Genomic DNA, 52656 nt, shown 5'->3' with positions numbered 1-52656 from the left:
GTCGGCGAAGCTCTCGCATTCGAAGCCTTCGCTGCCAAGGGTGCGCTCCAGAACCCAGCGGATAGAACTGTCGTCATCGACGATCCACACTTTTGCTGTCATGAGGTTCCCTTACTTGCGAAGTGGTAGATAGATGGTGAATTCGGTATGGCCGGGCCAGCTGATGCAGTCGATGCGCCCCTTGTGCTGATCGATCAGATTCTGGGCGATGGAGAGGCCGAGGCCGGTCCCCCCCTCCTTGCCGGTGATCATGGGATAGAAGAGGGTGTCGCGAATGGCGTCGGGAATGCCGGGGCCGTTGTCGATGATCTTGATCTCGGCCGCCAGGCGGTAGCGCTGGCCGTGGATGGTGATCTGGAAGGCGGTGCGGGTCTTGATGCGGATGAGCCCGGCCTGATCCCCGAGGGCCTCGGCGGCATTGCGCACTATGTTGAGAAACGCCTGCTGCAGCTGATCCGATTCCATCTCGAATTCGGGAATGCTGGGATCGTAGTCCCGCTCGATGCGGATCTGGGGCGGCAGCTCCAGATCCACCAGGCGGCGTACCTGTTCCAGCACGGAGTGGACGTTGTGCATCTGGTGACGTCCGGGCCGCTGGGGGCCGAGCAGGCGATCGACCAGCACCCGCAGGCGATCCGCCTGCTCGATGATGATGCCGGTGTATTCGCGCAGGGCCGGATCCGGCAGCTCCTTCTGCAGCAGCTGGGCCGCCCCGCGCAGGCCGCCGAGGGGATTCTTGATCTCGTGGGCCAGGCCGCGCACCAGCTCCTTCGCCGCCTGTTGCTGGGCGTGCTGCTGCAGCTCCTGGCTGATCTTCTTCTGCTGATCGATCTTGCGCAGCTCCACTACCATCAATCGTTGCTCGTGATCGGCCATGGGGCTGACGCTTATCTCCACCAGCCTGGGCTCCCCCTCCACCACCAGGGTGACTTCGCTGTCGGTGAAGCCCTGCCCCGAAATGAGGCACTGCTTGAAGCGCTGCAGGTCGAGGGAGATGTGCTCCAGCAGGTGGGGCAGCTCGATCCCGATGAGTCGCCGCTCACTGAGGGAAAGCAGCTGTTCTGCCGCCGGGTTGACGAATTGAATGCAGAGCCGCTCATCCATCAGGATGACGGCGGTCAGCAGGTTGTCCAAGAGTGTCTTGGCGTGATCCATGCGGGTTGGCACAGGTTTCTCCCTAAAACGGTGCTGCACACCTGATATGCACCAATGTAGTGCATCAAGTTTACCCGCATCGGTGCGTCACATCACCCTAATCGGCCTTGGGGGTGGCCTTGGGAGCCTGATTCACGGTCGCTCTGTGCAGGTAAAAGGTGGCTGGTTTAGATTTAGCAAGGATCGTACCGTCTTTGGCGAGCAGCTCGAGACGCGCCTCGTAGGCACCGCGATCGAGGTTTTCCACCCGGATGGCCAGGCTGTTGTGGACTATGGGGACCGCCTTGCCGTTCAGCAGCAGGCGCACGTCGTATTGCGCCGGGGGTTGGGGAGAGACCTGACCCTGGAAGACGATGTTGCCGGTGTTGTCCCTCAGGGTGCTGCCCGGTTCGGGGGAGAGCAGCTCGATCTCCAGGGGGGCGTCTTCCAGGGCCTTCCTGGCGTCGACGCCGGTCAGGCGGTTGAAATCCTCGACCTGGACCGAGTGGGGGGAAGTGCCGATGAGGGGCGAGACCCGCATGTCCACTTCCTTCGCGTTCTTGCCAGGGGGAGGGGCATCGGTGTAGTGGGTCACCCCCTGGGGGTCGACCCAGGAGTAGACTCTGGCCGCCTGAGCGGTGCAGGCGGCCATCAGCAAGAGGCTCAGCATCCAGGGTGCAGTGTTCATCCATCTCTCCTTGACGGGGTTCACCTTAATCCTATCAGAGAAAAAACCATCGGGCCGACAGTCGGTTGTCTGATGACAGCCGTGCTGTCAGGTGGGGATGGCCCCGCCGGGGGACTGCGAGCATCCCGATGGTTTTCCGCCTCCTGAATGAAAAAACCCGCCAGATGGCGGGTTTGTCACTAGGATGCGGATTAGACGGAGTAGTACAGCTCGAACTCCAGCGGGTGCGGAGTCATGCGGACGCGGTCTACGTCGTGCTGCTTCAGCTCCAGGTAGGAGTTGATGAAGTCGTCGCTGAACACGCCGCCACGGGTCAGGAACTCGCGGTCTGCGTCCAGGGCGGCCAGCGCCTCGTCCAGGGAACCGGCAACGGTCGGTACTTCGGCAGCCTCTTCCGGCGGCAGGTCGTACAGGTTCTTGTCCATGGCATCGCCCGGATGGATCTTGTTGATGATGCCGTCCAGGCCGGCCATCAGCTGAGCTGCGAAGGCCAGGTAGGGGTTGGCAGCCGGATCCGGGAAGCGTACTTCGATGCGGCGGGCTTTCGGGCTCGGCACAACCGGAATGCGGATGGACGCGGAGCGGTTGCGGGCGGAGTAGGCCAGCATGACCGGGGCTTCATAGCCCGGCACCAGACGCTTGTAGGAGTTGGTGGTCGGGTTGGCGAAGGCGTTGATGGCCTTGGCGTGCTTGATGATGCCGCCGATGTAGTGCAGTGCCATCTCGGACAGACCGCCGTACAGGTCGCCTGCGAACAGGTTGACGCCGTCTTTGGCCAGGGACTGGTGGCAGTGCATGCCGGAGCCGTTGTCACCGAACATGGGTTTCGGCATGAAGGTGACGGTCTTGTTGTAGGCGTGGGCCACGTTGTGGATCACGTACTTCAGAACCTGGACTTCGTCAGCCTTCAGGGTGAGGGTGTTGAAGCGGGTCGCGATCTCGTTCTGACCGGCGGTCGCCACTTCGTGGTGGTGAGCCTCGACGACCTGGCCCATCTCTTCCAGCACCAGACACATGGCGGCACGGATGTCCTGGGAGGAGTCAACCGGTGCAACCGGGAAGTAGCCGCCCTTGACGAAGGGACGGTGACCCTTGTTGCCGTGCTCGTATTCGGTACCCGAGTTCCAGGCAGCTTCTTCGGATTCGATCTTCACGAAGCTGTGGCCCATGGTGTTGGAGAAGGTGATGTTGTCGAACATGAAGAATTCCGGCTCCGGCCCGAACAGCACGGTGTCGGCGATGCCGCTGGACTTCAGGAAATCTTCGGCGCGCTTGGCGATGGAGCGCGGGTCGCGGTCATAACCCTGCATGGTGGCAGGCTCGAGCACGTCACAGACGATGTTCAGGGTGGTCTCTTCGGTGAAGGGATCCAGCTTGGCGGAGGCCGCATCCGGCATCAGCACCATGTCAGACTCGTTGATGCCCTTCCAGCCGCCGATGGAGGAGCCATCGAACATCTTGCCGTCTTCGAAGAAGTCTTCGTCGACCTGGTGGGCAGGGATGGATACATGCTGCTCTTTACCCTTGGTGTCGGTAAAACGCAGATCAACAAACTTGACTTCGTGTTCCTGGATCAGGGCCAAAACGTTCTGGGCTGACATGCTAAGTAACCTCCGGTGTTAAAACTCTTTGGGTGAATGCGTCGTCGTATTCACATAAGCCAGTATCGTGCCAAGTTTGTGACAGCTTGATTTCAGGGCACTTGCACCGTTTCAGGCTGTCGGGACACCCGTTCTCAAGCCGGTTGCTGCATTAAAGTGGTGCAACCTTGGATCGTTTTGGTGCACCAGGATGGTGCGCCAGCGTATCCAGGCCATCTAAGCAGGCTTTTGACCCGGGGTCCATGATCCCGACCCCCTGTCGTGCGCGAATGTGTTGCAATTCTGCTAGGCAGATCACAAAGGCGAGAGTACAATTAGCGCCCAATTTTACCCGGTGATTTGAGGCGAGAATGTTAGAGAATTTACGCAATATTGCGATTATTGCGCACGTTGACCACGGCAAGACGACGCTGGTTGATAAGCTGCTGCAGCAATCCGGCACCCTGGATCGCACCAGCGAAGGTCAGGAACGGATCATGGACTCCAATGATCTGGAACGGGAACGTGGCATCACCATTCTCGCCAAGAACACCGCGATCCGCTGGAACGACTACCGCATCAACATCGTGGATACCCCGGGTCACGCCGACTTCGGTGGTGAAGTAGAGCGCGTGCTCTCCATGGTCGATTCCGTGCTGCTGCTGGTCGACGCCGTCGACGGCCCGATGCCGCAGACCCGCTTCGTGACCCAGAAGGCGTTCGCCCAGGGTCTGAAGCCCATCGTGGTCATCAACAAGATCGACCGTCCGGGTGCGCGTCCTGACTGGGTAATGGATCAGGTCTTCGATCTGTTCGACAACCTGGGTGCCACCGATGAGCAACTGGACTTCAAGGTTGTTTACGCCTCTGCACTGAACGGTTGGGCCACCCTGGATCAAGATGTCGAGTCCGACAACATGGAACCCCTGTTCCAGGCCATCGTCGACAACGTGGAAGCTCCTGCTGCTGACACCGACGGCGGTTTCCAGATGCAGATCTCCCAGCTGGACTACAACTCCTATGTTGGCGTCATCGGCATCGGCCGCATCACCCGCGGTCGCGTCAAGACCAACCAGCAGGTCACCGTGGTCGGTGCCGACGGCAAGACCCGCAACGGCAAGGTCGGTCAGGTGCTGGGTTACCTGGGCCTGTCCCGTACCGAAGTGGCCGACGCGCAAGCGGGCGACATCATCGCCATCACCGGCCTGGGCGAGCTGAAGATCTCCGACACCATCTGCGACAACGGTGCCGTCGAAGCGCTGCCGCCGCTCTCCGTTGACGAGCCGACCGTGAACATGACCTTCCAGGTCAACACCTCTCCGTTCGCCGGCAAAGAGGGCAAGTTCGTCACCTCCCGCAACATCCTGGAGCGTCTGAACCAGGAACTGGTCCACAACGTGGCCCTGCGCGTGGAAGAGACCGATGATCCGGACAAGTTCCGCGTCTCCGGCCGTGGTGAGCTGCACCTCTCCATCCTGATCGAAAACATGCGTCGCGAAGGTTACGAGCTGGCGGTATCCCGTCCGGAAGTGATCCTGCGCACCGTGAATGGCGAACTGCAAGAACCGTTCGAAACCGTCACTGTCGACGTGGAAGAAGCGCACCAGGGTTCCGTCATGGAGCAACTGGGTCTGCGCAAGGGCGAAATGACCAACATGACCCCGGATGGCAAGGGTCGTGTCCGCCTCGACTTCATGATCCCGAGCCGTGGCCTGATCGGCTTCCAGACCGAGTTCATGACCCTGACCTCGGGTACCGGCCTGCTGTACCACACCTTCGACCACTACGGTCCGCACAAGGGTGGCAGCATCGGTGAGCGCCAGAACGGCGTGCTGATCTCCAACGCCACCGGCAAGGCCCTGACCTATGCCCTGTTCGGTCTGCAAGACCGCGGTCGTCTGTTCATCGGTCACGCGACCGAGGTGTACGAAGGCCAGGTGATCGGTATCCACTCCCGCTCCAACGATCTGACCGTGAACTGCCTGAAGGGCAAACAGCTGACCAACATGCGTGCCTCCGGTACCGACGAAGCCCAGGTGCTGACTCCGCCGATCCGCATGTCTCTGGAGCAGGCCCTGGAGTTCATCGACAACGATGAGCTGGTGGAAGTGACGCCGAAGAGCATCCGTATCCGCAAGAAGCTGCTGACCGAGCTGGACCGCAAGCGCGCCGGTCGTGCTTGATCCGCTGCATCAGCGATAGAAGGAGGCCTGCGGGCCTCTTTTTTTATGGCCAAAAGGCGGGAACGGGGCTGCCACCCCGCCCGGGCTGGACTTCCCCGACCGGTGCTAGGGTGGTCAAATGGCCACCCTATCTGACACAATGTCTGCATGACGACGCTTACGAGAATCAAGATGCAGCAGCAGATCCGTGGCCGCCTGGCCCACTTCCTCTCCTTCTTGCGCCACGATGGTGCCCACTTCGCCCAGTTCGTCTGGGGCCGCTTCCAGCAGGACAGGCTGACGGTCACTGCGGGCTACCTGGCCTATGTCACCCTGCTCTCCCTGGTGCCCATGATCGCCGTGGTGTTCGGCATGATGTCGGCCTTTCCGGTGTTCCAGAGCCTGAAGCAGGGGATGGAGCAGTTCGTCTACCACAACTTCGTGCCCACCGCCGGGGAGATGCTCAAGGAGTACATCGACGGCTTCGTGGCCAACGCCACCAACACCACGGCGGTCGGCATCGGCGCCCTGATCGTGGTGGCGCTCATGCTCATCTCGGCCATCGACAAGAACCTCAACTACATCTGGCGTTCGACCCGGAGTCGGCCCCTGGCCCAGGCGTTCGCCATGTACTGGATGATCCTGACCCTGGGCCCCGTGCTCATCGGTGCCAGCCTCGCCATCTCCTCCTATATCCTCTCCCTCAAGCTGTTCGCCGCGGACAGCCTGTTCGGCATCGGTTACCTGCTGCTGCGCAGCCTGCCGTTCCTCTTCTCCGTGCTCACCTTCCTGCTGATCTATACCGTGGTGCCGAACTGCCGGGTGCGGCTGACCCACGCCTTCATCGGCGCCCTGGTGGCGGCCTCCCTGTTCGAGCTGGCCAAACGTGGCTTCGCCATCTACATCACCAACTTCCCCTCCTACCAGGCCATCTATGGTGCCCTGGCAACCATCCCCATCCTGTTCGTCTGGGTGTATCTGAGCTGGCTGGTGGTGTTGCTGGGGGCCGAGACCACCGCCTGCCTCGGTGAATACGAGAAGCCGGGCGCAGAGGAGCTGGGCTGACCCCATCGCTTATTGCTAACATCTACGACCGCCTTCGGGCGGTCGTGCGTTTCTGACAAGACAAAGGAGTTGCGGGTGATTGCACTGATTCAGCGGGTCAGCGAGGCCAGCGTGACGGTAGAAGGAGAGGTGACCGGGGCCATAGGCCAGGGTCTGCTGGTGCTGCTCGGGGTGGAGCAGGGGGATGACGAGGCCAAGGCCGACAAGCTGCTGCACAAGGTGAGCGGTTATCGCATCTTTTCCGACGAGCAGGGCAAGATGAACCTCAACGTGGGACAGGTTGGGGGCAGCCTGCTGGTGGTCTCCCAGTTCACCCTGGCAGCGGACACCCAGAAGGGGATGAGACCCAGCTTCTCCGGCGGGGCGCACCCGAGCGAGGCCGAGCGGCTCTACGACTACTTCGTGGCCCGGGCCAGGGAAGGGGGCGTACCGACCGAGACCGGCCGCTTCGCCGCCGACATGAAGGTGAGGCTGCTCAACGACGGGCCCGTGACCTTCTGGCTGCAGGTCTAGGGCCAATACTGACGGCTCGCAGACCGGCGTTACGCCTGCTGGCGGGTGGCGTGCAGGATGACGTTGCGATAGCCGGGCACCCCGTGGGCCGTGGTGGGGCCTATCCACTCCCGCGCCAGTTTCAGCGCCTGGTCCTGCTCCAGTCGGGTGCGCGGCAGCAGGTTGACGATGAGGGTGCCGCACAGGCGCTGGGCCAGCGCCCGATAGAGCGGGGTCTGGAACAGCAGCAGGGGGTTGCCGTCCTGGCTGAACAGGTCCAGCAGCACCAGATCGTACTGCTCCCGGTTTTCCAGCAGGAAGTGCAGTGCATCGGCATGGTGCAGCCGTGGCGTGCCTCCCGTCGGGGGCAGGAAAAACTGCTGGAACAGGGTGAGGATCTCGTCGTCCAGATCCACGCAGTCATGGCGAGCCTCGGGCCAGCGTGCCGCCAGATGGCGGGTAAGATCCCCCCCGCCCAGCCCCAGCTCCAGGATCCGGCCTGCCCGCTCCGGCAGGCGTTCGGCGATGCTCCGCTGATGGGGCAGGCAGAGGTGCGATGGCTGGCTGAGGCTCATGGCAGATTGCACCACGCCGTCCAGTTCCAGCCAGCGATGGCGGGCATTTTCCAGGACACAGAGGCGACGTGCGGGTTTGACACTGAGGTGCAACAAGTGATCGGCTTGGTACGCTTGTAGATTGAAGTCCATGAATTTGCACGGCAAGATGGCTTTCGACCAGTGTAACTCAAGGATGTCGCTATGTACCGGGTGGTCACCCCCCAAACGCCAGCGGAGCTGGATGCCTATTGTCAGTTGCGCGGGGAGGCATTGGTGCGAAAGCCCTTCAATCTGTCCGTCGGCGCTAACTCAAGGATCGCCTTATGTATCGGGTAGTCATTCCTCAAACAGCAGCGGAGCTGGATGCCTATTGTCAGTTGCGCGGGGAGGCATTGGTGCGCAAGCCCTTCAATCTGTCCGTCGGCGCACACTCAAGGATCGCCTTATGTATCGGGTAGTCACTCCTCAAACAGCAGCCGAGCTGGATGCCTATTGTCAGTTGCGCTGGGAGGCATGGGTGCGCAAGCCTTTCAATCTGTCCGTCGGCGCACACTCAAGGATCGCTTTATGTACCGGGTAGTCACTCCTCAAACAGCAGCCGAGCTGGATGCCTATTACCAGTTGCGCTGGGAACTTCTGCGCAAGCCCTTCAACCTGCCCGTGGGCTCCGAGCGTGACGAATACGACAGCGTTGCCATTCACCGGCTGATGCTCACCGAGGATGGCACCCCCATCGCCGTGGGCCGGCTCTTCGTCGGTGGCGACGAGGCCCAGATCCGCTTCATGGCGCTGCGCCCCGAGTACCGCGGTCAGGGGCTGGGAGCCCGCATGGTGGAGGATCTAGAGCAGCTGGCCCGCGACGAGAAGGTGAAGCGGCTGGTGATGAACGCCCGCCAGGAGGCGGTGGAGTTCTATCGCAAGTGCGGATTTCTCGAAGTGGGGGAAGGCCCTGTCTCCTTCGGCCGCATTCCCCACCGCCAGATGATCAAGTCCCTGAGCCCGCTGCAGACCATCCAGTATCGCCCGGAGTGGTGCCAGGACCTCACCACCCGCTGGTCGCGGGGCATTCCCATCAGCGAGAAGATGGGGGTGCACATCACCCACTACGACGGCCAGACCTTCCACCTCAAGGCGAACCTGGCGGCCAACCTCAACGTTCACGACACCATGTTCGCCGGCAGCATCTACAGCCAGTGCGTGCTGGCGGGCTGGGGCCTCATCTGGTTGCAGCTCAAGGAAGCCGGCCTGGGGGGCGATACCGTGTTGGCCGAGGGCAACATCAAATACTACAGACCCGTGAGCGAGGAGCCTGAGGCCAGGGTGGCCCGGGAGGGGATGCCCGCCGTGCTCGAACCGCTGAGGAGCGGGGAGTCCGCCAAGTTCAGCCTGCGGGTCCAGCTGTTCAGCGGTCGCAAGCTGGCGGTGGAATTCGTCGGTCAGTACGTGGTGCTGCCCATTAAGCGCGGCGGGCGCTGATCCCGCGCGCGCTCTACCACAAGGCCTCATCGCGAGGCCTTGTTCGTTATTGGGATGCGGTGGTGGGGGCCGGTGCCTGCGGTCGCCAGAGCGGGCCGCTGCGCCCCTGTGCCGGGTAGCGCACGCCAGCCTCCCAGCCGCAGGCCTCCTGCCCGGTAGGGAACTGCCACTCCAGGCCGGGATCCGCGAGGGGGCCGCGCCAGCGGGCCAGCAGCTCGGCGCAGCGCCGCTTGTTCAGGACCCCGAGGTCCAGCTGCCACTGGTCGGCGGCGAGATCGACGCCCCCCTGCAGCGCCAGCAGGTGGGTGATGGTGGAGGCGCCGCCCCGCTCGATCCGCACCTTGCCCTGCTCCGCCCTGGCGTCCAGCCTGATGTGATAGAAGGGGGTGTCTCCCCGCTGCATCGCCTGCCACAGCGCCTGCGGCGTCAGGGCGGGGGGGGTCTGCTCCTTGAACCAGGCATCCAGCAGGGGATCGATGCCGACCTTGTCCCAGAAGGGATCCCTGCTCTCCAGGCTCAGGCTGCCCTGGAGAGTCCGGCGCCAGTTGGCTACCTCCTCGCCGGGTTGCCCGTTGAGGTCGGCCTGCAGCTGTGCCGCCAGATCCACCTTGCCCGCGAGCGACACAGGGGCGTGCAGCAGCTTGCCCCACAGCTCCAGATCCAGCTGCTTGCCCTGCAGTTGCAGGCGGCTATCCTGGCCGGGCGCCTTGCCCCACTGGCCACTGAGGCTGAGAGAACCCTCGTCCGGCAGGCTGCTGGTCAGCTTGTTGAGCTGCCAGGTGCCGGGGGTCAGCTCGCCATCCAGCTCGCCGTTGCGGGCGCTGAGGCCGCCCCACACCAGCTCGAACCACGTGCTCTCGACCCTGGCTCGCCCCAGCAGGGGAGCCGGCTGATTGCCCCGCAGGGCGAGGTCGTTCAGATAGAACTGCCAGCCGGTCAGGGAGAGGGGCAGGGCATCGTCGAAGGAGAGTACCTTGAGCCTGTCGAAGGCCAGCTTGCGCACGTCGATCTGCTGCGGCCGCCAGCCCTGCCAATCCTGCCACCAACCATCCGGCAGGCTGATGTCCATGCCGCTCAGCGTCAGCTCCTTGAGTGTCAGCTTCTGCTGCTGGGGATCGAGGGCGAGATCCAGGCTGAACTCCCCCTCATAGGCCTTGCCCCTCAGCTCGGCATCGAGCTGTCGGGGCGAGAAGGCGAGCTTGCCCTCGATGGCCTCCAGCTGAAACAGGCCTCGCCCCAGATCCCCCAGGGTGCCGGCGAGATAACCGCTCGGACGACTGCCCGCCTGCCAGTCGAAGGCGGTGAGCTGGCCGTTGAAGTTGTTGAGGGAGAGCTCCTGCTCGATGGCATTGATGCTGACCTGGGCAAGCTGGCCCCTGTCCAGGGTGATGCGGTTCAGGGGGAACTCACCCGGCGGGATGTCACCGAGCTCGACTCGCATGGCGCTTGCCTTGAGATCGTGCAGTTGCAGGCTGCGCTCTGGCCAGTTCAGCACCATGCCGGTTTCGAGCAGGCCGTCGAACAGGTTGGCGCTCAGCCTGTCCGTGCTCAGCACCTGCCCCTCCAGTCGCCCCTTGAGGCTGAGACGGGCCAGGGTGAACCTGGGCGTCTCCAGCTGGTTGATGCCCAGGGTCAGGTTGACCTGGGGCTGGCGTCTCGGATCGATCAGCTCCCAATCGCTCAGGGTGGCGCTCAGGCCGCGCAGGGTCAGGGCCTCGCTCTGCAGGTTCAGGTTGTCTATGGTGCTGTCGGCGATGGTGAGGGAGTGTACCGGCAGCGTCGGCAACTGGTTCGGGAGTGGCAGCTTGATGGCGGGACGGATGAGGTCCAGGTGGGCGATGCGCACGTCCCGGTTCAGCCAGTCGATGCTCTCCACCTCCAGATAGATCTTCTCCAGCTGCACCGCATCCCCGTAGCGCACCTGCTCCGCCAGCAGGGTGTAGGGGTGCAGGGGATTGAACACCAGCCGGCCTATGCTGACAGGCACGCCGGTCTGCCGGCTGAGCCAGTCGGCGATGGGCCCCTTGGCGCGTTCGGCGTCGAACAGGCCGAGACCGACCCAGACGAAGAGCAGCAGGAAGGCGAGGGTGTAGAGCAGGCCGCGCAGCCAGGAATTCATAAGCGCTTTCCTCCTGTATTGGTTGAGTGATCAGGCGTTGGCAGCGTGATCCCGCAGGTCAGGCATTGGAGTAGTGGTCTCGCAGGCCCAGCCAGCGGCGGATCAAGGGCTCGACATGCGCCGGGTGCTTGTCCATCAGGAAGCGTGCCATCTTCTGCACCTGAGGGATGAGCGGCTGGTCGCGCACTAGGTCGGCGATCTTGAGGTCGGCGAGGCCGGTCTGGCGGGTACCGAGCAATTCCCCCGGGCCGCGCAGCTCCAGATCCCGCTGGGCGATCAGGAAGCCGTCGTTGGTCTCCCGCAGCACCCCGAGCCGGCTCTGGGCCGTCTTGGAGAGCGGCGCGTGGTAGAGCAGCACGCAGTGGGAGGCCACGGACCCCCGCCCGACCCGGCCGCGCAGCTGATGCAGCTGGGCCAGCCCCAGCCGCTCCGGGTTCTCGATGATCATCAGGCTGGCATTGGGCACATCCACCCCCACCTCGATGACGGTGGTGGCGACCAGCAGTTGCAGTATGCCCGCCTTGAACTCCTCCATCACCCGCTGTTTCTCGACCGGCCGCATCCGGCCGTGCACCAGGCCGATGTGCAGACCGGGCAGCAGGGTTTGCAGCTCGGCGGCGGTGTCCTCGGCGGCCTGGCACTCCAGCACCTCGGACTCCTCGATCAGGGTACAGACCCAGTAGGCCTGCTTGCCCTCCTCGCAGGCAAGCCTGACCCGTTCGATCACGTCTCCCCGGCGACTGTCCGGCAGGGCGACCGTGGTGATGGGGGTGCGCCCCGGCGGCAGCTCGTCGATGACCGAGGTGTCGAGGTCCGCATAGGCGGTCATCGCCAGGGTGCGGGGGATGGGGGTGGCGGTCATGATGAGCTGGTGGGGGTGGACGCCTTCACGCTCCCCCTTTTCCCGCAGGGCGAGGCGCTGGTGCACCCCGAACCTGTGCTGCTCGTCGATGATGACCAGGGCCAGGCGCTGGAACACCACCTGCTCCTGGAAGATGGCATGGGTGCCCACCACCATCTTGACGCTGCCATCGGCGATGGCGGCCAGTGCCTCCTCCCGCGCCTTGCCCTTCTGCTTGCCTGCCAGCCAGCCGACCTGGATGCCGAGCGGCTCCAGCCACCTGGCGAAGTTGATGGCGTGCTGCTCGGCCAGCAGCTCGGTCGGCGCCATCAACCCCACCTGGCAGCCGTTGCCGATGGCCTGCAGCGCCGCCAATGCCGCCACCAGGGTCTTGCCGGAGCCCACATCCCCCTGCACCAGCCGCATCATGGGGTGGCTCTGCTGCAGATCCCGGCTGATTTCGGCCACCACCCGGCTCTGGGCACCGGTGGGGCTGAACGGCAGGGCGCCGAGCAGCTGCTCCACCAGGGCGGGGGCCGGCTTGAGGGCGCGGGCCAGCTGGGTCTGTGCCTGAGCGCGCACCTTGAGGACCGAGAGGTTGTGGGCCAGCAGCTCCTCCAGCACCAGCCGCTGCTGGGCCGGGTGCTGGCCGCTCTCCAGCAGGGCCAGCGTCACCGAGGGGGGCGGGCGGTGCAGCAGTTTCAGGGCGGCGGCGAGATCGATCTGCTGGGGATAGAGGCCGGCGGGCAGCAGCTCTTCGACGCCATGGAGATCGAGCTGGGCCAGGGCTTGATCCGTGAGGCTGCGCAGGGTGAGCTGGCGCAGCCCCTCCGTGGTCGGGTAGACGGGGGTGAGGGCCTCTTCGGTCTGGCCGGCCTGCTCCTCGCCGAGCAGCTTGTACTCGGGGTGGGCCATCTCCAGTCCGTACTTGCCGGGACGGGCCTCGCCGAAGCAGCGGATCAACCGGCCGGGGGCCAGGCTGTTCTTCTGGGCGGCGGTGAAATTGAAGAAGCGCAGGGTCAGGCTGCCGGTGCCGTCGCCGATGCGGCAGACCAGCATGCGGCGGCGCCCCATCACCAGCTGGGTGTCCTGGATCTCGCCCTCGACCGCGCCGTGCAGGCCGGGCGGCAGATCGCCGATGGGCCACACCTGGGTGCGGTCCTCGTAGCGCAGGGGGAGGTGGAACAGCAGATCCTGCACCGTGGCCAGCCCGAGTCGCTCGAGCTTCTCCTGCATCTTGCTGCCGACACCCTTGAGGCTGTCGAGGGAGATTTTATCCAATTTCATCAATTAGATGCCCGGAAACACTGTAAATATGTCCAGATGATAGGGGCTGTTGCGGCCCCGATGCAAGCCGCGTTGTCGCCAAGGATGGCCGAATGTGACAAGGGCCTGCCGAACATGGCAGGCCCTTGTCACGAACGGGGAAGCGCTGTGTTCGGGTCAGATGATGCGCTTGAGCAGCAGGTGCGCCTTGACCCTGTGGATCCGGGCCAGCAGCTTGCGCACCTGATCCGGGTAGTCCTTGATCTGCTCTATCTGGTCGAAGTGGCTGATGCGGCGGGTATGGGCCAGGATGCAGTCGCGTTCCTGCTGGAAGCGCTCGCGCAGGTGGTGGTGCTGGTCGTGCACCAGCAGGCCGTTCTCCAGATCCAGCGCCCAGGCACGGGGGTTGAGGTTGTTGCCGGTGAGCAGGGCCCACTCCTCGTCCACGAAGATCCCCTTGAGGTGATAGGAGTTCTTGTCGCAACACCAGAGCATGAGGTTGAGCCGGCCGTTGTCGATGTGGTGCTGGTTGCGTTCGGCAAACTTGCGCAGGTTGGTCTCGTAGAGATAGGGCAGGCCGCCTATGGTGGAGAACTTCTCCTCCGGCGGGATGAAGAAGTCGTTGGCGGTCTTGTCGCCCACCACTATGGTCACCTTGCAGCCGCGCCTGAGCAGCCCTTCCACGTCCTTGTTCAACTCCTTGGGGGGGTTGAAGTAGGGGGTGCAGATGAAGATCTCCCGCTCGGTGGCCCGCACCAGATTGCGGATCATCCGGTTGAGCTGGTTGCCTCGCTTGCCCAGGCCCACCATGGGGGTCACGGCGACCTCCCGGGCGTTGGCAGGGATGCTCTCGAAGCGGTACTGGCTGTTGCGCAGGCGCTGCTTGAAGCGGCGGATCTGCCCCTTGAGCTGCTTGGCGCCGGGGATGCCGGTGCGATCCAGCCGCTGGACGGCCTCGCTGCCGAGGAAGACGTCATCCACATAGTTGACCATGCTGCGAGTCAGCGCCGGGCTGTGGATCTGGTGATAGCGATCGAAGCGGTAGCGCTCCTGCTGGTGCAGGTAGATGTCGTTGAGGCTGGCGCCGGAGTAGAGCAGGGTGTCGTCGAAGATGAAGCCCTTGAGGTGCAGCACCCCGAGCAGTTCGCGGCCCTTGACCGGCACGCCGTAGATCTCGATCTGGTGTTGGTGGCGGGTGGCCATGGCCTGGTACATCAGGTGGTTGCCCCCCTGCTTGCCCTTGCCGATCAGGCCGCGCTGGGCGCGGTGGAAGTCGACGAACACCTTGATGTCGAGGGCGGGGTTGCGCTGCTTGGCGGCATAGAGGGCGGAGAGGATCTCCCGTCCCGCCTCGTCATCCTGCAGATAGAGCGCGATCAGGTAGATGCGCTGGGTCGCATGGGCGATGAGCGACAGGATCCGGCTCTTGAAGTCCTTGGCGCTGCTGAGCACCTGAAACTGATCCGCGGCGACCGCGATCTGGGGTAAGCGGGTCAGCAACTGTCGATAATGTGCCGATGAATGCATAGAGAAGCCTGAAATCACGGGATGAAGCGTTCCACTCGGGGCGAAGAATAGGCAATTCTAGCAATCTGTGGCGATGGGCCCAAGCAAGAATCCGTAAAAAGTCGGTGCAGAGTCACATCGGGGCCGACGGATGCGGCCCCGATGTGTTCCCGTTACAGGATGGCGCTGGCCGTGGCCACGATGAGGAAGGCGATGGTGCCGAGCAGCGTCTCCATCACGGTCCAGGTCTTGAGGGTGGTCTTCTCGTCCATGTTCAGGAAGCGGCTGACCAGCCAGAAGCCGGAGTCGTTGAAGTGGGAGAGCACGGTCGCGCCCCCGGCGATGGCGATGACGATGAAGGTCAGATCCAGCTCGCTCAGGCCTGTGGTGGCGGCCACGGTCGGCGCCATCAGGGCGGCGGTGGTGGTCAGGGCCACGGTGGCGGAACCCTGGGCGACCCGCAGCGCGGCGGACACCAGGAAGGCCGCCAGGATCACCGGCATGCCGGTGTCGGAGAGCACGTCAGCCAGGGCGGCGCCGATGCCGCTCGCCCGCAGCACGCCGCCGAACATGCCGCCGGCACCGGTCACCAGGATGACGGCGCAGACCGGGGCCAGGGCGTCGTTGCAGAACTTCTCGAGCTGCACCTTGCCCTGGGTCTGGCGGAACAGCCAGAGGGCGTAGAGCACAGTGATGAGCAGGGCCACCGGGGTCTTGCCGACCATACGCAGCACGTTCACCCAGTCGGCCCCCTTGTCGATGACGCCCATGACGCCCAGGGTGTTGAGGCCGGTATCCATGAAGATGAGCACCAGCGGCAGCAGCAGGATGGAGAGCACCTGGCCGAAGCTCGGCGCCTTGTCGGAGATCTGCTCGGCGCTGGCGGTGAAGCTCGGGGGCAGGGGCAGTTCAAACTTCTTGCCGGACCAGAGGCCGAACAGGTAGGCGCCCAGGTACCAGGTGGGCAGCGCGACCAGCAGGCCCACGACGGTGAGCAGGCCTATGTTGGCGCCCAGCAGTTCGCTGGCGGCCACCGGGCCCGGGTGGGGCGGCAGGAAGGCGTGCATCACCGCGAAGGCGCCGGCGGAGGGCAGGGCATACTTGAGGACGGAGCCGCCGAACTGTTTCGCCACGCTGAAGATGATGGGCAGCATGACGATGAGGCCGGCGTCGAAGAAGATCGGGAAGCCGAACAGCAGGGAAGCGATGCCGAGCGCGAAGGGGGCGCGGTGGGAACCGAAGCGGTTGATCAGGGTATCGGCCAGTACCTTGGCGCCCCCCGTCATCTCCAGGATCCGGCCAATCATGGCGCCGAGGCCGACCAGCAGCGCGACCGAGGCCAGGGTGCCGCCGAAGCCGGTCAGCATGGTGGGTATCACCTGGTCATAGGTGACCCCGGTGGCCAGGGCCGTCAGCATGCTGACCAGGGTCAATGCCACGAAGGCATGTACCTTGAATCGCATGATCAGCACCAGCAGCATGACAATGGCTCCGCCCGCTACCGAGAGCAGGTAGGCGACATCGGGTGTGTTCATTGCTCCGTCCATAAAGTTGTCCTCAAATGGTTCTAGTTGTTGTTCTGCACATTTCTGTGCTGCACTTCACATTGCGAAACGTTACCGGTAACATGTTACCGGTAACGTGGTAGCTTAGAACCCATCAAGCGAACGTTTTTTGAAAAGTGAGAGAGAGGTCAAATAATGGCGGGCAAGTGCATTATCGTGATGGGTGTGTGTGGCAGCGGCAAGTCCAGCATCGGCCTCAAGGTGGCCAATGCCCTGGGGGCCAAGTTCATCGACGGCGATGATCTGCACCCTCGCGCGAACATCCAGAAGATGGCGGCGGGCAACCCGCTCAACGACGAAGACAGGGCCCCCTGGCTGGAGCGGATCCGCGACGCGGCCTACAGCCTGGAGCGCAAGAACGAGCTCGGCGTCATCGTCTGCTCGGCCCTCAAGAAGCAGTACCGCGACCAGATCCGCGAGGGCAACGACTCGGTACACTTCCTGTTTCTGGATGGCAGCCAGTCCCTCATTCTCGAGCGGATGCGGGCACGGCAGGGCCACTTCATGCGCGAAGCCATGGTACAAAGCCAGTTTGATACCCTGGAGCGACCGGATGGCGAGCCCGGCGTGTTTCGCATCGATATCGACGGGACCTTCGAACAGGTGGTCGACCGTGCCGTCACCGCGCTGGCGCAGGCGCAATGAGCCATGTCGCGCGCCCGGTCACTGCCGAACGCGCCCGTATATAGAGTTGGAGAGATAGCTATGACCCATCCCGTGATCACCCTGGTGACCGACCGCATCCGCGAGCGCAGCACCGCCCGCCGTGCCCGCTTCCTGGCCCGCATCCAGCGCCAGGCCGAGCAGGGCAAGACCCGCGCCTCCCTCTCCTGCGGCAACCTGGCCCACGCCGTGGCGGCCTCGAGCTGTGACGAGAAGGGGCGCATCCTCGACATGACCCGCGCCAACGTCGGCATCGTCAGCGCCTACAACGACATGCTGAGCGCCCATCAGCCCTACCAGGGCTACCCGGACATCATCAAGGGCGCGCTGGCCGAGCTCGGCCACAGCGCCCAGGTCGCCGGCGGCGTGCCCGCCATGTGCGACGGTGTGACCCAGGGCCAGCCGGGGATGGACATGTCCCTCTTCTCCCGGGATCTCATCGCCCAGGCCACCGCGGTCTCCCTCTCCCACAACACCTTCGACGCCACCCTGCTGCTCGGCATCTGCGACAAGATTGCCCCGGGCCAGATCATGGGGGCGCTCTCCCACGCCCACCTGCCCACCGCCTTCGTGCCTGCCGGCCCGATGGCGAGCGGCATCAGCAACGACGAGAAGGTGAAGGTGCGCCAGCAGTACGCCGCCGGTGAAGTGGGCCGCGACGCCCTGCTCAAGATGGAGTGTGGCGCCTACCATGCGGCGGGCACCTGCACCTTCTACGGCACCGCCAACACCAACCAGCTGGTGTTCGAGGCCATGGGCCTGATGCTGCCGGGCTCCGCCTTCGTGCATCCGCACAGCGAGCTGCGCCGCGCCCTCACCGAGGAAGCGGCCCGCCGCATCAGCGCCATGATCCCGGGCTCCCCGGCCTATCGCCCCCTGAGTGCGGTGATCGACGAGCGCGCCCTGGTCAACGGCCTGGTGGCCCTGCTCGCCTCCGGTGGCAGCACCAACCACAGCATCCACATGGTGGCGCTGGCCCGCGCCGCCGGGCTGGAGCTGACCTGGGACGACCTGAGCGATCTCTCCGACGTGGTGCCGCTCCTGGTGCGCATGTACCCGAACGGCCCGGCTGACGTCAACGCCTTCGAACAGGCGGGGGGCGTGCCCGGCCTGATGCGCCGGCTGGCCCAAGAGGGGCTGATCCACCTGGACGCCACCCCGGTCTTCGGCGAGATGCAGGATTACCTCAGCCGCCCGGCACTGGTGGATGGCAAGCTGGTATGGCAGCCGGTGGGTGAGAGCGGCGATGCGAGTGTATTGTCCCCCTCCGGTAGCGTATTTCAGGCCACCGGCGGCACCAAGCTGCTGGCCGGTAACCTGGGCCGCGCCGTGGTCAAGGTCTCCGCCGTGGCTCCCGAGTATCGCGTCATCGAGGCGCCGGCGCGGGTCTTCTCCTCCCAGCACGCGGTGGAGGCGGCCTACAAGGCCGGTGAGCTGAACCAGGACGCCGTCATCGTGGTGCGCCACAACGGCCCGGCCGCCAACGGCATGCCGGAGCTGCACAAGCTGATGCCGGTGCTCGGCAACCTGCAGAAGGCGGGTCACAAGGTGGCCCTGGTCACCGACGGTCGCCTCTCCGGCGCCTCCGGCAAGATCCCGGCCGCCATCCACGTCACCCCGGAAGCGCTGCACGGCGGGGCCATCGGCCTGCTTGCCGATGGCGATCTGCTGCGGGTGGACGCGGTGACCGGCAGCCTCGACTGCCTGACCGATTTGAGTGGCCGTACCCAGGCCGAGATCGACCTCACCCTGGAACAAGAGGGGTGGGGCCGTGAACTGTTCAGCGTGATGCGTCGCGCGGTATCGAGCGCCGAGTGCGGCGCCACCATCTTTGACTAAGGAAGAGCTATGCAGAACTGGAAAGTGACCCCGGCCGAGGTGTTTGCCGCCTCCCCCCTGGTACCCGTGATGGTCATCAATGAGCTGGAGCAGGCCCTGCCCATGGCCAAGGCCCTCTTGGACGGCGGCATCTCGGTGTTCGAGATCACCCTGCGCACGCCGGTGGCGCTGGACGCCATCGCCCTCATCGCCAAGGCGATGCCGGACGCCATGGTCGGTGCCGGTACCGTGCTCAACTGCGCGCAGTTTGATGCCGCCGTGGCCGCCGGTGCCCGCTTCGTCATCTCCCCAGGCATGACCCCGGCCCTGCTGGCCCACGCGGCCAGGAGCACTGCGCCGCTGATCCCGGGTGTGGCCACCCCGTCCGAGGTGATGCAGGCGCTGGAAGCGGGCTACGACCACCTCAAATTCTTCCCGGCCGAGGCGAACGGCGGCACCAAGGCGCTCTCCGCCATCGCGGCGCCGCTGCCCCAGGTGAAATTCTGCCCCACCGGCGGCATCGGCCCGAAAAACGTGGCCGACTACCTGGCGCTGAAATGTGTGGCCACCGTCGGCGGCTCCTGGATGCTGCCGGCAGAAGCCGTCAAGAGCGGCAACTGGGAGGAGGTGACCCGCCTCTCCCGGGAAGCGGTTGAATTGGTCAAGCGCTAAGCGAAAGCCGTATAGATAAATCGGACAGGCCACCCTCGGGTGGCCTGCTGTTTTTACGCCCCGGGAGGGGGTGGGCCGTTTGCTTCCGGCCTTGCCCTGGCTTAAGGTCGGGGGCCGTCCCTCCACCCTGGAGCCTTCATGTCCTGCCTGCATCCATCCTACCCGCAAGGGCACTTCACCGCGCTGCACTGCCACCCCCGGGCCCAATACTGCTACCTGCACGACGGGGGCGGCATCATCACGGGGCACGGGGAGGGCGAGCTGCTGGTGGCGGGCCAGATCTGCTTCATTCCGGCGGGCTGGGAGCACGAGTTTCGCGTGCTGCGCCGATCCCGGCTCTCCCTCCTCTATGTGCCGACTTCCGCCCGCACGACCTTCGGCCCCTTGCAGGCCAGCCCGCTGCTGGCGGGTCTCTTCGCCCGCCTGCCCGAGCTGGCCGAGGAAGAGGTGAAGGGGGCCTATCTGACGGTGCTTGGCCAGGAGCTGGAGCGCGCCGATCCGCTCGCGGAGCGTATTCCCCTCGCCGGGGAGCTGGACCCGCGCCTGCTGCGGGTGCTGGACAGGGTGTGCCAGGCGCCTGCCATCCATCTGACGCTGGGGGCGCTGGCGGCTGACTGCGGCGCCTCGGTGCGCACCCTCAACCGGCTCTTCCTCCAGCAGCTGGGGTGCAGTTTTCGCCAGTGGCGGGAGCAGGTGGTGCTGGGGCGGGCGCGCCAGTTGCAGCACCGGGGGCTCACGCTGGCCCAGATCGCCGATCGGCTCGGCTACGAGGATCCCGGCGCCTTGTCCCGCGCCCTCCAGCGCCTTGCCCGGCGCGAATCAGCGGCCTGAGGGCGCGTCGTCTGCGTCCTGTCCGCCAGGCGGTATCTGCGGGTTGCCGGCAGTCAGCGCCGCGAGCCGATATCCGCATCCTCCTTGCTGCCTGCCAGCAGACAGGTCACCTCGTCGGTGTGGCAGAGCCGATCGCCGCGAAAGGTGAAGAGGCCGCTCACCTTGCAGACCAGGGTGTCGCCATCGTGGCGGGTGGCCCTGACCAGATGGGTCGAGTGGACCCGCTCACCCAGCGCCAGCGTGGCGACAAACTCGATGTTCGCCCCGGCCAGATGGCGGCGCAGCGCGGCGATGTGCTGGCGAAACGCCGGGTAGTCGAGCCGCTCGCCGTTCACCTCCTGGCAGTAGTCGGGGGTGAACCAGGCGTCGAGTTCGGCCAGGGGGAAGGTGGGAGCGCAGATGACGCGCCGCAGGCAGGCTTTCAGTCGTTTGGTGTGGTGCATGGGGTACTCCTGACATGGTGGATTGAGGGGCCAGCATAGGTCAGGGGGCGGACAGGGGAGAGGGGTAAAGGCGCCATCATGGCGGTCGAACGCGCCATGATGGCCGGAGATCAGCCGAGGCTCTCCCCCTCATAGAGGGAGAAGCCCATGTCCTTGCACCTGGTCGCCAGCGGCTGGCCGCCGAGGCGGGCCAGCAGCATGATGGCGGCTTCGCGGCCGATGGCCTCGCGGGGAGTGACTATGCTGGCGAGCTTGGGGGTCATGGCGTGGCCGATGTCGAGGGCGTTGCTGCCGGCGATGGCCACCTGCTGGGGCACCGGGATCCACCTGGCCTGGCATTGCAGCAGGGCGCCCACCGCCAGGTCGTCGTTGGTGCAGAACAGGCCGTCGAGATCGGGGAAGCGCGCCATGGCCTGGGCCAGCAGCTCCCCCCCCAGGGTGAAGCTGGAGGATTGCTCCGTCAGCAGGTGCTGGCCGGTCAGGCCGAAATCGGCCATCGCCTGGTAGTAGCCTTCCATCCGCAACTGGGTGCGCACGTCGAGCCGGGCGCCGAGGTAGATCACCTTGCGCCGTCCCCGGCGCAGCATCTCTGTTACCATGGCCCGGGCGGCGGCCCGGTGATCCATGCCTACCACCATGTCGATGGGAGAGAGCGGCAGATCCATGGTCTCCACCACCGGAATGCCGGCGGTGGCGATCATCTTGCGGGTGCGCTCGGTGTGCTGGGTGTCCGAGAGGATGAGCCCGTCCACGTTGTAGGAGAGCAGAGACGCGACCTGCTCCTCTTCCCGCTCCGGGCTGTAACCGTAGTGGGCGAGCAGGGTCTGGTAGCCGGCGGGCCGGGTCACCGCCTCTATGCCGTGGATCACCGCCGAGAAGACCTGGTTGGAGAGGGAGGGGATCAGGATGCCGATCGCCTTGCTGGTGGCGTTGGAGAGCATGTCCGGCGCCCGGTTCGGGATGTAGCCGAGCTCCTCTACCGCCGCGGAGATGCGCTCGCGGGTCCCTTCGGCCACGGCCTGGGGATCGCGCAGGTAGCGGCTGACGGTCATCTTGGTGACTCCGGTCAGGTCGGCGATGTCCTGCAGGGTGGGGCGGCGCTTGCGGGTGTCGTTCATCTGGGGATCCGGCAAAAAATGTTACAGGTAACATTACCGTTTTTGCGCAACAAAGTCAGCATATGACGCCATCAACAGGGGGCAGGGGATGACCAAGGGCAGGTGTTTCGAGGGGGTCCACTTCGAGCAGCGGGAGGTGGAGGGGGAGCAGTTCTCGGAGTGCCGCTTCATCGGCTGCCACTTCTCCTGGCTCGATCTCGGGGAGAGCCGCTTCGTCGACTGCAGCTTCTATGACAGGGAGCGGGAGCTGGGTTGCCTGTTTCAGGGCTGCGATCTGCGGGAGGCGAGCTTCCTGCGCTGCGATCTCACCCTGGCGGACTTCGGCCGCAGCCAGTGTCTGGGGCTGGAGATGCGCGACTGCCAGGCCATGGGGATCAACTTCGCCCACGCCAGCTTCGCCAACCGGATCACCGCCAAGAGCTACTTCTGCGAGGCCCACCTCACCGGCAACAACTTCAGCTATGCGAACTTCGAAAGTTGCCTGCTGGAGCGGTGCGAGCTTGCCGGCAACCGCTGGCAGGGGGCCAACCTGCTGGGCGCCTCCCTGGCGGGCTCGGATCTCAGCGGCTCCGAGTTCGGGCAAATCGACTGGACCAGCTTCAACCTGCAGGGCTGCGACCTGCGCCAGTGCGATCTGTCCGGCCTGGATCTGCGCCGGGTCAACCTCGCCGGGGTGCAGATCAATGAAGATCAGCAGCAGGGGCTGCTGGAGCAGATAGGCCTGGTGGTCTTTCCCTGAGGGGATGGAAAAAGAGGTAATTTTTCATCAACGGGTGCAGTTCGTGGCGGCTGCGCCCTTCACCATGAAAAAGCCTGCGCAAGGCAGGCTTTTCGTTGTGAGGAGCCGGGGTGTCAGCGTCTGGCCAGCCACTTGGTGGGGTTGATGGCTTCGCCCTGATAGCGGATCTCGAAGTAGAGGCCGGAGCGCTCCTGCCCGCCGCTGTCGCCGACCAGGGCCACGGGCTCTCCCTGTTCCACGTTCTGGCCCACCTGGCGCAGCAGCGACTGGTTGTGACCGTAGAGGCTCATGTAGCCGCGGCCGTGGTCGATGACCAGCAGCATGCCGAAGCCGTCCAGCCAGTCCGCATAGACCACCTGGCCCGGTGCCACGGCCTTGACCTGGGTCCCTTCGCTGGCGCCTATCAGGGTGCCCTTCCACTTCAGCTCGGCGGTACGCGGCGAGCCGTAGGAGATGAGGATGGGGCCCTGCACCGGCCAGCGCAGGTTGCCACCCGTGCTGAGGCCGCCATAGCCGTTGCTGCTCGCCTTGGCGCTGTTGCGGGCGGCCGTTTGCTGCTTCGCCACCTGCTCCTGCTGCTCGCTGACCCTGCGCTGTTCGGCGGCGAGCCGTTGCTGCTCGCCGACCTGCCGCTGCTGGGCCGCGATCCGCTGCTGCTCCGCGATGCGTTTCTGTTCGGCGGCCAGGCGCTGCGCCTCCAGCCGGCGCTGGCGCTCCTGCTCGGCCTTGATCTTGGCGAGGCGCTCCCGCTCGGCGCGCTCGCGTCGCTCCTGCTCTTCCCGCTGGCGACGCAGCTCCTCCAGCCGCGCCTTCAGCGCCTTTTCCGCCTTGACCAGCCTGGTCAGTTTCAGCTCGTCGTTTTGCACCGATTGCTGCAACTGGTTGCGCACCTTGGCGCGGCTCTGCTGGCTGGCCAGCAGGCTCTGGTGATGTTGCTGCTGTTCGCCGAGCAGGGTCTGCAGCCGGGTCTCGGTCTCTTTGGTGGCCAGCTGGTTTTTGGCCAGCTTGTCGCGGGTGGCGCGCAGGGCCTCGATGGCCTCGATGCGGGCCTTGTTGAGATAGTCGAAATAATCGAGGGCGCGGCTCAGCTTGGCCGGATCCTGCTGATTGAGCAGCAGCTTGAGGTAATCGTGGTTGCCCGCCTGGAAGGCGCTTTCCGCCTGCTTGGCCAGCAACTGTTTCTGGTGTTTTGCCTGTTGCTCCAGCGCCAGCTTGTCCTGCTGCAGGGAGGCCAGCTTCTGCTGGTTCTGCTTGAGTTGCAGCCTGGTCTGGTCGAGCTTGGCGGCGGCGGCCGAGATGGCCTGCTCGTCAGCCTTGAGCTGGGTGTTGAGCTTGGCCAGCTCCTGCTTGCTGAGCTTGAGGGTCTGCTGCTGTTCCTTGATCTGGGACTGCATGGCCCCGAGCTGCTGGTTCGCAGCCTGGGCCGTGCCGCCGATCAGGCAAAAAAACAGCGCGCCGGCCAACAGGCCGACGCGACTGGTTTTCTGTGAAATAACATCGCATCCCCGCATGGGGCAGGATTATTTCAGAATCATCAGGGGCTTGCCAGTCATTTCCGGCGGTACCGGCACACCCATCAGGGTCAGCATGGTGGGGGCCAGATCGGACAGTTTGCCGCCTTCCACCACCTCGGCCTTACGACCGAAGTAGATGAGGGGAACGGGCAGATTGGTGTGGGCGGTGTGGGCCTGACCGGTCTCTTCGTCCATCATCTTCTCGGCGTTGCCGTGGTCGGCGGTGATCAGGCACTCGCCACCCACTTCCGCCAGGGCGTCGGTGACGCGACCGATGCAGTGGTCGACCGCTTCACAGGCCTTGACCGCGGCATCGAACACCCCGGTGTGGCCGACCATGTCGCCGTTCGGGTAGTTGCAGATGATGACGTCGTACTTGCCGCTCTTGATGGCCGCTACCAGCTTGTCGGTAAGCTCTTCGGAGCTCATCTCCGGCTGCAGGTCATAGGTGGCCACTTTCGGGCTCGCCACGATTTCGCGATCTTCGCCGCTGAAGCAGGCCTCTTCGCCACCGTTGAAGAAGAAGGTGACGTGGGCGTACTTCTCGGTCTCGGAGATGCGCAGCTGGGTCTTGCCCTGCTTGGCCAGCCATTCACCCAGGGTGTTGACCAGGGCGGTGGGCGGGTAGGCACAGGCGGTCTTGATGTCGGCCGCGTACTCGGTCAGCATCACGAAATTCAGGGCCGGGGTGGCGGTGCGGGCGAAGCCGGTGAAGTCGGTGTCGACGAAGGCGCGGGTGATCTCGCGGGCGCGGTCGGCACGGAAGTTCATGAAGATCAGTGCGTCGCCATCTTCCATCGGTGCAGCGTCGCCGATGCGGGTGGCCTTGACGAACTCGTCGTTCTCGTCGCGGGCATAGGCGGCGGCCAGTGCGTCGGTGGCGTTGTCGGCGGTGAATTCGCCCTTGCCCAACGTCATCAGATCATAGGCCTGCTGTACGCGATCCCAGCGGTTGTCGCGGTCCATGGCGTAGTAGCGGCCGATCATGGAGGCGAAACGGCCCTTGCCCAGTTTGGCAAACAGGGCGTCGAACAGCTCGATGGAGGACTGGGCGGAACGCGGCGGCACGTCGCGGCCATCCAGGAAGGCGTGGAAATAGATCTTCTCGGCGCCACGCTTGGCGGCCATCTCGATCATGCCCATGATGTGTTCTTCGTGGCTGTGTACGCCACCCGGGGACATCAGACCCATGATGTGCACGGCCTTGCCCTTGGTCACGGCGGCGTCGACAGCCTTGCCGATCTCGACGTTCTGGAAGAAGACGCCTTCCTGGATGTCCTTGGAGATGCGGGTCAGCTCCTGATAGACGACACGACCGGCACCGATGTTGGTGTGGCCCACTTCGGAGTTGCCCATCTGGCCGTCCGGCAGACCCACGTCCAGGCCGGAGCCGGAGATCAGGGTGCTGGTGTAGTCACGGGCCAGGCGATCCAGGTTGGGGGTCTTGGCAGCAGCGACGGCGTTGTACTCTTGCTTGGTGCTGTAGCCCCAACCGTCCATGATGACCAGAACCAGCGGTTTCTTAGCTGTTGACATAAGGCTATGTCCTCTCGGATAGGAATGAATTGCGGGAAGTGAAACTAGCGTAATATTACTACATCTGCCGAAATAGTCACCTGATAGCCAAGTCCCTCTCCAGCCTCGCTTTTTAACTGTTATCCCGCTGTTTTAGGCATGTTGCCGGCTTGTCTGCCGCGGCGGGTTTTCCTCTGTGGCCCTCCTCTTTTCGACATGGCTCAGCCTCTCGTACGGCCCGGTTGGAGGAGGAAGAATCGGGGGCAATCCCTGATGGGAGCTTGCTCTCGCTTTGCCGCCAAGATGGCTGATCTTATGCAGGGCCCCATGTATACTCGGGCCCTTGTCTTGGTCCCTGGATAGTAGAAGATGCAAGAGTATTTGGATTTCGCGGCCCGCAACCCGCTGCTGACCGCAGCCTGGCTGGGCCTGGCAGGCACCCTGGTGTATACCACTGTGCGTGCCCGTTTTTCTCCGGTGAAGGCGGTCAACAACCACGCCGCTACCCTGCTTATCAACCGTGAAAATGCCACCGTCGTGGACATTCGCAGTCAGGATGAATTTGCCAAGGGCCATCTGGCCGGGGCCCATCACCTGCCACTCGCCCAGATCCAGGCGAATAATCTGGGTCCGGTTGAAAAGCACAAGGATGCCCCCATCATAGTGGTGTGCGAGTCGGGGATGACCGCTGGTGGCGCGGGTCGCCAACTGAGCAAGGCCGGTTTCAAGCAGGTGTATGTGCTCAGCGGTGGCATGGCCCAATGGCGTGCAGACAATCTGCCGGTGACCAAAAAACGCTGATTTAAGGGCCTGCGCCCACTCATTATCTTAAAAAGGAATCAAACGAAATGGCTGACGAAATCAACAACCAGGAAGTGCAACCGGAATTCCACATCCAGCGTGTCTACACCAAGGATGTCTCCTTCGAAGCCCCGAATACCCCGCACATCTTCCAGAAAGAGTGGCAGCCTGACGTCAAGCTGGACATGGACACCAAGACCAATGTCCTGGCCGACAGCGTCTATGAAGTGGTGCTGACTCTGACCGTCACCTGCAAGCTGGAAACCGAGACCGCCTTCCTGTGCGAAGTGCAGCAGGCCGGCATCTTCACCATCGGCAACCTGCCTGAGCCGCAACTGGCCCACTGCCTGGCGGCCTTCTGCCCGAACATCCTGTTCCCCTATGCCCGCGAAGCGGTGTCCAACCTGGTGAGCAAGGGTTCCTTCCCGCAGCTGAACCTGGCACCGGTCAACTTCGACGCCCTGTTCGCCCAGCACATGGCGCAGGTACAGGCCCAGCAGGCGACTGCGGAAGCCTGATAATGGCCGACCAGATCGCAATCTCGGTTCTGGGGGCGGGGTCTTATGGCTCCGCCCTTGCCATTTCTCTGGCGCGCAACGGTCATCCGACCCTGCTGTGGGGTCATGACCCCGCCCATGTCGCCGAGCTGGAACAGGATCGCTGCAACAAGGCTTTCTTGCCGGATGTTCCCTTCCCGGCCGATCTGCAACTGACGGCGGATCTGCAGGCTGCGGTGCAAGCCGCTCCCGTGCTGCTGCTGGTGGTGCCGAGCCATGTGTTCGGCGAGGTGCTGGCCCGGGTCAAGCCCTTCCTGCGCCCGGATACCCGGATCGCCTGGGCGACCAAGGGGCTGGAGCCGGACAGCGGCCGTCTGCTGCAGGAGGTGGCGCGGGAGGTGCTGGGGGATGCCATTCCGCTGGCGGTCATCTCTGGCCCCACCTTCGCCCGCGAGCTGGCTGCCGGTCTGCCGACCGCCATCTCGGTGGCCTCCACCCACGACGACTTTGCCGACGATCTCTCCCTGCTGCTGCACTGCGGCCGCTCGTTCCGGGTCTATACCAATCCGGACTTCATCGGTCTGCAGCTGGGCGGGGCGGTCAAGAACGTCATCGCCATCGGTGCCGGTCTCTCCGACGGTCTGGGCTTCGGCGCCAACGCCAGGACCGCGCTCATCACCCGGGGGCTGGTTGAGATGCAGCGTCTGGGCGCCGCCCTCGGGGCCGACGCCAAGACCTTCATGGGGATGGCGGGGCTCGGGGATCTGGTGCTGACCTGCACCGACAACCAGTCGCGCAACCGCCGTTTCGGCCTGGCGCTGGGGGCGGGCAAGTCGGTTGACACCGCCATGGCCGAGATAGGCCAGGTGGTGGAAGGCTATCGCAACACCAAGGAGGTGCATCTGCTGGCGGCCCGCTGTGGCGTCGAGATGCCCATCTGCGAGCAGATCTTCAAGGTGCTCTACGAGGGCAAGAACCCGAAAGAGGCGGCCATCGCCCTGCTGTCGCGAGACAAGAAGGACGAGTGATCTGCCTGCCGCAGCATGCAAAAGGCCCCGCCAGTTTAAACTGACGGGGTCTTTTTCATGATGGGGTGGCGCATTCGTTGGATAGCAAAAGGCCCCGCCAGCTGGCGGGGCCTTTTCTTTGCCGCATGTCTTAACCAGAAGGGCAGCAAATCAGTAGTAGGAGTGGTCGCCGCGCTGGTGCTCGGTGGCATCTTTCACGCCGTTGAGCTCGCCCGGGAATTTCTCCAGCAGCTGCTTCTCGATCCCCTCTTTCAGGGTGTAGTCGACCATGGAGCAGCCGTTGCAACCGCCGCCGAACTGCAGGATGGCCAGCTTGTCGTCGGTCAGCTCGACCAGGGTGACCTTGCCGCCGTGACCGGCCAGCATGGGGTTCACCTCGGACATCAGCACGTATTCGATGCGATCGATCAGGGGGGCGTCATCGGCCACTTTGCGCATCTTGGCGTTGGGCGCCTTCAGGGTGAGCTGGGAACCCATCTGATCGGTGACGAAGTCGATGGTGGCATCCACCAGGAAGGGGGCGCTCAGGGGATCGACCAGGCAGTCGAAGCCGCTGAAGGGCAGGTGCTGATCTTCCGGATCGACCGCGTCGGGTGGGCAATAGGATACGCCGCACTCGGCATTCTGGGTTCCCGGATTGACCACAAACACCCGGATGTTGGTGCCATCAGGCTGCTTCTCCAGCAACTTGCGGAAGTGGGCCTGGGCGGTGTCGGAAATGCTGATCATCACTATCCTCATAAACCTGAGTGTACGACTAGGGTATTCATGATAACTCGCTTGGCGGGGCTTGGGTAGCGTGCCGATGGCGAGCTTGTGAGCTTGGGCGTATCGGAATCATGCCGCCTCCAGTCTCGTCGGCCGGTTCCGCGCCAGGCTATGGGGGGTGTCTGAGGGTACGGCAGATGGCCCACACCTCCACCCTGGTGACGCCGCTCTCATGGAGCAACCGGGTGAGCTGACCTGCGGTCGCTCCCGTGGTCACCACATCGTCGAGCAGTGCCACATGCCGGTAGTGGTGAGGCGCCATCTCAAAGGCGCCGCGCAGATTGCGCCGCCGCTGGCCGGCACTGAGCCGGGTCTGCTGCGGGGTTGCCCTGACCCGGCGCAACAAGCGGCTGTCACAGGGAATGCCGGTGAGCTCGCTCAGGGCCCGGCCTATCTCCTCTGCCTGGTTGAAGCCACGCCACCACTGGCGCCACCAGTGCAGGGGGACCGGAATGATGGCCTGTGGCGGGTCATCGAGATTAAGGTGGTCGGCCAGCACTCGGGCAAGCAGCGGCGCGAGCAGGATCTGACCGGAATATTTCAGCCGGGGGACGAGCAGGGAGTAGGGTGCCCGGTAGTCGCCAATCACCTGCAGCCGCTGCCAGGGGGGCGGACGGCGCTGGCAACGTCCGCACACCAGGTCGCTCTCTGCATATTGCTCCGGTAGCGGTGCCGCACACAGCCGGCACTGCCAGCCATCCTGGTGCAGGGCCTGCCGGCACCAGGAGCACAGCAGAGGCGCCTCGTCACAGGGTTGGCGGCAGAGCAGGCACAGACCCAGCCAGTCGGCCCGGGTGCCGAGGATCGGACTTGCTTTGGCGAGCAGCCGCTTTAACATGCAGGCTCCAAGCAGATAAACAGGGATCTTGAGTCTAGATGAGCGTATCGGTTGAGCGGTTTGGCCAGGGCCCGGACCTGGTGTTGTTGCATGGTTGGGGCATGAACGGGGCCGTCTGGCACGGTATCGCCCAAGAACTGGCTACCCACTACCGCCTGCATCTGGTGGACCTGCCCGGCTTTGGCAACAGCCCCCTGCAAGAAGGTGCAGACTACACCCTGCCCTGGCTGGCAGAGCAGGTGGCGGCCATATTGCCTGAAAAATGCCATCTGCTCGGCTGGTCCCTCGGTGGTCTGGTGGCGAGCCAGCTGGCCCTGACCATGCCTGAGCGCCTCCACTCCCTCATCACGGTAGCCAGCTCCCCCTGCTTCATGGCCCGGGATGAATGGCCGGGCATAGCTCCCAAGGTGCTGGCGGGGTTCAACCAGATGCTGGCGGGGGACTTCATGCAGACCATAGAACGCTTCCTCGCGATCCAGGCCATGGGCAGCGAACATGCCAGGAACGACATTCGCCAGCTGCGCCACTGGCTGGCGGAGCGGCCAGCCCCCCGGCTTGCCGCCCTGGAGGCGGGTCTCGGCCTGTTGGCCGAGGTCGATCTGCGGGATCAACTAGTCGGCCTGGATCTGCCCTGGCTGCGCCTCTATGGCAGGCTGGATACCCTGGTGCCCAAGGCGGCCATTCCGCTGCTGGACGAGCGCTATCCCGGAAGTCGGAGCCGGGTACTGGACAAGGCCTCCCATGCCCCCTTCATTTCTCACCCCGAGCATTTCATCACCCTGCTGCGACAGTTCATTGGCTGAGATTTGAGCGACTGGCTTCAATAATGCCCCGGGTTGGTGGATAATTGGCCAACCTACAGAGGAGTGTGCCAATGCGTATCGAATCAGCCATGACGGCGGGCGTGCAGGGATTCCAGCGGGCGGAGCAGTTGGCCGGCCAGGCTTCCAGCCAGATTGCCCGTCTCAATACGCCAGCGGGTGATCAGGTGCAGTTGCCGGATGAACTGGTCAACCTCAAGGTGGCCGAGCAGCAAGCCGGCGCCTCCGCCAAGGTGATCCAGACCGCCAGCGACATGCTGGGCACCCTGATCGATATCCGGGTGTGACATGAACATCAACGTCAGCCTGCCGCCCCTTATCCCCAACCAACTGCGCCCGCATGCGGTATGGACGGGCAGCATGATCGGTATCCGAGTGTGAGATGAATATCAACGTCAGCCTGCCGTCGCTCATTCCCAACCAGCTGCAGCCGCAGACGGAATCGGCACAGACTGACAACCGCCGCGCGGAGCTGGTGCCTCCCAGCCGCCAGAGCGAGGCCTTCGGTGCCGAGTCCGGCGTCGGCTCCCAGAAAGAGAGAACCCGGGCCGCTCAGGCCAATCCCGCTACCCCATCCCCGTCGACGAAAGAGAGTGGCCAGGCCGGTCCCGCGACGGTGGCGCACCGTTTTGTCGAGGCAACGGGGGAGGAGGGGGAGCGTCGACAACGCCAGGATGGCGAACAGCAGGAGCAGCAGAAGCAGCAGCGTCAGGTGGCTGCGCTGGTCGAGCGGGATCTCGAGGTGCGCAAGCACGAGCAGGCACACCAGGCGGTCGGCGGTGAGCATGCGGGCAGCCCCAGCTACCAGTTTTCCCGTGGGCCGGATGGCAAGCGCTATGCCACCGGGGGAGAGGTCGTCATCGACATCGGCACTATCCCCGGGGATCCGGCAGCGACCATCGCCAAGATGCAGCAGGTGCGTGCCGCCGCGCTGGCGCCGGATGAGCCGTCGTCACAAGACCTGAGCGTCGCCCGCGCCGCTTCCGCCAAGGAGGCCAGGGCCCGCCAGGAGCTGATGGTGCTCAGGCAGGAAACCATGGGGCCGCTCGGTGCCTACATGGACAATCGCAACCAGGTGATTGCCAGGCACTACCAGCAAGCGGTGAGGCCGGCGCCTCCCCACAGACTGAGTCAGGACGTCTGAACAGGTCGTCGCTGAGGATGGTGCAGAGATGAAAAAGCCCCTTTCGGGGCTTTTTGCATTTTCAGGGGCTTATTTCTTCAGCCTGGAGAGGGCGGCGGCGAAGGCATTGCCCATGGCACCCTCGGTCGGGGGGCTCTGGCGTGGTGCCGGTTTCGGTCTGGGGTTGCCGGTGTGACGCGGCTCGGCCGGTTTGCGCGCCGGCTGGCCGGCCTTCTCGTCCAGACGCATGGTCAGGCTGATGCGCTTGCGCGGGGCATCCACCTCCAGCACCTTCACCCGGACGATGTCGCCCGCCTTGACCACCTCGCGGGGATCCTTGACGAAGCGGTCGGTCAGGGAGGAGATGTGCACCAGGCCATCCTGATGAACGCCGATGTCGATGAAGGCGCCGAAGTTGGTGACGTTGGTAACTACCCCCTCCAGCACCATCTCGGGCACCAGGTCGCTGATTTTCTCCACCCCTTCCTTGAAGGTGGCGGTCTTGAACTCGGGGCGTGGGTCGCGGCCTGGCTTGTCCAGCTCGCCGATGATGTCGGTGACGGTGGGCACGCCGAACTGCTCATCGGTGTAGTCGGAAGGCTTGAGGGTGCGCAGCAGGCTGCTGTTGCCGAGCAGGCTGTCGACGGTCTGCTCCAGTTTGGCCAGGATCCGCTCCACCACGGGGTAGGACTCCGGGTGCACCGCCGAGCTGTCCAGCGGGTTGCTGCCGCCGCGAATGCGCAGGAAGCCGGCACACTGCTCGAACGCCTTGGGTCCGAGCCGGCTCACTTTCAGCAACTGCTGGCGGCTCTTGAAGGCGCCGTTCTCGTCCCGGTAGGCGACGATGTTCTGGGCCAGGGTCTGGGAGAGGCCTGACACCCGGTTCAGCAGGGCGACCGAGGCGGTGTTCACATCCACACCCACCGCGTTCACGCAATCCTCGACCACCGCATCGAGCCGTCGGGCCAGCTGGCTCTGGCCGACGTCGTGCTGGTACTGGCCGACACCTATGCTCCTGGGGTCTATCTTGACCAGCTCGGCCAGGGGATCCTGCAGGCGACGGGCGATGGAGACGGCGCCGCGCAGGGAAACGTCGAGATCCGGGAACTCCTGGGAGGCGAGCTCGGAGGCGGAGTAGACCGAGGCCCCCGCTTCGCTCACCACGATTTTCTGGGCCTTGGCGGCCGGGTAGCGCTCGAACAGATCGCTCACCAGGCGGTCGGTCTCCCGCGAGGCGGTGCCGTTGCCGATGCTGATGAGTTCGACCCTGTGCTTCTGGCACAGCTCGCTCAGGGTCTTGAGGCTCTGATCCACCTGGCGCTTGGGTTCGAACGGATAGATGGTCGCGGTATCGACCAGCTTGCCGGTGGCATCCACCACCGCCACCTTGATCCCGGTGCGGATGCCGGGATCCAGCCCCATGGTGCAGCGCATGCCGGCCGGCGCCGCCATCAGCAGATCCTTGAGGTTCATGGCGAATACCTTGATCGCCTCCTCTTCTGCCGACTCGCGGATGCGACCGATGAGCTCGGTCTCCATCTGGAGCGACAGCTTGATCTTCCAGGTCCAGCTCACCACCCCCTGCAGCCACTTGTCGGCCGGGCGGTGTTGCAGGTTGAGCCTGAGGTGATGGGCGATGATCCCTTCGCAGGGGCTGGCACCCTCATCGTCGCCGGCAACCAGCGCCAGGTTGAGGATCCCCTCGTTGCGGCCGCGCAGCATGGCCAGCACCCGGTGGGAGGGGGCCTTGTGCAGGGGTTCGTCGTGTTCGAAGTAATCCTTGAACTTGGCCCCTTCCTGCTCCTTGCCGGCCACCACGCGGGCACGCAGGGTGGCGTTCTGCCACAGGTAGTCTCGCAGCTTCTCCAGCAGATCCGCCTGCTCGGCGAAGCGCTCCATCAGGATGTAGCGGGCGCCGTCGAGGGCGGCCTTGCCGTCGGTGATCCCCTGCTCGGCATTGAGGAAGCGGGCCGCCTCCTGCTCGGGATCTTTCATGGGGTCCCCCAGCAGCAGGTCGGCCAGCGGTTCCAGCCCCGCCTCGATGGCCATCTGCCCCTTGGTACGGCGCTTGGGTTTGTAGGGGAGATAGAGATCTTCGAGCCGGGTCTTGCTGTCGGCCTCGTTCAGCTCGCGGGCCAGCTCGGGGGTGAGTTTGCCCTGCTCCTCAATGGAGCGCAGGATCACCTGACGGCGATCCGCCAGTTCGCGCAGGTAGCCGAGGCGGCTTTCCAGGGTGCGCAGCTGGCTGTCGTCCAGACCGCCGGTCACCTCTTTGCGGTAACGGGCGATGAAGGGAACGGTGGCGCCTTCGTCCAGCAGGCGAACGGCGGCCTGCACCTGTTCCGGGCGGGCATTCAGCTCACCGGCGATCTGATGTTCTATTACGTGGCTTTGCATCGAGGGTCTCTGGTGGTCGGGTCCTGTCTAACTGGCCAGCGCGGGGCAATGTTGCCGGGCATGGGGTCTGTCCTGGCGATACTCAAGGTACCAGCCAGGCCGCTGCCGCGCGGGCCGGTTGGCGCTGCAAGGCGCCGGGTGTGAGCACTATATGGGGTCGGGCAGCGGGATGCCACCCCGGCAGAGAGGGCAGTGAGCCCCCCGGATGACAGGCGCAGCCGGCCCATACCGACCTAAGGGAGCCCGTCAACGGCTCTGGTGGTGGCGTGAAGCCGGCTCATTTGGGATAGCTGATCTCATTGACGTACCAGCAGGCGTCACCGACTGGCGTACGCACCATGGCCTCGTCGCCCACCTCCTTCTTGAGCAGGGCGCGGGCCATGGGGGAGTCGATGGAGATGTAGTCCTTGCGACCGAAGATCTCGTCGTAGCCGACGATGCGAAAGCGCTTGGCCTCGCCTTCGTCGTTCTCGACCTCGACCCAGGCGCCGAAGAACACCCTGCCCTCCTGGGAGGGGGAGTAGTCGACTATGGTCAGCTCTTCCAGGCACTTGCGCAGGTAGCGAACCCGGCGGTCGATCTCCCGCAGGCGCTTCTTGTTGTACTGGTAGTCGGCATTCTCGCTGCGATCGCCGAGGCTGGCCGCCCAGGCCACCTTCTTGGTGACGTCTGGCCTCTCCTCCCGCCAGAGCATGTCGTGCTCCTGCCTGAGCCGGTTGTAGCCTTCACGGGTAATGAGTTTGGTTTTCATGGGGTTATCACTCCCTGGCGCATTGCATCTGTTTGCACGGGATCTTAGCCATTGCCGCCGCCCTGTCGAGCAAAAAGCGTGGCCGGAGCAGGGCTGGCAGGAGCGTAGAGAGCCCGTCCAGCCCGGATACAGGGTAATAACCGGTAACATATTTATGCTTTGTGGTTGCAGGGACGCGCCCTAGTATGAGCGGAGACAGAGAGGAGAGGCGGCAATGAGTCAGCAATACAAGGTCCTGGTGGTCGACGACGACCTGAAATTACGTTCCCTGCTGGAGCGCTACCTGACCGAACAGGGGTTCGTGGTTCGGGGCGTCGCCAATGGCGAACAGGCCGACCGCCTGCTGACCCGTGAAAACTTCAGCCTGATGGTGCTGGACCTGATGCTGCCCGGGGAAGACGGCCTCTCCATCTGCCGCCGCCTGCGCGAGGCGGGCAACCAGATCCCTGTGCTCATGCTCACCGCCAAGGGGGATGAGGTGGATCGCATCGTCGGGCTGGAGATGGGGGCCGATGACTACCTGCCCAAGCCGTTCAACCCGCGGGAGCTGCTGGCCCGGATCCGTGCCGTCTTGCGCCGCCACACCGTCGAGCTGCCCGGTGCCCCCTCCGCCGCCGAGAAGATGGTGACCTTCGGTGCCTATCAGCTCAACCTGGCGACCCGGGAACTGAGCCGGGACGGCGAGCCGGTCTCGCTGACCAGCGGCGAATTTGCGGTGCTCAAGGTGCTGGTGAGCCATCCCCGCGAGCCGCTCTCCCGCGACAAGCTGATGAATCTGGCGAGGGGTCGCGAGTACACCGCCACCGAGCGCAGCATAGACGTGCAGGTTTCCCGCCTTCGCCGCCTGCTGGAGCAGGACCCGGCCCAGCCCCGTTACCTGCAGACCGTCTGGGGTCTGGGCTATGTCTTCGTGCCGGACGGTGAGAACGCATGAAGAAAGTGGGCAGCATGTTTTCCCGCATGCTCTGGTTTCTGGCCGCCGTGCTGGTGGTCTATCAGTTTGTCTCCTACGCCACCTTCTACAACTACCTGCTGGCCCCCACCGTCAAGCAGATCAGTCACCTGCTGGCCAACCAGGTCAAGCTCATCTTCCCGGTGGACAACAGTCAGCTGGCCCTGAGCGAAGATGCCGAGGCGCTGGTCTATGTGGCGACCGGCAGCGACATCTACACCCAGAGCGAGGCGGAGCAGCACGGGCTGAACGACTCCAAACCCTATCCCTATCTGGAGGAGAGCATCAGCCGCGAGCTGAAGGGGGAGACCCGGGTCAGGGTGGAGATCCAGGATCACTACATTATCTGGATCCAGCCGCCCCAGGCCAGCCAGATGTGGGTGCGCATTCCGCTCACCGAGATCGAGGATGACGACATAGAGCCGCTGATCCTCTACATGAGCGTGCTGCTGGTGGTGACCCTGTTCGCGGCCTGGCGCTTCGCCCGCCAGCTGGTGCGACCGCTGGAGGATCTCGAGGCGGGGGCCGTGGCGGTGGCCCGAGGCCACTTCCCCGATGCGCTGGACGAGCAGGGCTCCCGTGAGGTGCGCCGCCTGACCCGCACCTTCAATCACATGTCCAGCTCCATCAAGGGGCTGATCGAGGAGCGCAATCTGATGATGGCGGGGGTGTCCCACGATCTGCGTACGCCCCTGACCCGCATCCGCCTGGCCACCGAGATGATGTCTTCCGAGGATGAGTATCTCAAGGAGAGCATCAATGCGGACATCGACGAGTCGAACGGCATCATCGATCAGTTCATCGACTACATCCGGCCGAGCGAGGGACTGGATGCCCATCCCGTCGACCTGACCCGGCTGATCCATGATGCGCTCCTGATGCAGACCGATCAGGGGTTGGAGGTGGAGGTGCTGTTGCCTGAGGCGGCGGTGCGGGTCGTCTGTCACCCCATCAGCATGCGCCGCATCCTCAATAACCTGTCGGGTAATGCGCTGCGCTATGGTGCGACCCGGCTGCAGGCCGAGCTCAGGGATGACGGTCACTGGGTACGGCTGCGACTCTCTGACAACGGCCCGGGGATAGCAGAAGAGGACTATTCCCGGGTGCTCAAGCCCTTTACCCAGGGCAATGTGGCCCGCACCGGCGGCGGCAGTGGCCTGGGGCTGGCCATTGTCGCCAAGATAGTCTCCCAGCATCACGGCACCATCAGGCTGGGACGATCCGAGCTGGGGGGCCTGCTGGTGGAGATCCGGCTGCCCAAGAACCAGCCGCTGGAGTGGATGGACTGAGCGAGGGGCGTATCCATGGATACGCCCTTTGCATGTCAGGCTTGCGGCTCGCTTGTCTTGCGGTAGCGCCTGCCATATTTCAACTGCTGGATCAGCAGGGCTGCGACGATCAGCGCCAGCCCGATGGGGGTGGCCGGGTGGATGGTTTCGCCGATCAACAGGTTGAGCAGCACCAGGGAGGCAAACGGCGAGATGAAGATAAGGTTGCTGATGGGCGCCGTGTTGGTGGCATGGCGCAGCGCCATCAGCCAGAGCACGAAGCCGAAACCCATCTCGAACAGCCCCACATAGATGGCACCGGCCCAGCCCTGCCAGGCGGTCATGGCGAAGTCGGAGAGCAGCCAGGTCGCCGCGACGATGAACGGCAGGCTGATGAGGAAGCCGAGCAGCAGGCTGACGACGGGATCCCCCTGATTGCGGGTGTTGAGGATCCAGTAGCCGGCCCAGATAAGCGTCGAGACCAGGGCCAGCGTTACCCCGAGCGGGCTGTCGAACTGCAGGCCGAACACATCCCCCCTGGTGGCGATCACCAGGGCCCCGAAGTAACCGAGCACGATGGCGACACAGTCGCGGCGGCGCAGCGTCTGACCGAGGAAGGGGACGGCCAGCAGGCTGAGGGTGATGGCCCAGGTGTAGTTGAGGGTCTGGGCCTGCTGGGCCGGCAGCAGGTCATAGGCCTTGAACAGCAGCAGGTAATAGAGGAAGGGATTCAAGACCCCCAGCGCCAGATAGTAGAGGGGGCGGCCCTTGATGTAGCCGAGCATTAGCGGCAGTTTGCCCTGGTAGGCAACGATCACCCCCAGCGTCAGGGTGGAGGTACAGGCCGCGACCAGCAGCAGTTGAACCGGCTCGAAGTAGGCAAGGGAGATCTTGAAGGCGCTGGCGACCGTCGACCAGAGGGCGACGGCGCAGAGCCCGTACTGGTAGGCTTTTTTCTGATTCTTGAGCATAGGGATGATTCCGCAGACAGAGGCGAGGACGCAGTCTATCAGCCCGTTTGCAACATTGTCGTTACCGGTTTTCGAGGGGTGAGCGAGGATGCGCCACGAGATCCATCCGCCACACAAAATTGCGCACAATCTGTCCGCCTTCTCTTGCGTGAATTGAAAAAATCCGTATAATCCCCTCCGCTTGCCCATGAGGCAGCCAGACGATATGTCTGCTTGCTGAGCTTCCCGTTTACGTGTCGCCAGCCATACAGTCCTCCCGATATGGGAGGAAACGTGAAAAATCGCACCTCTGGCGGGAGTAATCTCGGTCGGGCGGTGTTGATTTATGTTCTTTTATCTATTGGAGCTCTGTCAATGCAGAACCAAAGAATCCGTATCCGCCTGAAGGCTTTTGATCATCGCCTGATCGATCAATCCACTGCGGAAATCGTTGAAACTGCAAAGCGCACCGGCGCGCAGGTTCGCGGTCCTATCCCGCTGCCGACTCGCAAAGAGCGTTTCACCGTTCTGATCTCCCCGCACGTCAACAAGGACGCGCGTGATCAGTACGAGATCCGCACTCACAAGCGTCTGGTAGACATCGTTGAACCGACTGACAAGACCGTTGACGCTCTGATGCGTCTGGATCTGGCAGCTGGTGTAGACGTCCAGATCAGCCTGGGTTAATTACGGAAAGAGGTTGATAACAATGACAATCGGTCTTGTAGGTCGCAAAGTGGGTATGACTCGCATCTTCACTGAAGATGGCGTTTCTATCCCGGTGACTGTTATCGAAGTTGAAGCTAACCGTGTAACTCAGGTCAAATCTGTAGAAACCGACGGCTACAACGCTATTCAGGTTACCACTGGCTCCAAGAAAGCCAGCCGCGTAACCAAGCCGGAAGCTGGCCACTTCGCCAAAGCTGGTGTAGAAGCCGGTCGCGGTCTGTGGGAATTCCGCCTGAACAACGGTGAAACTTTCACTGTTGGTAGCGAGCTGAAAGTAGATCTTCTCGCTGACGTTAAGCTGGTAGACGTTACCGGCACATCCAAGGGTAAAGGTTTTGCCGGTACTGTTAAGCGCTGGAACTTCCGCACCCAGGATATGACCCACGGTAACTCCCTGTCCCACCGTGTACCTGGCTCCATCGGTCAAAACCAGACCCCGGGCCGTGTATTCAAGGGCAAGAAGATGGCTGGTCACATGGGTGCTGAGCGTGTAACGACTCAGAACCTGGAACTGGTTCGTGTTGACGCTGAACGCAACCTGCTGCTCATCAAAGGCGCAGTACCGGGTGCAACCAACGGCAACGTGATCGTCAAACCTGCCGTCAAAGCGTAACGTCTGAGGAGATAGTAATGGAATTGGTAATGAAAGACGCCAAGAGCGCTCTTGAAGTTTCCGAGACTACCTTCGGGCGCGAATTCAACGAAGCTCTGGTTCACCAGGTTGTCGTTGCATATGCCGCTGGTGCCCGTCAGGGTACTCGTGCGCAGCTGACTCGCTCTGAAGTGTCTGGTGGCGGCAAAAAGCCGTGGCGTCAGAAGGGTACTGGTCGTGCCCGTGCTGGCTCCATCCGTTCGCCCATCTGGCGTTCCGGTGGTGTGACCTTTGCTGCTAAGCCGCAAGATCACAGCCAGAAAGTAAACAAGAAGATGTACCGCGGCGCTATCCGTAGCATCCTGTCCGAGCTGGTACGTCAAGAGCGCCTGATCGTTGTTGAGAAGTTCGGCATCGAAGCGCCGAAGACCAAAGAACTGATCGCCAAGCTGAAAGAAATGGAACTGACTGACGTTCTGATCGTGACTGCTGAAGTCGATGAGAACCTGTTCCTGGCTGCTCGTAACCTGTACAAGGTCGACGTGCGTGACGTTGCCGGTATCGACCCGGTCAGCCTGATCGCTTTCGACAAGGTTCTGATGACTGCTGACGCAGTTAAGCAAATCGAGGAGATGCTGGCATGATCCGTGAAGAGCGTCTGCTGAAAGTTCTGAAGGCTCCGCACATCTCTGAAAAGAGCACCATGGTCGCAGAAAAGCAGAACACTATCGTGTTCAAAGTTGCTGTTGATGCCACCAAGGCGGAAGTCAAAGCTGCAGTTGCGAAACTGTTCGAGGTCGAAGTTGAGACCGTCCGTACCCTGAACATGAAGGGTAAGACCAAGCGCGCAGGTGCACGCGTAGGCCGTCGTTCCGATTGGAAAAAGGCTTATGTGACCCTGAAAGCTGGTCAGGACATCGACTTCATGGGCGCAGCCGAGTAAGAGGAGTTCTGAAAAATGGCAATCGTTAAGTGCAAGCCTACTTCTCCGGGCCGCCGCCACGTCGTCAAGATCGTCAACCAAGAGCTGTACAAGGGTAAGCCCTTCGCAGCCCTGCTGGACAAGAAAGACAAGACCGGTGGTCGTAACAACAACGGTCGTATCACCACTCGCCACATCGGCGGTGGTCACAAGCAACACTACCGTCTGATCGACTTCAAGCGCGACAAAGACGGCATTCCGGCCAAAGTTGAGCGTCTGGAATACGATCCTAACCGTACCGCAAACATCGCCCTGGTGCTGTATGCAGACGGTGAGCGTCGTTACATCCTGGCTCCGAAAGGCCTGAAAGCTGGTGATGCAATCGCCTCTGGTGCTGATGCTGCCATCAAGGTGGGTAACACCCTGCCGATGCGCAACATTCCGGTCGGTTCTACCGTTCACGCCGTCGAGATGAAGCCTGGTAAAGGTGCCCAGCTGGCTCGTTCCGCTGGTACTTTCATCCAGATCCTGGCTCGTGAAGGTAACTATGTAACTCTGCGTCTGCGTTCCGGCGAAGTACGTAAAGTTCTGGCCGAGTGCCGCGCTACCATCGGTGAAGTGGGTAACTCCGAGCACATGCTGCGTCAACTGGGTAAAGCCGGTGCAAACCGCTGGCGTGGTATTCGTCCGACCGTTCGCGGTATGGCGATGAACCCGGTTGATCACCCGCACGGTGGTGGTGAGGGTCGTAACAAGGGCATGCAGCCTGTGTCCCCATGGGGCCAGAAGGCTAAGGGCTTCAAGACCCGTAAGAACAAGCGTACCGACAAGTACATCGTACGTCGTCGTAACAAGTAATTGTTAACATAGAGGAATCACCATGCCACGTTCTCTCAAGAAGGGTCCATTTATCGACCTGCACTTGCTGAAGAAGGTAGAGAAAGCGGTGGAAAGCGGGGATAAAAAGCCGGTTAAGACCTGGTCCCGTCGTTCAATGATCATCCCGAACATGATCGGTTTGACCATCGCTGTCCATAATGGTCGTCAGCACGTTCCGGTTTTCGTTACCGAAGAAATGATCGGTCACAAACTGGGTGAATTCGCACCGACTCGTACTTATCGCGGCCATGCTGCTGATAAGAAGGCTAAGAAGCGCTAAGGGATAAATGATGGAAGCTATCGCTAAACACCGTTATGCCCGTACTTCTGCCCAGAAAGCTCGTCTGGTAGCCGATCAAGTACGTGGTCTGTCCGTAGACAAGGCTCTGAACATCCTGACCTTCAGCCCGAAAAAGGCTGCTGTTCTGGTGAAGAAAGTGCTGGAATCTGCCATTGCCAACGCTGAGCACAACGAAGGTGCCGATATCGACACCCTGCGTGTTGCCACCATCATGGTAGACGAAGGTCCCTCCATGAAGCGCATCCGCCCGCGTGCCAAAGGTCGCGCGGATCGTATCCTCAAGCGTACCGCTCACATCACTGTAGTGGTATCCGACGCTAAGGCTGGGAGATAAGCAATGGGTCAGAAAGTACATCCTAATGGCATTCGCCTGGGTATTACCAAGCCTTGGAATTCTACCTGGTTCGCGAACACCAAAGACTTCGCTGACAACCTGTACAGCGATTTCCAAGTACGCCAGTTCCTGACCAAGGAGCTGAAAAACGCTTCCTTGTCCAAGATCACCATCGAGCGTCCGGCCAAGAGCATCCGTGTGACCATTCACACCGCTCGTCCGGGTGTCGTGATCGGCAAGAAAGGCGAAGACGTTGAGAAACTGCGCAAAGCCGTAGCCGCTATTGCTGGCGTGCCTGCTCAGATCAACATTTCCGAAGTCCGCAAGCCGGAGCTGGATGGCAAACTGGTTGCCGACAGCATCACTTCTCAGCTGGAACGTCGCGTAATGTTCCGTCGCGCCATGAAGCGCGCCGTACAGAACGCCATGCGTCTGGGTGCCAAGGGCATCAAGGTAGAAGTATCCGGTCGTCTGGGCGGCGCTGAAATCGCGCGTACCGAATGGTACCGTGAAGGTCGTGTGCCCCTGCACACCCTGCGTGCCGACATCGACTATGCAACTTCTGAAGCCCACACCACTTACGGTGTGATCGGCGTCAAAGTTTGGATCTTCAAGGGCGAAGTTCTGGGTGGTCTGGCTGCAGTCAATGCTGCCGCTGCTCAAGAGCAAGCTCCTGCAAAGCCCAAGCGTGACAACAAGCGCCGCGCTGCTAAGTAAGGAGATTCGGTAAATGTTGCAACCTAAGCGTACTAAATTCCGCAAGACCCACAAGGGTCGTAACCGCGGTCTGGCCAATGCCGGTAACGAAGTATCCTTCGGTACCTTTGGCCTGAAGGCGACATCTCGTGGTCAGCTGACTGCTCGTCAAATCGAAGCAGCCCGTCGTGCCATGACCCGTCACGTTAAGCGTCAAGGCAAGATCTGGATCCGTGTGTTCCCGGACAAGCCCATCACCGAAAAGCCCCTCGAAGTTCGTATGGGTAAAGGTAAGGGTAACGTGGAATACTGGGTTTGCCCGATCCAGCCTGGCAAGGTTCTGTACGAGATGGATGGTGTACCTGAGGCTCTGGCGCGTGAAGCGTTTGCCCTGGCCGCAGCTAAGCTGTCCGTTCAGACCACTTTCGTAATTAAGACGGTGATGTGATGAAAGCCCAAGATCTGCGTCAAAAGAGCGTCGAAGAACTGAACCAGGAGCTGCTGGGTTTGCTGCGTGAGCAATTCAACATGCGCATGCAAGCTTCCACCGGCCAACTGGCTCAGACTCACACTCTGAAACAAGTGCGTCGTGACGTCGCACGTATCAAGACTGTACTGACTGAGAAGGCAGGTGCGTAATGACTGACAAGATCCGTACTCTGCAAGGTCGTGTAATCAGCGACAAGATGGACAAGTCCATCACCGTCGCCATCGAGCGCAAGGTAAAGCACCCGATCTACGGTAAGATCATCAAGCGTACTACCAAGCTGCACGTGCATGACGAGAACAACGAGTGCAAGGCTGGCGACCTCGTGGAAATCCGCGAGTGCCGCCCGCTGTCCAAGACCAAATCCTGGACCCTGGTTGCTGTCGTAGAAAAGGCCTAATTCGGTACTTTCTAGCCCAAACGGCCCCCCATCGGGGCCGTTTGTTTTTTAGGCTACCTTTTCAAAAACAGCTGTGTTATAGTTTCGCGCCTTTTGAAGGCAGCCAGATCCCATCAGGGATAAGAAGTAAACAAAGCGGAGCACTAAGATGATCCAGATGCAAAGTATGCTGGGTGTTGCCGACAACTCCGGCGCTCGCAGTGTAATGTGTATTAAGGTTCTGGGTGGTTCGCACCGCCGTTACGCCGGCATCGGCGACATCATCAAGGTTTCCATCAAGGAAGCCATTCCTCGCGGTAAAGTGAAGAAAGGTGATGTGTATAACGCGGTGGTCGTACGCACCCGTAAAGGCGTTCGTCGTCCGGACGGCTCTGTCATCCGTTTCGACAACAATGCGGCTGTGTTGCTTAACAACAACCAACAGCCAATCGGTACTCGTATTTTTGGCCCGGTGACCCGTGAACTCCGTAACGAGAAGTTCATGAAGATTGTGTCCCTGGCACCCGAAGTACTGTAAGGAGTCGAACGATGGCAGCTAAAATCCGTCGCGAAGACGAAGTAATTGTTCTTACCGGCAAAGACAAGGGCAAGCGTGGCAAAGTCACTCAAGTTCTGATTGCCAAAGGTAAGGTAATCGTGGAAGGCATCAACCAGGTGAAGAAACACCAGAAGCCGGTACCCGCACTGGGTCAGGCTGGCGGTATCGTCACCAAAGAAGCCCCCATCGATGTATCTAACGTAGCGCTGTTCAACTCTGCCACTGGCAAGGCTGACCGCGTTGGTTTCCGGATTGAAGACGGCAAGAAAGTCCGTTTCTTCAAATCCACCGGCGAACTTGTGAAGTAATTGGAGTTTAACGATGGCGAAACTGCATGATTACTACAAATCCGATGTAGTAAATGAACTGACCAAGCAGTTCGGTTACAAGACTATCATGCAAGTCCCTCGGATCGAGAAAATCACCCTGAACATGGGTGTTGGTGAAGCGATCTCTGACAAGAAGTTGCTGGAAAATGCCGCTGCCGACATGGCTGCCATTTCCGGTCAGAAACCGCTGATCACCAAAGCACGCAAATCTGTTGCGGGCTTCAAGATTCGTGAAGGCTACCCGATAGGTTGTAAAGTAACCCTGCGTGGCGAGCGTATGTGGGAGTTCCTGGAACGGCTGATTTGCATCTCCGTACCGCGTATCCGTGACTTCCGTGGTCTGAACGCCAAGGCGTTCGATGGCCGTGGTAACTACTCCATGGGCGTGCGTGAGCAAATCATCTTCCCGGAAATCGACTATGACAAGGTCGATCGCGTCCGTGGTCTGGATATCACCATCACCACTTCCGCGAATACCGACGAAGAAGGCCGTGCTCTGCTGGCTGCCTTTAACTTCCCATTCCGCAAGTAAGGTTAGGGTTATGGCTAAAACATCCATGAAAGCGCGCGAAGCTAAGCGTGCGAAGCTGGCAGCCAAATACGCTACCAAGCGTACCGAGCTGAAAGCTATCATCGTTGATATGAACGCTTCTGAAGAAGCGCGTTGGGACGCTGTCTTGCAACTGCAACAGCTGCCCCGTGATTCCAGTCCGTCCCGCCAGCGTAACCGTTGCAATATTACTGGTCGTCCGCACGGTTTCCTGCGCAAGTTTGGCCTGTCCCGCATCAAGGTGCGTGAGCATGCCATGAAGGGCGAAATTCCGGGCCTCAAAAAGGCCTCTTGGTAAGAATCTCGGGAGTTAGACTATGAGCATGCAAGATCCGATCGCGGATATGCTGACCCGCATCCGTAACGGTCAGGCGGCGAGCAAAGTTGCGGTTTCCATGCCTTCTTCCAAGCTGAAAGTGGCTATCGCCAAAGTGCTGAAAGAAGAAGGTTACATCGCTGGCTACAACGTAGCTGGTGACGTGAAGCCGGAACTGGAAATCGAACTGAAGTATTTCCAGGGCAAGCCGGTTGTAGAACTGATCCAACGCGTGAGCCGTCCCGGCCTGCGTATTTACAAGCGCACTACTGATCTGCCGAAAGTCATGGGCGGTCTCGGTGTTGCTATCGTGTCCACGTCTAAAGGTGTGATGACCGACCGTGCTGCCCGCAAGGCAAGCATGGGTGGTGAGATCATCTGCTACGTCGCTTAATAGGAGGTCGGAAATGTCTCGCGTTGCTAAGGCACCCGTCACTATTCCTGCTGGCGTAGAGGTGACTCTGAACGGTCAGGAACTGTCCATCAAAGGTGGTAAAGGTTCCCTGGTTCGTTCCATCCACGCCGGTGTAGAAGTGACCAAAGAAGACAATGTACTGAAGTTCGCCCCGCGCGACGGCATCGCTGGTGCTGACGCTCAGGCCGGTACTGCCCGTGCATTGGTCAACAACATGGTAGTCGGTGTTACCCAAGGCTTCGAGCGCAAGCTGCAGCTGGTTGGTGTAGGTTACAAAGCCTCCATCAAGGGCAATGCTGTTGCGCTGGCACTGGGCTTCTCTCACCCGGTAGAGCATGCGCTGCCGGCTGGTGTCACCGCTGAATGTCCGTCCGCCACCGAAATCGTTCTGCGTGGTGTGGACAAGCAGCTGGTTGGCCAAGTCGCCGCCGATATCCGTGCTTACCGCGCTCCGGAGCCCTACAAGGGCAAGGGTGTACGCTATGCCAACGAGCAAGTGCGTACTAAAGAAGCTAAGAAGAAGTAAGGTAACACTATGGACAAGAAAGCAGCTCGTCTCCGTCGTGCTACTCGTGCTCGGAAAAAGATGCAGGAACTGGGAGCTACCCGTCTGGTTGTTCACCGTACCCCGCGTCATATCTATGCGCAGGTTATTGCAGCCAACGGTTCCGAAGTTCTGGCCTCTGCTTCCACAGTAGAGAAGGCCATCAGTGAAGCTCTGAAATACACCGGTAACGCAGATGCTGCTACCGCTGTAGGTAAAGCAATCGCTGAGCGTGCCATTGCCAAAGGCGTTCAGAACGTATCTTTCGATCGTTCCGGTTTCAAGTATCACGGTCGTGTAGCCGCTCTGGCTGCCGCTGCTCGTGACGCTGGTCTTCAGTTCTAAGCTAGGAGTCGAAGATGGCTAAAGTCGAATCTCAAGCCGGCGAACTGCAAGAAAAGCTCATTGCAGTAAACCGTGTTTCGAAAACTGTTAAAGGTGGTCGTATCATGTCCTTCACCGCGTTGACCGTGGTGGGTGATGGTAACGGCCGTGTAGGTTACGGTTACGGTAAGGCTCGTGAAGTTCCGGCCGCCATTCAAAAGGCGATGGAACAGGCTAAGCGTAACCTGAGCAAGGTTGAACTGAACAACGGCACTCTGCACCACCCGGTGCGTGGTGTTCACTCTGGTTCCACCGTGTTCATGAAGCCGGCCTCCCAAGGTACAGGTATCATCGCAGGCGGCGCTATGCGTGCCGTGCTGGAAGTTGCCGGTATCCACAACGTGCTGGCCAAGACCTACGGTTCCACCAACCCGATCAACGTTGTTCGCGCAACTGTCGACGCTCTGGTTCACGGTCAATCACCGGAACAGATCGCTGCCAAGCGTGGTCTGCGCGTTGAAGAAATTCTGGGGTAATGCGACATGGCTAACACTGTAAAAGTAACTCAAACTCGCAGCTCTATCGGCCGTCTGCCAAAGCACAAGGCGACTCTGCGTGGTCTGGGTCTGCGTCGCATTGGTCACACCGTTGAGCTGGAAGATACTCCCTGCGTACGCGGTATGATCAACCAGGTTTATTACATGGTTAAGGTGGAGGGCTAAGCATGCGTCTGAATACTCTGTCTCCGGCCGCTGGTTCCAAGCGTGTTAAGCACCGTCCGGGCCGTGGTATCGGTTCTGGTCTGGGCAAGACTGGTGGTCGTGGTGTGAAAGGTCAAACTTCTCGTTCCGGTGGCGGTAAAGTCCGCAACGGTTTCGAGGGTGGCCAGATGCCTTTGAAAATCCGTCTGCCGAAGTTCGGTTTCTTCTCTCGCAAATCTTTGGTTTCTGCCGAAGTGCGCCTGAATGAAATCGCCCTGGTAGAAGGTGATGTGGTCGACGTGAGCACTCTGAAGCAAGCCGGTGTGATTACCAAAAACATCGTGTTCGCTAAAGTTGTTCTGTCTGGCAACATTGACCGTGCTGTGACCGTTCGTGGTCTGTCCGTCACCAAAGGTGCACGTGCAGCCATCGAGGCAGCTGGCGGTAAAATCGAGGAATAATCAGTACAATGGCTAAGAAACCAGGATTGGATGTTAAAGCACAAGGTGGTCTGAGTGAATTGAAGAGCCGTCTGCTCTTCGTTCTCGGGGCAATTATCGTGTTCCGTGCAGGCTCTTATGTGCCGATCCCTGGTATTGACGCCGCCGTACTGGCCGAGTTGTTCCAACAACAGAAGGGCACCATCATTGAGATGTTCAACATGTTCAGTGGTGGTGCACTCTCGCGTGCTTCTATTCTTGCGCTGGGGATCATGCCGTACATTTCGGCCTCGATCATTATCCAGCTGCTGACTGTGGTCCATCCCGCTCTTGCTGAACTCAAGAAAGAGGGTGAATCCGGCCGTCGCAAGATTAGCCAATATACCCGTTGGGGCACGCTGGTTTTGGGAACGTTCCAGGCCATTGGTATTGCAACCGGCTTGCCGAATATGATGCAAGGACTCGTGACTCATCCGGGTTTGGGCTTCTATTTCACAGCCGTTGTGAGTCTGGTCACCGGTACCATGTTCTTGATGTGGTTGGGTGAGCAGATTACCGAGCGTGGGATTGGTAATGGTATCTCGTTGATTATCTTCACAGGTATCGTTGCCGGTCTGCCTCATGCCATTGGCGCTACGGCCGAACAGGCACGTCAAGGGGAATTGCACATCCTGCTGTTGTTGTTGCTGGGCTTGATTGTTTTCGCAGTGACTTACTTTGTGGTGTTCGTGGAGCGTGGTCAGCGTCGTATCGTCGTGAACTATGCCAAGCGTCAACAAGGCCGCCAGGTATTCGCCGCGCAAAGCACACACCTGCCGTTGAAAGTGAATATGGCCGGTGTGATTCCTGCGATTTTCGCATCCAGCATCATCCTCTTCCCTGGGACCATCACCTCTTGGTTTGGTCAGGGCGAGGGCAAGATCGCTGATATCCTGCAACAGGTCTCTATGGTCCTGCAGCCGGGTCAGCCCTTGTATGAGATGCTTTATGCAGCAGCCATTATCTTCTTCTGTTTCTTCTATACCGCGCTGGTGTTCAACCCCCGCGAGACAGCAGATAACCTGAAGAAGAGTGGAGCCTTTATCCCGGGGATCCGCCCGGGCGAGCAGACAGCACGTTACATCGATAAGGTTATGACTCGCCTGACATTGGCAGGTGCGCTCTATATAACCTTTATCTGTCTGGTACCCCAGTTCCTGATGACTGCCTGGAACGTACAGTTCTACTTCGGTGGCACCTCGCTGCTGATTATCGTGGTAGTTATCATGGACTTCATGGCTCAGGTACAAACCCATATGATGTCTCATCAATATGGCGACGTCCTGAGGAAGGCCAACCTGAAGGGCTACGGCCGCTAAAGGTCGGCGTAGTTACGGAGTTAAGCAATGAAAGTTCGTGCTTCCGTTAAGGCAATCTGCCGTAACTGCAAAATCATCAAGCGTCACGGTGTGGTGCGTGTGATTTGCAGCGAGCCAAAGCATAAACAGCGCCAAGGCTAATTTTTTACGGTTAGTACTTGCAACAAATAGTTGTGCTGGCTAATATAGCCAGCCAACTTTTGTTGTGTATTGGTTGACCGCCACGTATCCGCTCACGGGCTTTGTGGTGGTCGTAATCTACTATATGTAGGAGTGAATAGTGGCCCGTATCGCTGGCATTAACATTCCTGACCATAAGCATGCAGTCATTGCACTGACTGCTATTTATGGCGTCGGTCGTACCCGCTCCAAGGCCATCTGTGCCGCAGCCGGTATCGCTGAGAATGTGAAAATTAAAGACCTGGACGAAACTCAGATCGAGAGTCTGCGTGAACAAGTAGGTAAATTCACCGTTGAAGGTGACCTGCGTCGTCAGATTTCCATGAACATCAAGCGATTGATGGATCTGGGTTGCTACCGTGGTTTGCGTCACCGTCGTAGCCTGCCTGTTCGTGGTCAACGTACCAAGACCAACGCTCGTACCCGTAAGGGTCCGCGCAAGGCTATCAAGAAGTAACGGGAAGGTAGAAAATGGCTAAAACTCCGACTCGTGCTCGCAAGCGCGTTAAAAAGCAAGTGAGCGACGGTATTGCGCACGTTCATGCATCTTTCAACAACACAATCGTGACCATTACTGACCGTCAGGGCAATGCTCTGTCATGGGCTACCTCCGGTGGTTCAGGTTTCCGTGGTTCCCGTAAGTCCACTCCGTTTGCTGCCCAGGTAGCTGCTGAGCGTGCTGGTGAGATCGCCAAAGAATACGGCGTGAAGAACCTGGAAGTCATGGTCAAAGGTCCGGGTCCCGGTCGTGAGTCTTCCATCCGCGCTCTGAACGCGGCTGGTTTCCGCATCACTAATATTACTGATGTGACTCCGATCCCGCACAACGGTTGTCGTCCTCCCAAGAAGCGCCGCGTGTAACGCTGGTAGCTACTTGGTCTAGGATTGTTGGAGAAAGAAGATGGCAAGATATATCGGTCCTAAGCTTAAGCTTAGCCGTCGTGAGGGCACCGACCTCTTCCTGAAGTCTGGTGTTCGTGCGATTGATTCTAAGTGCAAGATTGACACCGTTCCTGGTCAGCACGGTGCGCGTAAAGCGCGTCTGTCCGACTACGGTGTACAACTGCGCGAGAAACAAAAAGTACGTCGTATCTACGGCGTGCTGGAAAAACAGTTCCGCAACTACTACCGCGACGCTGCCCGTCAAAAGGGTAACACCGGTGAAAACCTGTTGCAGCTGCTGGAAGGTCGTCTGGACAACGTCGTCTACCGCATGGGCTTCGGCGCCACTCGTGCTGAATCTCGTCAGCTGGTGAGCCACAAAGCCATCATGGTAAACGGCCGCGTTGTGAATGTTCCTTCTTTCCAGGTATCCCCTGAGGACGTGATCTGCGTTCGCGAGAAGGCTAAGAAGCAAGCGCGTATCAAAGCTTCCCTGGAAGTTGCTGGTCAGCGCGAGAAGCCGACTTGGGTAGAGGTTGACGCTGCTAAGATGGAAGGTGCCTTCAAGCGCCTGCCGGAGCGTTCCGACCTGTCTGCCGACATTAACGAACAGCTGATCGTCGAGCTTTACTCCAAGTAAAGCTAGCTTCTAAAGAGAGGACACAATGCTGGGTTCTGTAACAGATTTTCTTAAACCGCGGCTAGTTGACATCGAGCAAGTTAGCCCGACTCACGCGAAAGTGACTCTCGAGCCGCTTGAGCGTGGCTTTGGTCACACGCTGGGCAACGCCTTGCGTCGTATTTTGCTGTCATCTATGCCCGGTTGTGCAGTTACTGAAGTCGAGATCGACGGAGTACTGCACGAGTACAGCAGCAAAGAAGGTGTGCAGGAAGACATTCTTGAAATCCTGCTCAACCTGAAAGGTATCGCTGTGAAGCTGGAAGGCAAGGACGAGGTAACTCTGTCCCTGACCAAGTCTGGAACAGGCCCCGTTACCGCTGGTGATATCACTCACGGTGATGAAGTCGAGATCGTAAACCCGGAGCACGTAATCTGCCACCTGACAGGGGCCAATGCTGAGATCAGCATGCGTCTGAAAGTTCAGCGCGGTCGTGGTTATGTGCCTGCTTCTGCTCGTGTTCACAACGATGATGAAGAGCGTCCTATCGGCCGCCTGCTGCTGGACTCCGCGTTCAGTCCCATCGTTCGCATCGCCTACAATGTTGAGGCGGCACGTGTGGAACAGCGCACCGACTTGGACAAGCTGGTTATCGACATGGAGACCAATGGTACTCTGGATCCGGAAGAGGCCATCCGCCGTTCTGCCACTATCTTGGCCGAACAGCTGGAAGCCTTCGTGGATCTGCGCGATGTCAGCGTGCCCGAGAAGAAAGAAGAGAAACCCGAGTTTGATCCGATTCTGCTGCGTCCTGTCGATGATTTGGAGCTGACAGTTCGTTCCGCGAACTGTCTGAAGGCAGAAGCTATCCACTATATTGGTGATCTGGTACAGCGTACCGAAGTTGAGTTGCTCAAAACTCCGAACCTCGGTAAGAAGTCCCTGACTGAGATCAAGGACGTGTTGGCCTCCCGTGGTCTGTCTCTTGGCATGCGCCTTGAGAACTGGCCGCCCGCCAGCATCGCTGACGAGTAATCCAGATTACGGGTTTCACAGATTTAGTTAGAAGGATAAGGTCATGCGCCATCGTTTGAGTGGTCGTCAACTGAACCGGAACAGCAGCCATCGTCAGGCTATGTTCCGCAACATGGCCAGCTCCCTGGTTCGTCATGAGATCATCAAGACGACTCTGCCTAAGGCAAAAGAGCTGCGTCGTGTAGTTGAACCGCTGATCACCCTTGCCAAGACTGATAGCGTTGCTAATCGTCGCCTGGCATTTGCCCGTACTCGCGATAACGCGATCGTGGCTAAGCTGTTCAATGAACTGGGTCCGCGCTACCTGGAGCGCGCCGGCGGTTATACTCGCATTCTGAAATGCGGTTTCCGTGCTGGCGACAACGCCCCTATGGCTTATATTGAGCTGGTAGACCGCCCGGCCGCTGCTGAAGCAGCTGCTGAGTAATAAAAGAATAAAGCCGGGCTTGTCCCGGCTTTTCTTTTGTAGGATTCTGATACTGCCTCAACTGCCTCAACTGCCTCAACTGCCTCAACTGCCTCAACTGCCTCAACTGCCTCAACTGCCTCAACTGCCTCAACTGCCTCAACTGCCTTAATTGCCTTAATTGCTTACTTTTGATCGCGTAGTTCTTTATATAGGTAGGTATTCCTTATCATCGAATGATGGTCTTACATTCACCTGGTACAGAAAAAGCCAGCCAGTAGTATGAGCGCTTGCAGAGGAGTGGCTAATTTAGCTCTGGATTTGGTGGTTTCTGTGGATAAGTGTGTATAAAAACTGTGATTGAATATGAATAACTAAAAAAGTGCGCTTTTCTGCAATTTTATTGCCGCGAAGGGGTTGCCAGAACGAATTCGCTCTCTATAATTCGCCTCCATCGACACGGCAAGCGGCAACGCAAACAAGCCGGTCGGTAGCCTCGAAAAGCCTGTGCAAATAAGGCTTGACTCGAGAAGGCGGTTGAGTAGAATACCACTCCCGCAGCAGCCAAAAGCTGCGTCGCTCTTTAACAATTTGAATCAAGCAATCTGTGTGGGCACTCACAGCGTCGAGCATCAAAAACAATTTTTGATATCAATGTCTGATGAAGTGACCAAAGCAACTTTTAGTTGCAGCAGTTAATTCAGCAATTCATTGAGCCGC

63 protein-coding genes and 2 pseudogenes (1 of these 65 only partly in view) are annotated in these 52656 nt (G+C 61.3%); 47 read left to right on the top strand and 18 right to left on the bottom strand.

Annotated elements, in window-relative coordinates; translation table 11 throughout:
* The 4 genes from glnG to glnA all read right to left on the bottom strand — a co-directional run.
* Positions 1–102 carry the start of a nitrogen regulation protein NR(I) gene (gene glnG, locus AB5Y72_RS10685; RefSeq protein WP_042078390.1) on the bottom strand. The gene continues 1317 nt to the left of window position 1, outside the view, so 102 of the gene's 1419 nt are visible here — the first part of the coding sequence; the start codon lies at positions 100–102; its stop codon lies beyond the left edge, outside the window.
* A gap of 9 nt (positions 103–111) precedes the next feature.
* Positions 112–1167 carry a nitrogen regulation protein NR(II) gene (glnL, locus tag AB5Y72_RS10680; protein ID WP_042078391.1) on the bottom strand — a complete coding sequence of 352 codons (1056 nt, stop codon included), beginning with the start codon at positions 1165–1167 and terminating at the stop codon, positions 112–114.
* Positions 1168–1252: 85 nt separating this feature from the next.
* Positions 1253–1822, bottom strand: a complete 570-nt coding sequence (locus AB5Y72_RS10675) for a DUF4124 domain-containing protein (RefSeq protein WP_219143323.1) — start codon at positions 1820–1822, stop codon at positions 1253–1255.
* Between the two features lie 191 nt (positions 1823–2013).
* Positions 2014–3423: a glutamate--ammonia ligase gene (gene glnA / locus AB5Y72_RS10670; RefSeq protein ID WP_042078393.1), complete on the bottom strand. Its 1410-nt coding sequence runs from the start codon at positions 3421–3423 to the stop codon at positions 2014–2016.
* Between the two features lie 350 nt (positions 3424–3773).
* Between glnA and typA the strand changes: the two genes are divergently transcribed.
* The 3 genes from typA to dtd all read left to right on the top strand — a co-directional run bounded on the left by typA (position 3774) and on the right by dtd (position 7142).
* Entirely contained in the window at positions 3774–5585 is a 1812-nt protein-coding gene (typA, locus tag AB5Y72_RS10665; RefSeq protein WP_042078394.1) for a translational GTPase TypA, read from the top strand.
* Positions 5586–5756: 171 nt separating this feature from the next.
* A complete protein-coding gene (locus AB5Y72_RS10660; RefSeq protein ID WP_042078396.1) occupies positions 5757–6629 on the top strand; it encodes a virulence factor BrkB family protein in 873 nt (290 codons plus the stop codon).
* A gap of 75 nt (positions 6630–6704) precedes the next feature.
* A complete protein-coding gene (dtd, locus tag AB5Y72_RS10655) occupies positions 6705–7142 on the top strand; it encodes a D-aminoacyl-tRNA deacylase (RefSeq protein ID WP_042078397.1) in 438 nt (145 codons plus the stop codon).
* 29 nt (positions 7143–7171) lie between these two features.
* Here the strand turns inward: dtd and AB5Y72_RS10650 are convergent, their stop codons facing one another.
* Entirely contained in the window at positions 7172–7828 is a 657-nt protein-coding gene (locus AB5Y72_RS10650; protein WP_325783354.1) for a methyltransferase domain-containing protein, read from the bottom strand.
* A 51-nt stretch (positions 7829–7879) separates the two neighbouring features.
* Here AB5Y72_RS10650 and AB5Y72_RS10645 point away from each other — a divergent pair.
* The 3 genes and pseudogenes from AB5Y72_RS10645 to AB5Y72_RS10635 form a co-directional block, all read left to right on the top strand.
* Positions 7880–7984, top strand: a pseudogene (locus AB5Y72_RS10645) (GNAT family N-acetyltransferase); the annotation flags it as partial.
* Positions 7985–8001: 17 nt separating this feature from the next.
* Positions 8002–8106 (top strand): annotated as a pseudogene (locus tag AB5Y72_RS10640) (GNAT family N-acetyltransferase); the annotation flags it as partial.
* Between the two features lie 139 nt (positions 8107–8245).
* Positions 8246–9154, top strand: coding sequence for a bifunctional GNAT family N-acetyltransferase/hotdog fold thioesterase (locus AB5Y72_RS10635; RefSeq protein WP_042078399.1), 909 nt, complete (start codon positions 8246–8248; stop codon positions 9152–9154).
* A 46-nt stretch (positions 9155–9200) separates the two neighbouring features.
* Here the strand turns inward: AB5Y72_RS10635 and AB5Y72_RS10630 are convergent, their stop codons facing one another.
* The 4 genes from AB5Y72_RS10630 to AB5Y72_RS10615 all read right to left on the bottom strand — a co-directional run bounded on the left by AB5Y72_RS10630 (position 9201) and on the right by AB5Y72_RS10615 (position 16421).
* Positions 9201–11273 carry an AsmA-like C-terminal region-containing protein gene (locus AB5Y72_RS10630; RefSeq protein ID WP_368198981.1) on the bottom strand — a complete coding sequence of 691 codons (2073 nt, stop codon included), beginning with the start codon at positions 11271–11273 and terminating at the stop codon, positions 9201–9203.
* A gap of 58 nt (positions 11274–11331) precedes the next feature.
* Positions 11332–13401: an ATP-dependent DNA helicase RecG gene (gene recG, locus AB5Y72_RS10625; RefSeq protein ID WP_325783357.1), complete on the bottom strand. Its 2070-nt coding sequence runs from the start codon at positions 13399–13401 to the stop codon at positions 11332–11334.
* A gap of 156 nt (positions 13402–13557) precedes the next feature.
* The gene (gene pssA, locus AB5Y72_RS10620; protein ID WP_219143324.1) at positions 13558–14907 is read right to left on the bottom strand and encodes a CDP-diacylglycerol--serine O-phosphatidyltransferase; all 1350 of its coding nucleotides are present in this window, start codon (positions 14905–14907) and stop codon (positions 13558–13560) included.
* 152 nt (positions 14908–15059) lie between these two features.
* Positions 15060–16421 carry a GntP family permease gene (locus AB5Y72_RS10615; RefSeq protein ID WP_254203742.1) on the bottom strand — a complete coding sequence of 454 codons (1362 nt, stop codon included), beginning with the start codon at positions 16419–16421 and terminating at the stop codon, positions 15060–15062.
* A 165-nt stretch (positions 16422–16586) separates the two neighbouring features.
* Here AB5Y72_RS10615 and AB5Y72_RS10610 point away from each other — a divergent pair, with 165 nt between their 5' ends.
* The 4 genes from AB5Y72_RS10610 (at position 16587) to AB5Y72_RS10595 (ending at position 20435) form a co-directional block, all read left to right on the top strand.
* The gene (locus AB5Y72_RS10610) at positions 16587–17096 is read left to right on the top strand and encodes a gluconokinase (RefSeq protein WP_042078405.1); all 510 of its coding nucleotides are present in this window, start codon (positions 16587–16589) and stop codon (positions 17094–17096) included.
* 60 nt (positions 17097–17156) lie between these two features.
* Positions 17157–18953, top strand: coding sequence for a phosphogluconate dehydratase (gene edd, locus AB5Y72_RS10605; RefSeq protein ID WP_216991250.1), 1797 nt, complete (start codon positions 17157–17159; stop codon positions 18951–18953).
* Between the two features lie 9 nt (positions 18954–18962).
* Positions 18963–19604, top strand: a complete 642-nt coding sequence (locus tag AB5Y72_RS10600; RefSeq protein WP_216991249.1) for a bifunctional 4-hydroxy-2-oxoglutarate aldolase/2-dehydro-3-deoxy-phosphogluconate aldolase — start codon at positions 18963–18965, stop codon at positions 19602–19604.
* 138 nt (positions 19605–19742) lie between these two features.
* Positions 19743–20435 (top strand): AraC family transcriptional regulator, encoded by a 693-nt coding sequence (locus AB5Y72_RS10595; protein ID WP_216991248.1) that lies wholly within the window; start codon positions 19743–19745, stop codon positions 20433–20435.
* A 53-nt stretch (positions 20436–20488) separates the two neighbouring features.
* Here AB5Y72_RS10595 and AB5Y72_RS10590 read toward each other — a convergent pair whose 3' ends face one another.
* Positions 20489–20878 (bottom strand): nuclear transport factor 2 family protein, encoded by a 390-nt coding sequence (locus AB5Y72_RS10590; RefSeq protein ID WP_216991247.1) that lies wholly within the window; start codon positions 20876–20878, stop codon positions 20489–20491.
* Between the two features lie 110 nt (positions 20879–20988).
* Positions 20989–21996 (bottom strand): substrate-binding domain-containing protein, encoded by a 1008-nt coding sequence (locus tag AB5Y72_RS10585; RefSeq protein ID WP_216991246.1) that lies wholly within the window; start codon positions 21994–21996, stop codon positions 20989–20991.
* An 88-nt stretch (positions 21997–22084) separates the two neighbouring features.
* On the opposite strand from AB5Y72_RS10585, the gene AB5Y72_RS10580 reads away from it, so the two are divergent.
* Entirely contained in the window at positions 22085–22735 is a 651-nt protein-coding gene (locus AB5Y72_RS10580) for a Qnr family pentapeptide repeat protein (RefSeq protein WP_216991245.1), read from the top strand.
* A gap of 113 nt (positions 22736–22848) precedes the next feature.
* On the opposite strand, the gene AB5Y72_RS10575 is transcribed toward AB5Y72_RS10580, so the two are convergent.
* On the bottom strand, positions 22849–24246 hold the full coding sequence (locus AB5Y72_RS10575) for a peptidoglycan DD-metalloendopeptidase family protein (protein WP_216991244.1): 1398 nt from the start codon (positions 24244–24246) through the stop codon (positions 22849–22851).
* A gap of 9 nt (positions 24247–24255) precedes the next feature.
* Positions 24256–25785 carry a 2,3-bisphosphoglycerate-independent phosphoglycerate mutase gene (gene gpmM, locus AB5Y72_RS10570; protein ID WP_219143327.1) on the bottom strand — a complete coding sequence of 510 codons (1530 nt, stop codon included), beginning with the start codon at positions 25783–25785 and terminating at the stop codon, positions 24256–24258.
* Positions 25786–26133: 348 nt separating this feature from the next.
* Here gpmM and AB5Y72_RS10565 point away from each other — a divergent pair, with 348 nt between their 5' ends.
* Genes AB5Y72_RS10565 through gpsA form a run of 3 tightly spaced genes read left to right on the top strand, consistent with a single transcriptional unit; the run spans position 26134 to position 28090 of the window.
* Positions 26134–26565: a rhodanese-like domain-containing protein gene (locus AB5Y72_RS10565; protein WP_010672546.1), complete on the top strand. Its 432-nt coding sequence runs from the start codon at positions 26134–26136 to the stop codon at positions 26563–26565.
* Between the two features lie 47 nt (positions 26566–26612).
* Positions 26613–27083 carry a protein-export chaperone SecB gene (secB, locus tag AB5Y72_RS10560; RefSeq protein ID WP_010672547.1) on the top strand — a complete coding sequence of 157 codons (471 nt, stop codon included), beginning with the start codon at positions 26613–26615 and terminating at the stop codon, positions 27081–27083.
* Positions 27084–27085: 2 nt separating this feature from the next.
* A complete protein-coding gene (gpsA, locus tag AB5Y72_RS10555; RefSeq protein WP_219143329.1) occupies positions 27086–28090 on the top strand; it encodes an NAD(P)H-dependent glycerol-3-phosphate dehydrogenase in 1005 nt (334 codons plus the stop codon).
* Between the two features lie 150 nt (positions 28091–28240).
* Here the strand turns inward: gpsA and nfuA are convergent, their stop codons facing one another.
* A complete protein-coding gene (gene nfuA / locus AB5Y72_RS10550; RefSeq protein ID WP_010672549.1) occupies positions 28241–28819 on the bottom strand; it encodes a Fe-S biogenesis protein NfuA in 579 nt (192 codons plus the stop codon).
* A gap of 148 nt (positions 28820–28967) precedes the next feature.
* The gene (locus AB5Y72_RS10545; RefSeq protein WP_219143330.1) at positions 28968–29696 is read right to left on the bottom strand and encodes a ComF family protein; all 729 of its coding nucleotides are present in this window, start codon (positions 29694–29696) and stop codon (positions 28968–28970) included.
* Between the two features lie 38 nt (positions 29697–29734).
* Between AB5Y72_RS10545 and bioH the strand changes: the two genes are divergently transcribed.
* The 3 genes from bioH to AB5Y72_RS10530 all read left to right on the top strand — a co-directional run bounded on the left by bioH (position 29735) and on the right by AB5Y72_RS10530 (position 31661).
* Positions 29735–30499 (top strand): pimeloyl-ACP methyl ester esterase BioH, encoded by a 765-nt coding sequence (bioH, locus tag AB5Y72_RS10540; protein WP_219143331.1) that lies wholly within the window; start codon positions 29735–29737, stop codon positions 30497–30499.
* A 71-nt stretch (positions 30500–30570) separates the two neighbouring features.
* The gene (locus AB5Y72_RS10535; RefSeq protein WP_219143332.1) at positions 30571–30804 is read left to right on the top strand and encodes a flagellar basal body rod C-terminal domain-containing protein; all 234 of its coding nucleotides are present in this window, start codon (positions 30571–30573) and stop codon (positions 30802–30804) included.
* Between the two features lie 95 nt (positions 30805–30899).
* Positions 30900–31661: a putative metalloprotease CJM1_0395 family protein gene (locus AB5Y72_RS10530; protein ID WP_325783363.1), complete on the top strand. Its 762-nt coding sequence runs from the start codon at positions 30900–30902 to the stop codon at positions 31659–31661.
* Between the two features lie 69 nt (positions 31662–31730).
* Here AB5Y72_RS10530 and AB5Y72_RS10525 read toward each other — a convergent pair whose 3' ends face one another.
* The gene (locus AB5Y72_RS10525) at positions 31731–34037 is read right to left on the bottom strand and encodes a Tex family protein (protein ID WP_325783364.1); all 2307 of its coding nucleotides are present in this window, start codon (positions 34035–34037) and stop codon (positions 31731–31733) included.
* Between the two features lie 277 nt (positions 34038–34314).
* A complete protein-coding gene (gene greB / locus AB5Y72_RS10520) occupies positions 34315–34788 on the bottom strand; it encodes a transcription elongation factor GreB (RefSeq protein ID WP_042078424.1) in 474 nt (157 codons plus the stop codon).
* 214 nt (positions 34789–35002) lie between these two features.
* Between greB and ompR the strand changes: the two genes are divergently transcribed.
* Positions 35003–35722, top strand: coding sequence for a two-component system response regulator OmpR (gene ompR / locus AB5Y72_RS10515; protein ID WP_216991237.1), 720 nt, complete (start codon positions 35003–35005; stop codon positions 35720–35722).
* Positions 35719–37029 carry a two-component system sensor histidine kinase EnvZ gene (gene envZ, locus AB5Y72_RS10510; RefSeq protein ID WP_219143335.1) on the top strand — a complete coding sequence of 437 codons (1311 nt, stop codon included), beginning with the start codon at positions 35719–35721 and terminating at the stop codon, positions 37027–37029. The genes ompR and envZ overlap by 4 nt, the downstream gene beginning before the upstream one ends.
* 35 nt (positions 37030–37064) lie before the next feature.
* On the opposite strand, the gene AB5Y72_RS10505 is transcribed toward envZ, so the two are convergent.
* A complete protein-coding gene (locus tag AB5Y72_RS10505) occupies positions 37065–37979 on the bottom strand; it encodes a DMT family transporter (protein ID WP_325783366.1) in 915 nt (304 codons plus the stop codon).
* 354 nt (positions 37980–38333) lie between these two features.
* Between AB5Y72_RS10505 and rpsJ the strand changes: the two genes are divergently transcribed.
* The 28 genes from rpsJ to rplQ all read left to right on the top strand — a co-directional run bounded on the left by rpsJ (position 38334) and on the right by rplQ (position 51957).
* Positions 38334–38645 carry a 30S ribosomal protein S10 gene (gene rpsJ / locus AB5Y72_RS10500; protein WP_005307944.1) on the top strand — a complete coding sequence of 104 codons (312 nt, stop codon included), beginning with the start codon at positions 38334–38336 and terminating at the stop codon, positions 38643–38645.
* Between the two features lie 22 nt (positions 38646–38667).
* Entirely contained in the window at positions 38668–39300 is a 633-nt protein-coding gene (gene rplC / locus AB5Y72_RS10495) for a 50S ribosomal protein L3 (RefSeq protein WP_005307947.1), read from the top strand.
* Between the two features lie 17 nt (positions 39301–39317).
* Positions 39318–39923, top strand: a complete 606-nt coding sequence (rplD, locus tag AB5Y72_RS10490; RefSeq protein WP_005340616.1) for a 50S ribosomal protein L4 — start codon at positions 39318–39320, stop codon at positions 39921–39923.
* The gene (gene rplW, locus AB5Y72_RS10485) at positions 39923–40222 is read left to right on the top strand and encodes a 50S ribosomal protein L23 (RefSeq protein WP_342690021.1); all 300 of its coding nucleotides are present in this window, start codon (positions 39923–39925) and stop codon (positions 40220–40222) included. Before rplD ends, rplW begins: the two co-directional genes overlap by 1 nt.
* 15 nt (positions 40223–40237) lie before the next feature.
* Complete coding sequence (gene rplB / locus AB5Y72_RS10480) at positions 40238–41059, top strand: 50S ribosomal protein L2 (RefSeq protein WP_041209710.1); 822 nt, start codon at positions 40238–40240, stop codon at positions 41057–41059.
* 22 nt (positions 41060–41081) lie between these two features.
* The gene (gene rpsS, locus AB5Y72_RS10475) at positions 41082–41360 is read left to right on the top strand and encodes a 30S ribosomal protein S19 (RefSeq protein WP_005307960.1); all 279 of its coding nucleotides are present in this window, start codon (positions 41082–41084) and stop codon (positions 41358–41360) included.
* Between the two features lie 10 nt (positions 41361–41370).
* Complete coding sequence (gene rplV / locus AB5Y72_RS10470; protein WP_010672561.1) at positions 41371–41715, top strand: 50S ribosomal protein L22; 345 nt, start codon at positions 41371–41373, stop codon at positions 41713–41715.
* A gap of 3 nt (positions 41716–41718) precedes the next feature.
* Positions 41719–42432, top strand: a complete 714-nt coding sequence (gene rpsC, locus AB5Y72_RS10465; protein WP_005331168.1) for a 30S ribosomal protein S3 — start codon at positions 41719–41721, stop codon at positions 42430–42432.
* A gap of 13 nt (positions 42433–42445) precedes the next feature.
* Positions 42446–42859: a 50S ribosomal protein L16 gene (rplP, locus tag AB5Y72_RS10460; RefSeq protein WP_010672562.1), complete on the top strand. Its 414-nt coding sequence runs from the start codon at positions 42446–42448 to the stop codon at positions 42857–42859.
* Entirely contained in the window at positions 42859–43050 is a 192-nt protein-coding gene (gene rpmC / locus AB5Y72_RS10455; RefSeq protein ID WP_005307965.1) for a 50S ribosomal protein L29, read from the top strand. The genes rplP and rpmC overlap by 1 nt, the downstream gene beginning before the upstream one ends.
* Positions 43050–43298 carry a 30S ribosomal protein S17 gene (rpsQ, locus tag AB5Y72_RS10450; protein WP_005307966.1) on the top strand — a complete coding sequence of 83 codons (249 nt, stop codon included), beginning with the start codon at positions 43050–43052 and terminating at the stop codon, positions 43296–43298. The genes rpmC and rpsQ overlap by 1 nt, the downstream gene beginning before the upstream one ends.
* 148 nt (positions 43299–43446) lie before the next feature.
* Complete coding sequence (gene rplN, locus AB5Y72_RS10445; protein ID WP_005307975.1) at positions 43447–43815, top strand: 50S ribosomal protein L14; 369 nt, start codon at positions 43447–43449, stop codon at positions 43813–43815.
* A gap of 11 nt (positions 43816–43826) precedes the next feature.
* On the top strand, positions 43827–44144 hold the full coding sequence (rplX, locus tag AB5Y72_RS10440; protein WP_005307977.1) for a 50S ribosomal protein L24: 318 nt from the start codon (positions 43827–43829) through the stop codon (positions 44142–44144).
* A gap of 13 nt (positions 44145–44157) precedes the next feature.
* Positions 44158–44697, top strand: a complete 540-nt coding sequence (gene rplE, locus AB5Y72_RS10435; RefSeq protein WP_005307978.1) for a 50S ribosomal protein L5 — start codon at positions 44158–44160, stop codon at positions 44695–44697.
* A gap of 10 nt (positions 44698–44707) precedes the next feature.
* Positions 44708–45013: a 30S ribosomal protein S14 gene (gene rpsN, locus AB5Y72_RS10430; protein ID WP_042078430.1), complete on the top strand. Its 306-nt coding sequence runs from the start codon at positions 44708–44710 to the stop codon at positions 45011–45013.
* Positions 45014–45032: 19 nt separating this feature from the next.
* Positions 45033–45425 (top strand): 30S ribosomal protein S8, encoded by a 393-nt coding sequence (rpsH, locus tag AB5Y72_RS10425; protein WP_010672564.1) that lies wholly within the window; start codon positions 45033–45035, stop codon positions 45423–45425.
* A 13-nt stretch (positions 45426–45438) separates the two neighbouring features.
* A complete protein-coding gene (rplF, locus tag AB5Y72_RS10420) occupies positions 45439–45972 on the top strand; it encodes a 50S ribosomal protein L6 (RefSeq protein WP_010672565.1) in 534 nt (177 codons plus the stop codon).
* Between the two features lie 9 nt (positions 45973–45981).
* Positions 45982–46335, top strand: coding sequence for a 50S ribosomal protein L18 (gene rplR, locus AB5Y72_RS10415; protein ID WP_010672566.1), 354 nt, complete (start codon positions 45982–45984; stop codon positions 46333–46335).
* A 14-nt stretch (positions 46336–46349) separates the two neighbouring features.
* A complete protein-coding gene (rpsE, locus tag AB5Y72_RS10410) occupies positions 46350–46850 on the top strand; it encodes a 30S ribosomal protein S5 (protein WP_042078432.1) in 501 nt (166 codons plus the stop codon).
* A gap of 6 nt (positions 46851–46856) precedes the next feature.
* Positions 46857–47036, top strand: a complete 180-nt coding sequence (gene rpmD / locus AB5Y72_RS10405; protein WP_005307985.1) for a 50S ribosomal protein L30 — start codon at positions 46857–46859, stop codon at positions 47034–47036.
* 2 nt (positions 47037–47038) lie between these two features.
* Entirely contained in the window at positions 47039–47476 is a 438-nt protein-coding gene (gene rplO, locus AB5Y72_RS10400) for a 50S ribosomal protein L15 (RefSeq protein WP_005307987.1), read from the top strand.
* An 8-nt stretch (positions 47477–47484) separates the two neighbouring features.
* Positions 47485–48813 carry a preprotein translocase subunit SecY gene (gene secY / locus AB5Y72_RS10395; RefSeq protein ID WP_010672567.1) on the top strand — a complete coding sequence of 443 codons (1329 nt, stop codon included), beginning with the start codon at positions 47485–47487 and terminating at the stop codon, positions 48811–48813.
* A gap of 27 nt (positions 48814–48840) precedes the next feature.
* Positions 48841–48954 (top strand): 50S ribosomal protein L36, encoded by a 114-nt coding sequence (rpmJ, locus tag AB5Y72_RS10390; RefSeq protein WP_005319705.1) that lies wholly within the window; start codon positions 48841–48843, stop codon positions 48952–48954.
* Positions 48955–49093: 139 nt separating this feature from the next.
* The gene (rpsM, locus tag AB5Y72_RS10385; RefSeq protein ID WP_125609091.1) at positions 49094–49450 is read left to right on the top strand and encodes a 30S ribosomal protein S13; all 357 of its coding nucleotides are present in this window, start codon (positions 49094–49096) and stop codon (positions 49448–49450) included.
* Between the two features lie 14 nt (positions 49451–49464).
* Positions 49465–49854 (top strand): 30S ribosomal protein S11, encoded by a 390-nt coding sequence (gene rpsK, locus AB5Y72_RS10380; protein ID WP_005319702.1) that lies wholly within the window; start codon positions 49465–49467, stop codon positions 49852–49854.
* A gap of 40 nt (positions 49855–49894) precedes the next feature.
* The gene (gene rpsD, locus AB5Y72_RS10375) at positions 49895–50515 is read left to right on the top strand and encodes a 30S ribosomal protein S4 (protein WP_010672568.1); all 621 of its coding nucleotides are present in this window, start codon (positions 49895–49897) and stop codon (positions 50513–50515) included.
* Between the two features lie 25 nt (positions 50516–50540).
* Complete coding sequence (gene rpoA, locus AB5Y72_RS10370) at positions 50541–51530, top strand: DNA-directed RNA polymerase subunit alpha (RefSeq protein ID WP_005307997.1); 990 nt, start codon at positions 50541–50543, stop codon at positions 51528–51530.
* Positions 51531–51573: 43 nt separating this feature from the next.
* Positions 51574–51957: a 50S ribosomal protein L17 gene (gene rplQ, locus AB5Y72_RS10365; RefSeq protein ID WP_005307999.1), complete on the top strand. Its 384-nt coding sequence runs from the start codon at positions 51574–51576 to the stop codon at positions 51955–51957.
* The last annotated feature ends 699 nt before the right edge of the window (positions 51958–52656 follow it).

It is taken from the genome of Aeromonas sp. R7-4, from assembly GCF_040908055.1.
Lineage (GTDB): Bacteria > Pseudomonadota > Gammaproteobacteria > Enterobacterales > Aeromonadaceae > Aeromonas > Aeromonas sanarellii.
This window is presented reverse-complemented; position numbering and strand designations above follow the sequence as displayed.

Coding starts and splice junctions, on each gene's coding strand:
- rplE (WP_005307978.1), top strand. CDS start 44,158: ATGGCGAAACTGCATGATTACTACAAATCCGATGTAGTAAATGAACTG.
- AB5Y72_RS10530 (WP_325783363.1), top strand. CDS start 30,900: ATGAATATCAACGTCAGCCTGCCGTCGCTCATTCCCAACCAGCTGCAG.
- AB5Y72_RS10615 (WP_254203742.1), bottom strand. CDS start 16,421: ATGAACACACCCGATGTCGCCTACCTGCTCTCGGTAGCGGGCGGAGCC.
- gpsA (WP_219143329.1), top strand. CDS start 27,086: ATGGCCGACCAGATCGCAATCTCGGTTCTGGGGGCGGGGTCTTATGGC.
- AB5Y72_RS10525 (WP_325783364.1), bottom strand. CDS start 34,037: ATGCAAAGCCACGTAATAGAACATCAGATCGCCGGTGAGCTGAATGCC.
- AB5Y72_RS10635 (WP_042078399.1), top strand. CDS start 8,246: ATGTACCGGGTAGTCACTCCTCAAACAGCAGCCGAGCTGGATGCCTAT.
- rplO (WP_005307987.1), top strand. CDS start 47,039: ATGCGTCTGAATACTCTGTCTCCGGCCGCTGGTTCCAAGCGTGTTAAG.
- rpoA (WP_005307997.1), top strand. CDS start 50,541: ATGCTGGGTTCTGTAACAGATTTTCTTAAACCGCGGCTAGTTGACATC.
- rpsS (WP_005307960.1), top strand. CDS start 41,082: ATGCCACGTTCTCTCAAGAAGGGTCCATTTATCGACCTGCACTTGCTG.
- AB5Y72_RS10595 (WP_216991248.1), top strand. CDS start 19,743: ATGTCCTGCCTGCATCCATCCTACCCGCAAGGGCACTTCACCGCGCTG.
- rpsK (WP_005319702.1), top strand. CDS start 49,465: ATGGCTAAAACTCCGACTCGTGCTCGCAAGCGCGTTAAAAAGCAAGTG.
- rplB (WP_041209710.1), top strand. CDS start 40,238: ATGGCAATCGTTAAGTGCAAGCCTACTTCTCCGGGCCGCCGCCACGTC.
- rplR (WP_010672566.1), top strand. CDS start 45,982: ATGGACAAGAAAGCAGCTCGTCTCCGTCGTGCTACTCGTGCTCGGAAA.
- AB5Y72_RS10565 (WP_010672546.1), top strand. CDS start 26,134: ATGCAAGAGTATTTGGATTTCGCGGCCCGCAACCCGCTGCTGACCGCA.
- AB5Y72_RS10575 (WP_216991244.1), bottom strand. CDS start 24,246: ATGCGGGGATGCGATGTTATTTCACAGAAAACCAGTCGCGTCGGCCTG.
- AB5Y72_RS10585 (WP_216991246.1), bottom strand. CDS start 21,996: ATGAACGACACCCGCAAGCGCCGCCCCACCCTGCAGGACATCGCCGAC.
- AB5Y72_RS10535 (WP_219143332.1), top strand. CDS start 30,571: ATGCGTATCGAATCAGCCATGACGGCGGGCGTGCAGGGATTCCAGCGG.
- secB (WP_010672547.1), top strand. CDS start 26,613: ATGGCTGACGAAATCAACAACCAGGAAGTGCAACCGGAATTCCACATC.
- rplQ (WP_005307999.1), top strand. CDS start 51,574: ATGCGCCATCGTTTGAGTGGTCGTCAACTGAACCGGAACAGCAGCCAT.
- AB5Y72_RS10505 (WP_325783366.1), bottom strand. CDS start 37,979: ATGCTCAAGAATCAGAAAAAAGCCTACCAGTACGGGCTCTGCGCCGTC.
- edd (WP_216991250.1), top strand. CDS start 17,157: ATGACCCATCCCGTGATCACCCTGGTGACCGACCGCATCCGCGAGCGC.
- AB5Y72_RS10610 (WP_042078405.1), top strand. CDS start 16,587: ATGGCGGGCAAGTGCATTATCGTGATGGGTGTGTGTGGCAGCGGCAAG.
- AB5Y72_RS10650 (WP_325783354.1), bottom strand. CDS start 7,828: ATGGACTTCAATCTACAAGCGTACCAAGCCGATCACTTGTTGCACCTC.
- bioH (WP_219143331.1), top strand. CDS start 29,735: ATGAGCGTATCGGTTGAGCGGTTTGGCCAGGGCCCGGACCTGGTGTTG.
- pssA (WP_219143324.1), bottom strand. CDS start 14,907: ATGCATTCATCGGCACATTATCGACAGTTGCTGACCCGCTTACCCCAG.
- rplC (WP_005307947.1), top strand. CDS start 38,668: ATGACAATCGGTCTTGTAGGTCGCAAAGTGGGTATGACTCGCATCTTC.
- AB5Y72_RS10545 (WP_219143330.1), bottom strand. CDS start 29,696: ATGTTAAAGCGGCTGCTCGCCAAAGCAAGTCCGATCCTCGGCACCCGG.
- secY (WP_010672567.1), top strand. CDS start 47,485: ATGGCTAAGAAACCAGGATTGGATGTTAAAGCACAAGGTGGTCTGAGT.
- rpmC (WP_005307965.1), top strand. CDS start 42,859: ATGAAAGCCCAAGATCTGCGTCAAAAGAGCGTCGAAGAACTGAACCAG.
- rplN (WP_005307975.1), top strand. CDS start 43,447: ATGATCCAGATGCAAAGTATGCTGGGTGTTGCCGACAACTCCGGCGCT.
- rpmJ (WP_005319705.1), top strand. CDS start 48,841: ATGAAAGTTCGTGCTTCCGTTAAGGCAATCTGCCGTAACTGCAAAATC.
- ompR (WP_216991237.1), top strand. CDS start 35,003: ATGAGTCAGCAATACAAGGTCCTGGTGGTCGACGACGACCTGAAATTA.
- rpsE (WP_042078432.1), top strand. CDS start 46,350: ATGGCTAAAGTCGAATCTCAAGCCGGCGAACTGCAAGAAAAGCTCATT.
- rpsH (WP_010672564.1), top strand. CDS start 45,033: ATGAGCATGCAAGATCCGATCGCGGATATGCTGACCCGCATCCGTAAC.
- typA (WP_042078394.1), top strand. CDS start 3,774: ATGTTAGAGAATTTACGCAATATTGCGATTATTGCGCACGTTGACCAC.
- greB (WP_042078424.1), bottom strand. CDS start 34,788: ATGAAAACCAAACTCATTACCCGTGAAGGCTACAACCGGCTCAGGCAG.
- envZ (WP_219143335.1), top strand. CDS start 35,719: ATGAAGAAAGTGGGCAGCATGTTTTCCCGCATGCTCTGGTTTCTGGCC.
- rplP (WP_010672562.1), top strand. CDS start 42,446: ATGTTGCAACCTAAGCGTACTAAATTCCGCAAGACCCACAAGGGTCGT.
- rplX (WP_005307977.1), top strand. CDS start 43,827: ATGGCAGCTAAAATCCGTCGCGAAGACGAAGTAATTGTTCTTACCGGC.
- AB5Y72_RS10590 (WP_216991247.1), bottom strand. CDS start 20,878: ATGCACCACACCAAACGACTGAAAGCCTGCCTGCGGCGCGTCATCTGC.
- AB5Y72_RS10660 (WP_042078396.1), top strand. CDS start 5,757: ATGCAGCAGCAGATCCGTGGCCGCCTGGCCCACTTCCTCTCCTTCTTG.
- rplD (WP_005340616.1), top strand. CDS start 39,318: ATGGAATTGGTAATGAAAGACGCCAAGAGCGCTCTTGAAGTTTCCGAG.
- rpsJ (WP_005307944.1), top strand. CDS start 38,334: ATGCAGAACCAAAGAATCCGTATCCGCCTGAAGGCTTTTGATCATCGC.
- gpmM (WP_219143327.1), bottom strand. CDS start 25,785: ATGTCAACAGCTAAGAAACCGCTGGTTCTGGTCATCATGGACGGTTGG.
- nfuA (WP_010672549.1), bottom strand. CDS start 28,819: ATGATCAGCATTTCCGACACCGCCCAGGCCCACTTCCGCAAGTTGCTG.
- AB5Y72_RS10630 (WP_368198981.1), bottom strand. CDS start 11,273: ATGAATTCCTGGCTGCGCGGCCTGCTCTACACCCTCGCCTTCCTGCTG.
- recG (WP_325783357.1), bottom strand. CDS start 13,401: ATGAAATTGGATAAAATCTCCCTCGACAGCCTCAAGGGTGTCGGCAGC.
- rplV (WP_010672561.1), top strand. CDS start 41,371: ATGGAAGCTATCGCTAAACACCGTTATGCCCGTACTTCTGCCCAGAAA.
- rpsC (WP_005331168.1), top strand. CDS start 41,719: ATGGGTCAGAAAGTACATCCTAATGGCATTCGCCTGGGTATTACCAAG.
- rpsD (WP_010672568.1), top strand. CDS start 49,895: ATGGCAAGATATATCGGTCCTAAGCTTAAGCTTAGCCGTCGTGAGGGC.
- rpmD (WP_005307985.1), top strand. CDS start 46,857: ATGGCTAACACTGTAAAAGTAACTCAAACTCGCAGCTCTATCGGCCGT.
- AB5Y72_RS10600 (WP_216991249.1), top strand. CDS start 18,963: ATGCAGAACTGGAAAGTGACCCCGGCCGAGGTGTTTGCCGCCTCCCCC.
- AB5Y72_RS10580 (WP_216991245.1), top strand. CDS start 22,085: ATGACCAAGGGCAGGTGTTTCGAGGGGGTCCACTTCGAGCAGCGGGAG.
- rpsQ (WP_005307966.1), top strand. CDS start 43,050: ATGACTGACAAGATCCGTACTCTGCAAGGTCGTGTAATCAGCGACAAG.
- glnA (WP_042078393.1), bottom strand. CDS start 3,423: ATGTCAGCCCAGAACGTTTTGGCCCTGATCCAGGAACACGAAGTCAAG.
- rplF (WP_010672565.1), top strand. CDS start 45,439: ATGTCTCGCGTTGCTAAGGCACCCGTCACTATTCCTGCTGGCGTAGAG.
- rpsN (WP_042078430.1), top strand. CDS start 44,708: ATGGCTAAAACATCCATGAAAGCGCGCGAAGCTAAGCGTGCGAAGCTG.
- AB5Y72_RS10675 (WP_219143323.1), bottom strand. CDS start 1,822: ATGAACACTGCACCCTGGATGCTGAGCCTCTTGCTGATGGCCGCCTGC.